The following is a 56,060-nucleotide window of genomic DNA, read 5'->3' on the forward strand; positions in this document are numbered from 1 at the left end:
ACATCGGTCAGTTGAGACAGCCGCTGGCGCTCCTGCTGCACCGTCGCCAACACCTGCGTGCGGCGCTGCTGGTACTCGCGCAGCTGACGGCGCCAGCCTTCCAGCGGCTGGTAGGGCGTGAGTGATACCACCATCGCCATCTGCGCCAGCACGCGCGCATCCAAGGTGTCGGTCTTGGCCAGTTGGCCGATGGCCTTGGCAAAGTCACGCGCTTGGCGAGGGTTCACACGCGCCACCGGCAGGCCGGCCGCATGCAGCGCATCCAGCGCTGCCAGTTCGTAGCCGCCCGTGGCTTCCAGCACCACCTTGTGCAGCTCCATGTGTCCCAGCCAGCTGCGCAGCTGGCGCAGACCTGCCGCCGTGTTGGGGAAGCGCCGTTCGCCTTTGCAGCCATGCACATGCACATCCAACCACTGCTTGCTGACATCGATACCTACGCCGTATGCCATGGAAAAACTCCGCTATGCTCGAAGGGTCGAGAGCTCTCCTGGGCTGCCCAGCCTGATCGTTACGAGTGCCAACTCCAGCAACTGTTCGGGCGTTTGCCAGGAGATCCCGGCGAGGCGACCTCGCTCTCCCGCGGTTGTTTAGACCTGTGGGTTATCGGTCGACCACGCCGGCTCTCGACACCTAATCTGGCAGATCGCCAAGAGATAAGGGGTTGGGGTGAGGGTACGGGCCAGGCGAGGGGTGAAGTCTTCCAGCCAAGCCGCACCAGCGAGCCTGATCGCCAAACCAGCCCGCCGAACCACCAGCCACCCAAGCACCCGCCACCCAAGCACACGCACGAACCGCTACTCACCGCCAATCAGCTTTCCCATCGACCGATGCACGCCAACCGCATGCATCGGTTCAACCGCTGACTCAACAGCACCCATGCCCGCCATGACGGGTGCCGCTGTCGGCCGCCACCGGCGAGCCGCTGGTCTCGCCGCGCAGACAGGCCGCGTGATGGTCGGCGATCACCTTCGACACGCAGGCGGTGACGCGCTTGCCCATCGGGATGTGCAGGAACTCATTCGGGCCATGTGCATTGGAGTGCGGGCCAAGCACGCCGGTGATCATGAACTGTGCGCCGGGGAACTTCTCGCCCAGCATGCCCATGAACGGGATCGAGCCGCCTTCGCCCATGTACATCGCCGGCTTGTCGAAGAACGCCTGGCTGGCGTCGTCGATGGCTTTTTCCAGCCACGGTGCCATGGCTGGCGCATTCCAGCCGGACGAGGCCTTTTCCAGTTCAAGCGTTACCTGCGCACCGTTCGGCGGATCGCGCAGCAATGCTTCCTTCAGGAGTTCGCCGCAGGCCTTGCCATCGGCGGTTGGCGGTAGCCGCAGCGACAGTTTTACCCCCGTTTGCGGACGCAGCACGTTGCCGGCCGAAGCCAGCGGCGGCATGCCGTCCACACCGGTAATCGACAGCGCAGGGCGCCAGGTGCGGTTCAACACCAGCTCGGTCAGGTCCTCGTGCATCGGCACCAGGCCATCGACCATCGGGAACTTGTCGAAGATGGCGGTATCCAGCGTCGCCGCTGCAGCCTTTGCTTGCGCCAGCCGTTCGGCCGGCACATCTACGTGCAGGCCGTCCAGCAGGATGCGGCCGCTGGTTTCGTCTTCGATACGCGAGAGCAACTGGCGCAGCAAGCGGAAGCTGGACGGCACCACGCCGGAGGCATCGCCCGAGTGCACGCCTTCTTCCAACACCTTCACGGTCAGGTTGCCGCCGGTCAGCCCGCGTAGCGAGGTCGTGCACCACAGCTGCTCGTAATTGCCGCAGCCCGAGTCCAGGCACACCACCAGCGACGGCTTGCCGATGCGCGCGGCCAGGTGATCCACATAAGCGGGCAGGTCGTAGCTGCCGGACTCTTCGCAGGCTTCGATCAGCACCACGCAACGCGCGTGCGACAGGCCCTGGGTGCGCAGCGCCAGGATCGCGGCCAGCGAGCCGAAGATCGCGTAGCCGTCGTCGGCGCCGCCGCGGCCGTACAACTTGTCGTCGCGCAGTACCGGTTCCCACGGGCCAAGGTCGGCGTCCCAGCCGGTCATTTCCGGCTGCTTGTCCAGGTGCCCGTACAGCAGCACGGTGTCCTCGCCCGATTCAGGGCCGGTGGCCGGAATCTCGATGAAGATCAGCGGCGTGCGGCCTTCCAGGCGCACCACCTCGACCTGCATGCCGTCGATGGCCTGCGCGCGCGCCCAGGTTTCCATCAACACGACCGCCTGCTCCATGTAACCATGGGCCACCCAATCGCCGTCGAACATCGGCGACTTGTTGGGAATACGGATGTAATCGACCAGTTGCGGGACGATCTCGCGGTCCCAGGTGTCGCTGATGAATTGGTCGATCTTGGCGCTGTCCATGAAGGCTCCGAATGCGTGACGTAATCAAACATTCTACGCCCGCGCCAGAGGGTAGGCATTTCCCTACAAGGCGGCGCGCAGTTCACCTGCTGTGTGAAAAGTTCGTTGGCGATAGGATTGCTGCATGTGGCGCGGGACACTGGCTCCGCCGGCAGGAATGCTGGCTAGGACCATCACCCAAGCCACAAGGAGCGTTGCAATGAAGTCATTTACCGTAGTCCTGAAGTCCCTGCTACTGGCGTTGCTGTTGTCCTCGAATGCGTATGCACTCGACAAGGTCGATATCAACACCGCGTCTGCTGAGGAATTGGACAAGGTGCTGACGAATGTCGGGCGATCAAAAGCCGAGGCAATCGTCGAGCACCGTCAGGCAAACGGTCCTTTCAAAAGTGCCGAGGAACTGGCACTGGTCAAGGGCATCGGACTCAAGACGGTCGAACGGAATCGAGACCTGATCGAAGTAGGAGCCACGATGGCTCCCGCCAAGAAGGCTGCCAAGGGGGCGGCGGTGAAACCGGTGGGACGGCGTTAAGGGGAAGGGATCCGAGATACGGTTCGACGCGAGGATGCGTGGCCGCAACCTAACTGGACAGGATGTCCGGGGGATGGCTGGAAGCCGACAAGGACGTGGAATCGCCCGGTGTTGCACTTGGATGTGCAGCCGGGCGTTTTTCGTTTGGGCGCCCAAGGATTTTGGGATCGTCCAGCTGCAAGGTATTTAGGGTTGCCAGCAAAGCGTAGCGGGCAGATGCCAGGCTGATATGGACGGCGACCCGACGGCAGGGTGATCGAACACCAGAGTGATCCAGTTGTATATGCCCGTACCGATCACTGGCACGCCCGTCGGTCAGCAGCGCATTCGTTTTGTTAGCCGCCATGGAAGCCGGGGTCATTCGGAGATTCCTTTTGCTTGGGCAGGTAAGCGAGCTGGCAACGGATGGCGTGAGGCTTCGGGCACAATGCTCGGATGCAGCTGACAGACCTGAGCAGCCGGGTGATTCCGGCCAATGAATACCGCCGCGAGCGGTGGCGCAATCAATTGGGTTGGACACGCGAAATCCTGCGTCTGGGCGATGCGGATGCGTGGTCGCTGCGTCTGTCTATCGCCGAGATAGAGCACGATGCTCTGTTTTCTGCATTTCCGGGGATCGATCGCGAATTGGTGCTATTGCAGGGCAATGGCATGCGGTTGCGGTTCGGTGGTGGCAATGGCAATGCCGGCTCCGGTCCTGCTGGTGGCGAGCGTGATGTTACCGACGTCAGCGTCTACGCCAGCAACAGCAACAGCAACGCCAACCTCGACGACAGTGCTGACGCGCACAGCGATGCCGACATCAGTGTTGCGAGCGGTGGGCGTATAGCCGAACTCCTGCCGCCGTATCAGCGGGTCCGCTTTGCTGGCGAAGACGCGGTGCATGCGACGCTGCTCGATGGTCCAACCCTGGATTTCAATCTGATGTGGCGGCGCGATCTGCTGCAGACCGAGCTGCTGCATCGTCCGCTGGTCGGCACCATGTTGTTCTTTGCAGACCCGGGCAGCGCGTGGGCGATCCACCTGCTTGCCGGCCAGGCGAGCTTTGGGCGCGATAGCGCGTTGCCGCCATTGGTGGCCGGCGATACTGCGTGGCTGAGCGCTGCGGCGCGCACCCGCTATGTTCTCGACGGCGGTGGCGAATTGTTGGCGATCCGGGTGAGTCCGCTTGCTGGCATTGAACCAGCAGGGCACAGGGCTGACTGAGTTCTGCACGTGGCGGGTTGGCCAGTGGCGGCAATCCACACTGCCGGCGTGCAGTCCGGGCGCGTTGGATATGCATCTGACCGCGACTTGCAGATCGTGCTCTGGATACTGCGACGCGCGCGCTGGCTATCGGTTCGAACGGCAGCCCAGCGGCGCGGCCTCCAGGTCAGTAAACGTCGCGTCGGTAGCGGCCGTTTTCCAGCAGTTGCTGCCGGGCATTGGCGCCCAGGATGTTGTCCAGCGTCTGGTCTACCTCCGGTGCCATGCCACGCAGGCTGCCGCAGACGTAGAGGCAGGCACCTTGTTCGACCCATCGGCGCACGTCGTCGGCGGCTGCAGCCAGTGCGTGTTGCACGTAGCGTGCGGGTTGATCCTGGTCGCGCGAGTACACGCGGTCCAGGCGTTCTAGCCAACCGGTTTGTTGCCAGTGCTGCAGTTCGTCGGCGTAGAGCGCATCGTGCGCGGCGTTGCGCTCGCCGAACACCAGCCAGTTGCGCCGTGCGCCGGCAGCGATGCGTGCGCGCAGATGTGCACGCAGGCCAGCGATGCCGGTGCCGTTGCCGATCAGCAGCATGGGCTGGTCCGGTGCAGGCGGATGGAAACCGGGGTTGCTGCGCAGGCGTAATGCGATCGGCGCGCCGATCGGTGCGTGCACGCACAGCCAGCCGCTTCCCAGGCCCAGGCTACCGTCGCTGTGCCGGTGCTCGCGTACCAGCAGCTCGACATGCCCGTCGTCAGGGATGGACGCGAGCGAGTAGTCGCGATGAGGCAGGGCGACCAGGTTGCGCACTAGCGTCGGTGCGTCCAGTGGTGTTGCGCTGCTGATGCCTGGAGTTGTCTCCGCAGTGGCCGATGATGTTGCAGCCGCAGCCGCAGCCGCGGTTCCAGTTGCATCCGCATCTCCATCTGCGGTGATTGCAGCTACGACTGCATCTACTTGTGTACCTACAGCCGCATTTACTTCTGCAGCTATTTTTGCGTCCGCCCTGGCAGCTCCCTTTTCGGCTGCTTTCCTATCCACATCCACATCCACATCCACATCCACATCCACATCCATATCCATATCCATATCCATATCCATATCCATATCCATATCCATATCCATATCCATATCCATAGCCATATCAACGGCTGCGGCCGAATCTGCAGGAAGCTGCGCACCGCTGAGCCAGTCGCGCAGTGTGCGGTTGTCGATACGCTGCTCGCCATCGCGCCGATGCTGCTGCAACCAGGAATCCACGGTAGCGGGTGGATGTTGCGGGGCGACCTCGGCGATGTCGCCTGCCTTCCAGGTCGGTAAGTGACCATCGCACGGCGTCAGCCGCAGGCGGTAGATCGGCGCGCCGGCACTGCCGGGATTGACATGGACACGCTCGCGCAGCTGCCAGGCCGCATAGGTCGGCACGCTCCAATCCGGCTGCGTCGCAAGCGCCGGCGCCAGTTCCGCCAGCTGTCGCTGCCATTGCTGCAGTGCACGTGGGTCGGCGTTGTCGACATCGATGCGCGCGAACACCGGCATGGCGCCGCGTGCCTGCAGACGTTCGTCGAGGCGCCTGCCGAACGCGCAGAACTGCGCGTAACGCCGGTCGCCCAGCGCCAGCACGGCGTAACGCACTGCAGCCAGATCCTGGCCGTCGCCTGCAAGCCAGCCGCGCTCGGCTGCCTGCATGTGATCCGGTGCATCGCCTTCGCCGGTAGTGCTGACGATGCACAACAGCTGCGGCACACGTGCGAGTTGGTGGGCATCCACGGCGTCCAGCGGCAGTGCGTATGCACCCACGCCTGCCGATTGCAGTGCGGTGGCGCTGCGTTCGGCCAGCTCGCGTGCGAACCCGGTCTGGCTTGCCCAGGCGACAAGCACGCCGCTGGCAGCGCCGGGTTGTGCGATGACGCGCGTGCGCCACGCGACGATGACGCAGAGCACGGCGTATACCGCCATGCCGAGTGCAGCCAGTTGCCAGCGATGCTCCGTCGGCGGGCTCCACCATGCGCCGTCATGCAGGCTGCCGAACCAGCCGAGCAGCGCCGTCAAGGCCAGCAACGCAAGGCCATTGCCGAGCAGGGCGCGGGGCGTTGCAAGACTCATGAAGCAGCCAGGTACTGTTCGAAGGCAGGGCTCATCGATTCGTGTAGCGCACCTTCGCTGCGCGATAGAAAGCGCACCGCAAGGTGCGCAGTGCGCGCATAAGCAAGGCCGTTAACGATGCCGAGTACGGTCATTGCCGTGGCCCAGGCATCGGCGTGCATCGCATCGCGTGCGAGCACGGTGACGGCGGCGGGGGCATGCGGCACCGGTGCGCCGGTGCGCGGGTCGAAGGTGTGCGCGTAGCGTGTGCCGTTGGCATCGAAGCGGTGCCAGCGATCGCCCGAGGTGGCTACCGCCAGGCCATCCAGCGCGAGGACGCGTGCCGGCAAGGCTGCGCCGGCATCTTCGTCGGGTGCGGATTCGACCAAGACCCGCCACGTGCTGCCATCCGGCTTGCGGCCGTATCCGAACAGTTCGCCGCCCACCTCGATCAAGGCGCTGGCGATGTCGGCCTGCACGAGCGCGCGGTGCACGCTGTCTACGCCGAATCCTTTGGCAATGCCCGACAGATCCAGTGCCACTGCGCCAGGCTGCAGGAGGCGCCTTTCCTGCAGATCCAGCCGATGCCAGCCGCAACGCAGGCTGGCCAGCGCGATCTGCTCGCGTGACGGCACCCGTTGTCTTCCGCCGGAGGCGCCGAAGCCCCACAGCTCCACCATCGGGCCGACGGTCGGATCGAAGGCGCCGCCACTGGCCTGGGCAATCTGCAGCGCCGCGCGCAGTACTGTGTGGAAATCGTCGGGCAGGGTCTGCCAGTGACCGGCCGGGGCGCGGTTGTAACGGCTGATGTCCGAATCGGCCTCCCAGGTGCTCATCTGCGCCACGACGCGATCCAGCGCGGCCTGGATGCCTGCGTGCAGCGGGTGCAGGTCGCGCCCGCGTGGCGCCACCAGTTTCACGCTCCAGGTAGTGCCCATGCTGCGGCCGCCCAGGGTGGCGATGTCGTGGTCGGAGGAAGGCGCTGCAGGCATGGCGTGATCGTGTGAGGAGCAGGGAGCGGCAGGATGCAGTAAACGTGCATTTCCTGCCGCCTCTGGTAGCTTGGAGCGGCAAACAACGCCTGGCGCGCAGTCGTCAGACGGGTGCGTGCGGCGCGCTCAGCACCGGAGCGTACGCGTGGCACATGCCGCACCGGGCACCGGCCGCGCCCGCCTGGCGGCGAGCGCAGTCGTTTTTAGCTACTCTTACTGCGGCAGCACTTCCAGCGTGGCGACATAGCCAAGGCGACGTTGCTTGGCCTGCGGCAACGAGGTCTTGCGGTCTTCGCTGGTGGCTTCCAGCCAGTACATGCCCGCGTCCGGCCAAGTTACGCTGAAGCCGCCCTTGGCATCGGTCTTCAGCTTGATCTCGTTCTGCGCATCGCGATACCGGGTGCCGCCCCGCACGATTTCGATTTCCAGCCCGGCGGCCGGTTTGCCGTCCAGCTGCAGGGTGAACTGCGCGGCTTCGCCGGCGACCAGATCGTTGGGGTGCGTCACCGGAATCAACTCGATGCCCTTGCCGCTGGGCTTGAACACCGTGGTCGTCGGTGCGCCGCGGGTGACGAAGGTTTCCACCCGGTTGAACGATTGCGACACCTGCAATTCCTTGGCGTTCTTCGGCACTTCGGTGGCGAAGCTGGCTTCATTGCCGCGCCAGCGCTTGGGTTTGCCGTCTTCCTTCCAGCTGGCGAACAGGCCGGCGTTGACGATGGCGAGCTTGTAGGTGCCGGGCTGGGTGAGCTGCAGGTCAAACACGCTGCGGTACTTGCCGGTGGCAGGGTTCTCCGGCTTGAGCGCGCTGCCATCGGGTGCGGTGATGCTCAGGTTGTCCAGCCGCAGCGGCACATGGTTGAAGTAAAACAGGTCATTGGAAACTGCGGCATCCACCGTGATCCACGGCGCTTCGCCGGCGATGACGGTCTGCGAGGGCAACAACCAGACTTTGTGGGCGAGTGCGCTGACCGGCAGTGCGGCAAGCATGGCGATCAGGACGAGCGAACGTTTCATGACAACTCCTTGAAAGACGATGACAACGATGGGTCACGTGTCTGATCAGCGCGAGACTGCAGCGCTGCGTGGATGCGTGGAAAACGATGGATCTTGCGCGATTGGCCTTGGCGTAACGCGCAGGGCGCGCCTTGTACAACGACGCACGACACATTGCACAGTGTGGACAACGGCCGTGCAGCGCTCAGGGCTTTGCAACCAGGCTGACCACACCGAGCTCGGTGCCGCCGCTGGCTTTTGCTGTCTGTGCGGATGTGGCCGGCCAGGTGAAAGGCACCTTGACCAGTTCGCGGCCGCCGACTTCACGCGCGGCTTCTACCACCAGCGTGTATTGCCCGGCTGGCAGCGACTTCAATGCGCCCTTGGTGTCGGAGAACGACAGCGCATGCGCGCCAGCCGGGCGGGTGGGGCCGCTGACACCATCGACCGGCACGTTCAGCGTGCGGCCGCTCTTGCGCCACCACTGGCGCAGATCCGGCAGCCACTTGGTGCCGTGGCCTTCGGCGGTGTCCTTGGACTGGTACCACACCGCCAGATTGGCGGCGACCTTCTGGTCTGCGCCTTCCACCCAGATCGCCACGTACGGGCGGTGGTATTCGGCGACATTGAGCTTGGGAATCTCCACGTTGATGTCGAGCGTGGCAGCGTACGCCGGCATGGCGAGCAGGCCGCTCAAAGCGATGGTCAAGGTGGCGCGCATGATCGTCTCCGGTAGAAAAGGTCAGTGAATCAACAGCAGGGCAAGCAGCAGCGGAATCAACAGGCCCAGCCCGACCAACGGCCAGGTCATGCGCCGCTGGCGTGCGTGCAGATGCAGCAGGAACAGGCCGGTGATGCAGAACACCAGGCAGGCGATGGCGAACACGTCGATGAACCAGCCCCAGGCCGGCCCGGCATTGCGTCCCTTGTGCAGATCGTTGAGATAGGCGATCGCGCCACGCCCGGTGCGTTCGTATTCGACCGCGCCGGTGCTGCGGTCCAGACTCAGCCAGGCGTCGCCGCCGGGGCGTGGCAGCGCGACATACACCTCGTCCGCGGACCATTCGCCACTGCGCGTGCCGATACTGATGTCCAGCTCGCGCCCCAGCCATTGCGCCACGCGCGGCGGCAGCGGTGCATTGCCGTCCTGCCGCTTGTCCAAGGTGTTGAGCAGGGCGGGCGGCAGCGTCAGCGTGCGCTGTTCGGTCGATGGGCTGGCCTCGATGCGTGCAGCGTGGTTCAAGGTCAGCCCGGTGATAGTAAACAACAGCATGCCGATCAGGCACAGCGCCGAGCTGATCCAGTGCCACTGATGCAGCATGCGCAGCCAGAAACCGCGGCGTTGCTGCGCGCTGGCGAGGGGCGTGTGGGTCGGTGTCGACATGCTGCGCTCAGGCCACGTCTGCGCGAACGCGGGGCTGCAGTTGCAGCTTCCGTGCAGCCACCTCGTGCAGCAACGCGCGCAGGCGTGGATGGTGCGCGCCGGCCAGCAGCGGCGTGAGCTGTTGCAGAAAGCCGGCGTGGCCACCTGCGATGGCACGGCGCATCCAGCGCTCGGCATCGCCGAGCTCGCCGCTGTCGGCAAGCAGGGTGGCGTAGCCGGCCTGGCCGCGGAAATCGCCGGCTTCGGCAGAACGCCGATACCACGCGCGCGCGGCCACCGGGTCGGCAACGCAGGCCAGGCCCTGATCGAGATAGCGCGCCAGGAAGTTCATCGATTTGGCATGTCCGCCTTCGGCTGCGCGGCGATACAGCGCCAATGCCTGCGCGTGGTCTTGCGCCACGCCGCGCCCGGAGGCGTACATGTGCGCCAGGTTGTACCTGCCCCAATCCAGCCCGTGTTCGGCGGCGCGGCGATACCACAACACGGCCAATACCTCGTTGCTGGCAGTGCCAAAGCCCAGTTCGTGGCAGCGACCCAGCTGGTTCATCGCATCGGCCTGGCCGGCATTGGCTGCCACTTCGTACCACAGCATCGCCGCAGCCGGATCTGCGGCAATGCCGCGACCTTCGGCGTACATCTGCGCGAGCAGCAGTTGTGCGCTCACATCCTGGCGCGCAGCGGCGGTGTGCAACAGCGCGCGTGCCTGCTCCGGGTGCGTGCGCAACAACGCGGTCAGCTGCGCGGTGTCCAGCGGCGGCTCAGACATCAGCCCATTGCCGCAACAGGTTGTGATACACGCCGGTGAGCTGGATCAACGAGGGATGGCCGGGCGTGTCCTGGGTGAGGCGGCGGATCGAGACGTCCAGTTCGAACAACAGGCGGCGCTGCGCAGCATCGCGCAGCATGCTTTGCGTCCAGAAGAAACACGCCACGCGTGTGCCACCGGTTACCGGCATGACCCGGTGCAGGCTGGTGCCGGGGTAGATCACCAGATGCCCGGCCGGCAGCTTCACCGACTGGGTGCCGTAGGTGTCTTCGATCACCAGCTCGCCGCCGTCGTAGCTGTCCGGGTCGCTGAGAAACAGCGTGGCGGAGACGTCGGTGCGCACCGGCTCGGCGCCACCGCGACTGCGGTCGTACCGCACCGCGTTGTCGACGTGATACCCGAACGACTGCCCGCCGCTGTAGCGGTTGAACAGCGGCGGATAGATCCTGCGCGGCAACACCGCCGAAAAGAACGTGCTGCTGCGCGAGAGTGCTTCCAGCACCAGCGCACTGGCTTCGCGTGCGATGGCGCTGTCTTCGGGCAGCTGCGCGTTGTCCTTGGCCTGCGCGGATTGATGGCCGGCGGTGATGCGACCATCTGCCCAATCGGCCGCGTCCAGCCGCGCGCGCAATGCGCTGAGCTGCACGGGTGTCAAGACATCGGGAATGGGCAACAACATGCGCTGGTCTCCACGCCGCCCGCACTACGCGAACGGCATGCCGGAAGGTTAGAAACTGAAGGTGGCGTTCAACACCGCCGAGCGGCCATCACCCGGCAACGCCCAGCCACTGCCGGCGGTGACGGTGCCTGCGGCGTTGACGGTGAGATTGTTGCGGATACTGGTGTAGTACTCCTTGTCGAACAGGTTGTTGACGTTCAACTGCAGGCTGAGCCAGTCGTTGACGCGCAGGCCGACCATCGCACGGTGCACCCAGTAGGCGTCGGTCTTGCGGTAGACCGCGGTCGATGTGTTGTTCGGATAGAAGCTGCCCTGGTAGTTGACGCCGTAGCCGAAGGTCCACTGGTTGAGCTGATAGGTGGTCCAGAGATTGCCGGCATTGCGCGGGGTCTGCACCAGTTCGCGTCCGGCGATCGGGTCGCCGGTGAGGCTGGCGGTGCGATTGGACACGCTCTGCAGCACTTCACTGTCCAGGAAGGTGTAGTTGGCGAAGATCGACCAACGCTCGGTCAGGTAGCCGGCCGCTCCAAGTGCGATGCCGTCCACGCGTGCCTTGCCGTCGAGCACCTGCTCGGGAATCAGCGGGTCGCCACTGTTGACCTTGTAGTTTTCGCGCTCGTTGCGAAACACCGCCGCCGTCAGTGCCAGGCGCTCGTTCAACACATCCCACTTGCCGCCGAGTTCGATATTGACCGCGCTTTCCGGTTCGACATTGCAGTTGGCGCCGGCGGTGGCAGTGGCGATGGGCGTGCACGAACCATTGACCGAGACCTTGGACGGCGTCTTGCTGTTGGCATAGGACAGATACAGGCTGGCATTTTCGACCGGCTTGAACACCAGGCCGGCGCGGTAGGAGAACAGGTCCTCTTCGCTGCCGGCCGGGAAGCCCGGGGTCACACCAGTGACATTGCCGGCGGCATTGACGGTGTAGGTGGTGCTGTCGCCTTCGTTGTGCTCGTAGCGGCCGCCCAGGTTGAGCATCCACTGCTCGTTGAACTGCAGCGTGTCGAACAGGTACACCGCCTGATTGGTCAGGTTGCCCTTGCTGCGTCCGGTGCGGAAATAGTTCTGCGGGCCGGTCCAGATGTTGTACGGGTTGTCGAAGGTCTGCAGCGGGTAGGTGATGCCGGTGGTGGAACCGTCGGCATTGCGGAAGATGCTGCCGCTATCCAGCTCGAAGTCTTCCTTGCTGAAAGCCACGCCGGCCACGATGCGATGTTCGATCGCGCCGGTGTGCAGGGTGGCGGTCAGGTCGGTCTGGCTATGTGCGATGAAGTTTTCGGTGTCGCGCACCAGCCCGCGCGGGCCGCTGTTGGGACTCCAGGTGGACGGCGGCTGGCCCACGCAGGCGCGGCCGGTGTAGGCGTTGGTGTTGTTGGGCAGGCACCAGGTGCCTTCCGGTGCGGTGGCGGTGGTGGTCTGGTCCACGCGCTGCAGGCGCGCCAGGCTGCGCAGTTTGACGTTGTCGTCGAAGTCCATTTCCAGCACGCCGGTGAGCATGTCCACGTCGATCTCCTGACGCGACACATTGCGATAGCCGTAATAGGTTTCGCGGTCCACGCCCGGCAACGGGCCGTCGTTGAACGGACTGAGCGCAAACGGCACGCCATACTGCGGCAGGTTGTTGTCGTGCTGGTGCAGGTAGCTCAGGGTGAAGCGGGTGTCCGAGCCCAGGCCGAACGCCACCGACGGCGCAAAGCCCCAACGGTGACGGAATTCTTCATCGCGGCCCGGCACGTCCTGGGTGTGGCCCATCGCGTTCAAGCGCACGGCGGTGCCGTTTTCGAAGTCGTAGTTGCTGTCGGCGGTGAGGCGGCCGTAGCGGTCGCTGCCGCCGCCGATCAGCACGTTGGTGAAGTCGCCTTGCCCGGCGGTCTTGGTCACCAGGTTGATGTTGCCGCCGACCGAGCCGGCGCCGGACATCGCCGAGTTGGCGCCGTTGATCAACTCCACCGCTTCCAGGTTGAAAGTGTCGCTGCGGCTGTACTGCGCGCTGTCGCGCACGCCGTCGGTGGTGATGTCGCTGCTGGCGGTGAAGCCGCGCAGGTTGATGCTATCGCCATAGCCGCCGCCGCCTTCGCCCGCGCCGAAGGTGATGCCGGGCAGGGTGCTGAGCACATCGCGCAGCGACAGCAGATTCTGCTGGTCCATGGTCTGCTTGGTGACCACGGTGATGGTCTGCGGAGTGTCGCGCAGCGCTTCGGTGTACTTGGGCGAGGACGGCTTTTGCGCGCGTTCCTGCTGCACCCGGATGGCATCCAGATCCACCGCACCCGGGGGCGCCGGCGCCTCGCCGGGCTGGGCGAATACGGGAGCGGACAGGGTCAACAGCACGGCCGAGGTGAGCGGGGAAATCCTGGGAGTCATGAGACGTCTCGAAAAGGAAAGCAAGGCTCCGGCCTGGCGATGGCTCGGCGGATGCGGAAGGGTGTACGTGCGTCGCTAGCCCGTCGCGCCCGGCGGTCGTTCACCGCACGCGCAGCCGCGCCGCGCTGAGAAGCGCAGGCGAACAAGACGCAGAGCGAAGGTATCGGACAGTGCAGGGCGCATGGGATCGCAGGGCAGGTCAGATGTTAAGAAGACCTGAAGGGCTGCGATCTTAAATGCAAATCATTCTTTTTTGCAATCTTCGCCAACCGATGGCGCAAGCCGCCCGCCCATGAGCGGGCTCTAGCGTCGGGATTGCGGGTTGGACGGCAGCCGCCTCAGCGGTCGTCACGCGTCCAGATGCCGTCGTGCTCGCGCTTGACCGGGAACTTGGGCACCGCGGTGTACGCAGGCGCGCACAGGGGGCGACCGTCGCGGATATCGAAGCGCGCGCTGTGCAGCTGGCACTCGATGGTGCCGGCCACCGGGTCGAAGCTGCCCGGTGACAGCTCGTAGTCCTCGTGGCTGCAGCGGTCTTCGAGCGCGTACAGCTCGCCGTCGAGGTTGAACACCACGATGGGCGCGTCGGTCACTTCATCCCACACGGTCTGCAGTTCGCCGGGTAGCAACGCGTCGCTTGCGCAGACAAAGGTCCAGGTCTCGCTCATGCCGCGGTGTCGTCCAGCGACTTTTCCAGCACTTCGAAGCGCAGATCCTGGCGCAGCGGCACGCCGAAGCGCTCGTCGCCGTACGGGAACGGCTTGAGGATGCCGGTGCGGCGATAGCCGCGGCGTTCGTAGAAGGCGATGAGTTCGTTGCGCACATCGATGACGGTCATGCGCATCACCGGCAGCTTCCATTCGGCCGCCACGATGCGCTCGCCTTCGGCCAGCAGCGTCTTGCCGAGCCCGCTGCCCTGCAGGGATGGATCGACCGCAAACATGCCGAAGTACCCGGCACCTGCGTCGTCGGCGATATGTGCACACGCCACCAGCCGGCCATCCTGCTCGACCAGCAACACCAGGCTGCGTTCGCGCAGGATGTCCTGCCGCAGCGCGACCGGATCGATGCGCGCGCCATCGAGAATATCCGCCTCGGTGGTCCAGCCGACACGGCTGCTGTCGCCGCGATAGGCCGAGGTCACCAACTGGACAAGGGCGTCAATGTCATCGACGGTGGCGGTGCGGAACGTGGTGGTCTGCATGGAGGGCAGTTTAGCGAGAATCGGGGAGTCGGGAATCGAGTTTTGGGGTTGCTGGAGCTTGGTCGGTTGTGCGTAGAGATGCACAACATACTTCTCCTGCGTGCGAAATCCACCGCGCCGTACACCGTAAGTCAACGCAAAAATCATCAATGCGGGATAAAGCCCCTCTCCCCCCGGGAGAGGGGTTGGGGTGAGGGTACGGAGCGAAGCGCTCGTGCAGTCGAACAATGCCAGGCTTCGCACGTACCCTCATCCGCCCCTTCGGGGCACCTTCTCCCGGCGGGAGAAGGAACCGCAACGGCGCACAGAAGTGAAGGGTCTACTACTTACCCAAGCAACGTCCGCACCTTCTTCAACGCCGCAACAAAGCGCTCGATCTCGTTGTGCGTGTTGTAGAACGCCAGCGAGGCGCGGCAGGTGGCCGCGACACCGTAGTACTGCAGCAGCGGATGCGCGCAGTGCTGGCCGGAACGGACCGCGACGCCTTCCAGGTCGAGCAGCGTCGCCAGGTCGTGCGAGTGCGCACCTTCGAGCAGGAACGACACCACGGCCGCCTTGTCCGGGGTGGTGCCGAAGATGCGCAGGCCATCGATGCGCTGCAATTCTTCGGTGAAGTGGGCGAGCAGTTCGGCCTCGCGCGCTTCCACGTGCGCCAGCCCGACCGACTCCAGGTAATCCACTGCCGCGCCCAGGCCGATGAAGCCGGCGATGTTGGGCGTGCCGGCTTCGAACTTGTGCGGGGCATCGTTGAAAACGGTGTTCTCGAAGCTGACTTCCTTGATCATCTCGCCGCCGCCCAGAAATGGCGGCATCGCCTGCAGATGTTCGCGGCGTGCCCACAGCGCGCCGGTACCGGTGGGGCCGCACATCTTGTGGCCGGTGACGGCATAGAAATCGCAGCCGATGCTGGCCACATCGATACGCCGATGCGGCGCGGCCTGCGAGCCGTCCACCACCGTGACGATGCCGCGCTTGCGCGCGTCGCGGCAGATCTCGCGCACCGGGTTGACCGTGCCCAGCACGTTGGACACGTGGGTGATCGCCAGCAGTTTGACGTCCGGCGTCATCGCCTTGCGCAGTGCGTCCAGATCCAGTGCGCCATCGGGGGTGATCTCGGCCACGCGGATGGTCGCGCCGGTCCGTTGCGCCACCAGTTGCCACGGCACGATGTTGGCGTGGTGCTCCATGCGCGAAATCAGGATCACATCGCCGGCGCCCAACCGCGGCAACGCCCACGAATAGGCCACCAGATTGATCGCGAAGGTGGTGCCGCTGCACAGCACCAGCTCGTCGGCACGCACATTGAGAAAACGCGCCAGTTTGCTGCGCGCGCCCTCGAACGCATCGGTGGCTTCGCTGCCGAGCGCATGCACGGCGCGGCTGACATTGGCATTCTGGCGGCGGTAGAACTCGTCGGTGGCCGCAATCACCTGCAGCGGCTTCTGCCCGGTGTTGGCGTTGTCGAAATAGATCAGCGGCTTGCCGTGCACCTGCCGCATCAGCAGCGGGAAATCCAGGCGCACGCGGTCCCAGTCGGGGGCTGCGCTGGGCGGAACGGCCGGCATATTCATGCCACGCCTGCCGAGTTCAACGCGCGGTCCAGCTGCAATGCCAGCACTGCGCTCATGGCGGCCGGCAGCACGCGCAAGGGTTCATGGCAGAACGCAGCGCTGAGCAGGCGCTGCGCGTCGGCCTGCGGCAACCCGCGCGAGCGCAGGTAGAACAGCGCATTGTCGTCGAGCTGACCCACTGTTGCGCCGTGTGCGGCCTGCACTTCGTCGGCATCGATCACCAGCACCGGCTGGGTATCGATTTCGGCGTTGGACGACAGCAGCAGATTCTTGTTGGACAGCCGCGCATCGCTGCCGTCGGCGCCAGCGCGGATGTGGATGCCGCCATGGAACACCACGCGGCTACGGTCTGCACCCAAACCGCGCCATACCAGCTCGCAAGCGGTGTCGCGGGCAATGTGTTCGATGCCCAAACGCGTGTCGACATGACGACGGCCATTGCCAAGCAGTACGCCATTGGCAGTGAGGTGCGCGTTGTTGCCTTCCAGACGCACGTTGAGCTCGTGCCGTGAAAGACCCGCGCCCAGCTCCAGATCCACACGCTGGTAGCGCGCGTTACGCGCCAGTACCGCGTCGGTGCGCAACAGCGAGGTGGCGTGTGGGCTGTTGGCCTGCACGCGTGCGTGCGAGAGCGCTGCGTCCTGGGCCAGGTGCACATGCATCACGCTGTTGGCCAGATGCGCGGCGTCGCCCACATGCAGATGATGCTCGACCACGTTCAGCGCAGCGCCGGCACGCAATTCGATCAGGTGGCGGTGATGCCAGGCCAGATCGTGCTCGCCGGCCACGCCGACGAACACCAGATGCAGCGGCAGCGCGATCTGCGCACCCTCGCGCACGCGCACCAGCGCGCCTTCGTCGGCCAGTGCGGCATTCAGGCGCGCAAAGATGGCGTCGCTGCCGTCGAGGCGGCGGCCGAGCAACTGCTGCGCGTCATCGCCTGCGGCCAACGACGCAGACAAGGTGTCCAATTGCACGCCATCCGGTAGCGTCGACAGATCGCTCAGCGCTTCAGACGGGCGGCCGTTGACAAAGACCAAACGCGGCGACGGGATGTCGTCCAGTGCGGCAGCATCCACCAGCGTCGGCACCAGCGGTGCGGGCTGGAAACTGCGCCGCTCCAGCTGCCGCAACGAGGTGTATTTCCAGGCTTCGGCACGCGGACCGGGCAGGCCGGTCTGCAAGGCGGCATCGAGCTCGGCGCGGCGCGCGTCGTCGCCACGGAAGCCGCGTGCCAGGGAGTCGAGCAGGGCGCTCATCAGGCGGCAACCTCAGGCACCACACGGTCCTTCAGGAAGTGGTAACCGTGCTGTTCCAGTTCCAGCGCCAGTTCCGGGCCACCGCTCTGCACGATGCGGCCGTCGGCCAGTACGTGCACCACGTCCGGCTTGATGTAGTCGAGCAGGCGCTGATAGTGGGTGATGACCAGGAACGAACGCTCTGGCGAGCGCAGTGCGTTGACGCCGTCGGCCACGCTCTTGAGCGCATCGATATCCAGGCCGGAATCGGTTTCGTCCAGGATGGCGAGCTTGGGCTCGAGTACGGCCAGCTGGAAGATCTCGTTGCGTTTCTTCTCGCCGCCAGAGAAGCCTTCGTTGACGCCGCGATGCAGCAGCTCGTCCTTCAGATGCAGCACGGCGAGCTTCTGGCGCACCAGCTTGAGGAACTGCATCGAGTCCAGCTCGTCTTCGCCACGCGCCTTGCGCTGCGCATTGAGTGCGGCGCGCAGGAAGTAGGTGTTGTTGACGCCGGGGATTTCCACCGGGTACTGGAAGGCCAGAAACAGGCCGGCGGCGGCGCGCTCTTCCGGCGGCAGGTCGAGCAGATCCTTGCCTTCGAACTGCACGGCGCCTGCGCTGACCTCATAGCCCTCGCGCCCGGCCAGCACATTGCCCAGCGTGGATTTACCGGCGCCGTTGGGCCCCATGATGGCGTGCACCTGGCCCGGCTGGATGTCCAGCGACAGGCCTTTGAGGATGTCTTTGCCGGCAATGCTGGCGTGGAGATTGTTGATCTTGAGCATATTCGTATCCAGTGATTGAGCCCCTCTCCCGCCGGGAGAGGGGTTGGGGTGAGGGGCGCCGCAAGCAACTTGAAAGCCTCAGCGACTGATGAACGCGTCGCCACGCGCCATTGAAGTGAGCATCCGAAGCTCTTCGACAATTCACCCTGGCTGGCGCGTGGCGACGCGTTTGTCATGGTCAATCTTTCGAGGATCTTCTTGGCGCCCCTCATCCGGCGCTGCGCGCCACCTTCTCCCGAGGGGAGAAGGGGAAAGGTGTCAGCCGACGCTGCCTTCTAAGGAAACTTCCAGCAGTTTCTTGGCTTCCACCGCGAACTCCATCGGCAGCTCGCGGAACACCTGCTTGCAGAAGCCGTCGACGATCAACGACACCGCGTCTTCCTGGCTGATGCCGCGCGCCCGGCAATAGAACAGCTGATCGTCGCTGATCTTGGACGTGGTGGCCTCGTGCTCGACGGTGGCGCCGGGGTTCTTCACCTCGATATAGGGGAAGGTGTGTGCGCCGCACTGCTTGCCGATCAACAGCGAATCGCACTGGGTGTAGTTGCGTGCGCCATCGGCATTGCGGTCCACCTTGACCAGACCGCGATAGGTATTTTGCCCATGCCCGGCGCTGATGCCCTTGCTGACGATCTTGCTCTTGGTGCGCTTGCCGATGTGGATCATCTTGGTGCCGGTATCGGCCTGCTGACGATGATGGGTGAGTGCCACCGAGTGGAACTCGCCCACCGAATCGTCGCCAATCAACACGCACGACGGGTACTTCCAGGTGATCGCCGAGCCGGTTTCGACCTGGGTCCAGGTCACCTTGCTGCGCGCGCCACGGCATTCGGCACGCTTGGTGACGAAGTTGTAGATGCCGCCAACACCATTCTCGTCGCCCGGGTACCAGTTCTGCACGGTCGAATACTTGATTTCGGCATCTTCCAACGTCACCAGTTCCACCACGGCCGCATGCAGCTGGTTTTCATCGCGCATCGGCGCGGTGCAGCCTTCCAGATACGACACGTACGCCTTGTCTTCGCACACGATCAAGGTGCGCTCGAACTGGCCGGTGTGGCCGGCGTTGATGCGGAAATAGGTGCTCAATTCCATCGGGCAACGCACGCCCTTGGGGATGAACACGAAGCTGCCGTCGGAGAACACCGCCGAATTGAGCGCGGCGAAATAGTTGTCGCCCACCGGCACCACGCTGCCCAGATACTGCTTGACGATCTCCGGGTGCTCCTTGATGGCCTCGGACATCGAGCAGAAGATCACGCCCTTTTCGGCCAGTTCCTTGCGGAAGGTGGTGCCGACCGAGACCGAATCGAACACCGCATCCACGGCCACGCCGGCCAGCCGGGCGCGCTCATGCAACGGCACCCCCAGCTTGTCGTAGGTGTCCAGCAGTTCCTTGGGCACGTCATCCAGCGAGGCGTACTTCGGGCCCTTGGGCGCGGAGTAATAGCTCAATGCCTGGAAGTCGATCGGCGAGACCTTCAATTTCGCCCATTCCGGCATCGGCATCTTCAGCCAATGGCGATAGGCCTCCAGACGCCAGTCGGTCATCCATTGCGGTTCGTCTTTCTTGGCCGACAACGCACGGATGACGTCTTCGTCCAGACCGGGCGGGAGCGAGTCGGATTCGATGTCGGTGATGAAGCCGGCGTCGTAACGTCGACCCAGCCGTTCGAGAATCTCGGCATTTTGCGGAGGAGCAAGTTCGGTGGCCATCGGGCTGCCTACAGGTCAGGTGGTCGCGACGCGTGCGGCGATGGAACGCCGACGGCTATCGCCAGGGAGAGAGAGGGGCTGCAACATCTGCGCGAGCGTGACGCGACGCAGGGCGTCGCCGACTACGTCGTTGATCAGGCGCCAGTTCGAGCGCACGCCGCAGCGTTGCGCGATGCCGCACTGGCTATGGTCCTGGCTGCATTCGGTGATCGCCAACGGGCCTTCCATCGCTTCGACGATCTCCACCAGGGTGATGTCGCTGGCGGCGCGGGCAAGCCGGTAGCCGCCGTGCACGCCGCGCAAGCCTTCGACCAGGCCTGCCTGCGACAACGGCTTGAGAATCTTGCTGACGGTCGGTGCTTCCAGGCCGGCCTGCTCGGCCAGCTCGCTTGCGCTGAGCACCTGGCCGCAGCGTGCCGCCAGGACGGTCAGCACGACAGTGGCGTAATCGGTGAGTTTGGTGACGCGCAACATGCGAAGGCGAAATCCGAAAGCGGACCGAAATTGTACTCTTTACCGCGGGGCAGGGCCAACCGCCCGGTTCAGCCGCCGGCAAGCGTGGCCCATTGCGGCATGCGCTGCGCTTGTGCTTGGCGCATCGGCGCGCTGCGGTCACAATGAGCGGCCCCATCACTGGACCCTTACATGTCGCGCAAAGTTGCCGCCCGCAAGTCACGTATCCACGGCAATGGCATGTTCGCCCTCGCCCCGCTCCGCAAGGGCGAGCGCATCATTCAATACAAGGGACGCCTGCGCACGCATGCCGAAGTGGATGCCGACACCACCGGTGACGTGGAAAGCGGACACACCTTCCTGTTCACGCTCAGCGACGACTACGTGCTGGATGCCAACTACGAAGGCAACGTTGCGCGCTGGATCAACCACAGCTGCAACCCGAATTGCGAAGCGGTGATCGAAGAAGCCGAAGGCGACGATCGCAGCAAGGACAAGATCTTTATAGAAGCCAAGCGCGCCATCAAGGCCGGTGAAGAACTCACCTATAACTACGGCATCACCCTGGGCGAGCGCCATACGCCGCGCCTGAAGAAGATCTGGGAGTGCCGTTGCGGCTCGAAGAATTGCACTGGCACGATGCTGCAGCCCAAGCGCTGAGCATGCAGGCTGGCGTGCGCGCTGACACGCTGCATACATCGGTTCACAGGTGCGCAACGGTGCGCTTTCTACGGTGTGGGCTTCTTTTTACCAGGAGCCCGCCATGTCTTATCCGCTCTCCGGCAAGACCGTCGCCGTGCTCGCCACCGATGGCTTCGAGCAGTCCGAATTGACCGAGCCAAAGCGCCTGCTGGAGTCCTGGGGCGCCAAGGTCGAGGTGGTCGCGCCGGGCGATTGCGCGACGATCCGTGCCTGGAATCACACCGATTGGGGCGATTCGGTGGCGGTCGATCGGCAGCTGGGTCAGGCAACCGCGGATGGCTACGACGCGCTGGTGCTACCGGGCGGGGTGCTCAACCCCGACACGCTGCGTATCGACGCGCAGGCAATCGCGTTCATTGGTGCATTTGCACAGGCACAAAAGCCGGTCGCGGCGATCTGCCACGGGCCGTGGCTCTTGCTTGAAAGCGGGTTGGTTCGCGGCCGCAACGTCACTTCATGGCCGTCGGTCAAGACCGACCTGATCAACGCTGGCGCGCGTTGGCAGGACGCCGAGGTGGTTGTCGACGGTCAGTTGATCACCAGCCGCAAGCCGGACGACATTCCTGCATTCGCCGCTGCAGTGGCCAAAGCCTTGTCTGCATAACCGTAGATGTCGCCAGGAAACGCAGCAGACAAACCGCTGCGCACGCATCGCAGTGCAGGCGCGGTCAGTTCTTGGAGTCCACAGAGAACACTCATGCACAGCGGTTCGGGAGTGGTGTCGGCGCTACCTGACGACTGCTGGCTAGGTGTTTGATCGCCGCTGGAATCATTCAACATAAAAGGCCCGGCGCCATGCGTCGGGCCTTTTCTGCGGGGCAGTGCCGGTACGTAGGACGTTCCCGGCAATGCTGCACAAACCGCGCGAGTTACTTCCCCGACAGCACTGCGGCCGGCACCATCTGCTCGATGTTCTGATTGAAGTTGACCGCAACCCGCCCGTTCTGGATGCCGACCGATTCCACCTGCACTGCGCCCATGACCGCAGCGATTGCCGGGTCGATCCGATAGATCGGCTCCTCGCGCGCGTAATCGGCCAGCCAGGTATTGAGCAGCTGGCGCGTGCTGTGGTCGAGCTTTGCACCGGCGTTGGCCGGGCGGAAATCATCGATGCTGGGCTGGTCGAGGTAAAAGCCTTGCTTTGCCACGTCGTAACGAAGTGCGCTGGTCAAGGTCACGTTGCCGACCGGTGCGGGAGCGCCGCCTGCGGTTGCGACAGCAAGATCGAACGCCATCTTGAGCCGATCGCCTGGCGGCAACGACAGCGCCGGGTTGCTGACGGTCATTGCGATCAATCCTCCCAGCGTGTCGTGTGTCTGCGGGAAGCGGCCGCCCAGATACTGCTGCAGATCGCTGGCCTGCACGCTGATCTGTTTCCCCTGGATCTGCGGCGCAGCCCAGGCGCTGGTGACAGGCATTGCCAAGGCGATGGCGAGCATGGATCCGGCAAGCGAACGCAGTTTCATCGGGTGACTCCGGCAACAGGTGTCATCACCTTAGTCGGTGCCGGTGAACCACGGGTTAGCGCAATACCGGTTGCAGCGTGGCCGAATAGATTTCCCAGCCAGTGCCGCCGGCGCGCGGCTGCAGCCGATACGCACCAACCAGGCGCTGCGTGCCGGTGGTGGTGCGCACGATCAGTTGCACCGGCACCTCGATCCGCTGCGGCGGATGTGCCTGATCGAGCGCAATGGGCGGGTCGTTAGTGATGCGCATCGACTGGATATTGCCGATGGCGCGCAACGCCGCGTCGTCCGGCACCGGGGAGGGGCGCCCGCCGGTCCACAGTGCATCGGCGTCTGCGCGCGCTGCCCCAGGGAGTGCGCCGAGGTAACGCTGGACGGTGGCGTTTGCTTCGGCGAAGTTGGCCCGCGCGATGGCATCGTTTGGGTCAGCCGTCGTTGCCAAGGATGCGGGCGGGTTGTCGGCCGCAGTCGTGGCCGCCGGTTGCACTGTCGGGGCAGTCTGCGACGCTTTTGCTTGGGTGTTCTGCGGGTCTGCAGTGCGCTGACAACTACAGCCTGTGAAGGCAGCTGCCACAACGACCATTCCAATCCAGCGCATGATGCATCCCCATCCCCGAGGCGCGCAGTGTAGCGGTTGTGTGTAGCCAGGCGCTCTTCAGGCGCCGGTGGCCGGCTGCACGCGCTGCAGGCGTTCCAGCAGCAACTGCAGTTTGGGACGCAGCGCGTCGAGGGCATCGCTGGGCTGCGCACGCGGGCGGGCCGCCAGGTCTTCCAGCAACTGCGAACCCACGGTCAGTGCCGCACATTCGTCGCTGCTCAGGTCGCGGCGCAGGTGCAACTCTTCGAGCAGCCGCATCCAGTCGGCGCGCGAGCGTTGTTCGAATTCGATGGTGCAGCGGTCGTCACAGGGGCGGCCGTCGTTTTCGATGGGCGTGACCGTGATGCGATAGCGGTTGCGGGACATGTGGGTCGCGTCGTTCTGGGCTGGGTCCACCATAGGCGCAGGACGCAAGCGCCTCGATAGGGCGGGCCATGACGCAGTGTTCCAGCGTGCTCAGTTTGCTGGCGGTGGCGCGGGTTTGCGCAATAGCGGCAGCGGATCGTACGCACCGTTGCGCCCATAGACACCGTAGTGCAGGTGCGGCGGCGTGCCGCGTGCATTGCCGGTGGTGCCGACCATGCCGAGCGCGGTGCCGGGCTCGACCACATCGCCTACTTCTAGGCCGGCGGCCCAATCGTCCAAGTGCGCGTAGTAATGCCGCTCCATCGCCGGACCCAGCAGCCAGACCTGTTTGCCGCCCAATCCCTGGTCGCGGATGGCGCTGACCACACCGCGTGTTGCTGCCAGCACCGGTGTGCCACGTGGCGCGAAGATGTCCACGCCTGCATGCGTGCGGTCGCGGCCGCGCGGTGCGCCAAAGGTGTCGGCAATCTGCCGCGCACGCACGCCTGCCACGGGAAGATGCAACTGCGCAGGCGGCGGCATCTGCGACAGCTCCCAGCTGGTGCGCAGCTGATCGGCGATCGGCAGTTGCCAGGCCCAGCGCGCGGCCACCGCCAGAGCGCACAGCAGCGCACCCGACACCACGACGCTGCGCACCCGGCGTGCGGGGCTGCGTGTGGCGGCCGCGCGTGGCGACAATGGCGGGGTGTTTGACGGATCGATCACAGGCACCTGCAGAATGCGAACCAGCCTGCAGGATAGGGCAGTGACGATGAGCGGTATGTGCTGCACACGGCAACGCAGCGGCAAAAAAAAGACGGCCCGCAGGCCGCCTTCGTGACACCGGATGCTGGCTCGATTAGAGCGCGGCGTCCTTCAACTTCTTGAGCGGGCGAGCCTTGAGCTTGGTGGTGGCAGGCTTGGCAGCAAAGGTCTGCTCTTCCTTGGTGAAGGGGTTGATGCCCTTGCGCTTCGGCTTGGCCGGCACGTGGACGGTGGTCAGCTTGAGCATGCCTGGCAGGGTGAAGCTGCCGGCGCCCTTCTTGCTCAGCGATGCATGTGCAGTGGCTTCCAGCGACGCCAGCACAGCGCGCACGTCCTTCGGAGCCAGCTGGGTGGTTTCGGCAATGTGCGCGACCAGGCCGGTCTTGCTCAGTGCTTCCTTGATCGGCTTCGGGGCAGCGGACTTGGCAGCAGCGGCCTTGGCCGGCTTTGCGGTCTTGGTCGCGGCGACCTTTTTCACTGCCTTTTTGGGGGCAGCCTTCTTAGCGGCGGTTTTTGCCATGAGTTATGTGTTCCGTATTCGTTGGTGGTGTTGGGTCTGCCGACCCAGTCGGCAACGCGAAATGTAGGGCAACTGCTGCGCGGCGCCAATAGGCAAACGATGAAACAACCCGAAAAAAGCGTCTTTCGACGTGGATTCGTTCACTAGCGGCCTGGAAAACCGACAAAACGCTTCGCCTTGCGTGCGCAATGCCGGTGATCGCGATGTGTCTGACGCATAGCAGCAGATCGTTTGCGCGATGAAATTCCGCACGGCGCAGATCTCGTGCTGTTGCCGGCAGAAGATGCAGCGAGGTTTTCGCAGTAATGCACAAACCAGGACGACATACCGTCGACACGACTGACATCGATTGCAACGCGTGCGCACTTTTTGTAAGCGGAAATGGGCCGGCTTCGGCGCTTGGCAGGGAGGTCGCCTCTCTTAGCTCTATGCCGACCCTGCGTGGATGACAGGCACCGACGCGTCTTTAGGCGGCCAGTACGTTCGGTCATCGTCTTGCCGCGCGCGCCGTGCAGGGCCGGACGTTGCAGGTTTCGCAGCGTTCAACTAATCATTGGCAGCCGACAAGCTGCGGCCGCGTTCGGTAGCGACGGCGATTGCCTTGGCGACAAGCGCTTCGAGGCCGCCGGCCTGGAATGTCTCGATGGCGGCGTCGGTGGTGCCGTTGGGTGAGGTCACGCGGCGACGGAGCAGCTCCGGCGCTTCGCCGGCTTCGGTGAGCATGCGTGCGGCGCCGAGCAGCGTTTGCAGCACCAGCGTGCGCGCGGTCTCGGCGGGCAGGCCCTGCGTTTGCGCGGCCGCTTCCATGGCTTCGGCCAATAAAAAGACATACGCCGGGCCGCTGCCGGAGACTGCGGTCACCGCATCCATCTGCGCTTCTTCGTCGATCCACACGGTGACGCCGGCGCTGTCCAGCAGTCGGGTCGCCTGCAGGCGTTGCGCATCGGAAACGCGCGCATTGGCATACAGCCCGGTGACGCCGGCACCGAGCAGGGCGGGCGTGTTGGGCATGGCGCGGACCACGGCAATATCGCCGCCCGACCAGCGCTGCAGTTGCGTGGCGGTGATGCCGGCAGCGATGGAAACCAGCAGTGGTTGCTGTGCCTGCGCAAGGTCGGCCAGTTGCGCGCACACCGTTGGCAAGACCTGCGGTTTGACCGCCAGCACCCAGGTTGCGGCAGCGTCGACCGCAGCGCGCGCATCGTCCACCGCCTGTACCCCGAAGTCGCGCGCCAGCGCGTCGCGCAGCTCGGCCACCGGCTCGGCCACGCGGATGCTGGCAGCCGGCGTCCCTTGCCGGATCAGCCCGGCAATCAGGCTGCGCGCCATGTTGCCGCCGCCGACGAAGGCGATCAGCGCGGTGCCGGAAGACGAGGACGTGGACAAAGCAGGTGTGGTCATTGCTGCACCTTTAGTAAGAGGGGTCGACTATCAAGAGCGGGCGACGGTGGAGCCGCGCGGCGCTCAGGCCGAGGCTGCCGGCGCTGCATCGCGCGCGCCGAACAAGGCCGTGCCCACGCGCACCATCGTCGCGCCGGCCGCGATCGCTTCGGCAAAATCCGAGCTCATGCCCATCGACAAGGTGTCCACCTGCCGATGACGGGTGTTGAGCTGCTCGAACAGTGCCTGCATGCGCGTAAACGCGGCGGTGCGCCGTGCTTGGTCCGGGAAAGGCGCGGGAATCGCCATCAGCCCGCGCAGCTGTAAGCGCGGCTGCAGCGCGATGGCGTCGGCCAGGCTGTCGATCGCCTCCGGCGCGCACCCGTGCTTGCTGTGCTCGTCGTCGATGTTGACCTGGATCAGCACATTCAACGGCGCGCGGTCGTCCGGACGGTGGCGTGCCAGCAGCGGGATCAATTTGGCGCGGTCCACCGTTTGCACCCAATCGAAGCACTGGCTGGCCAATTCGGCTTTGTTGGATTGCAGGTGGCCGATCAGATGCCATTCCAGCCCCAGCGCACGCAATTCGGCGATCTTGGCGTGGGCTTCCTGCACGTAGTTTTCGCCGAATGCACGCTGGCCCTGTGCGGCCAGCGCGGCAACGGCATCGGCCGGCCTGGTCTTGGACACCGCCAGCAGGCGCATGTCGGTACGCGCGTGCGCGCCAGCGGCGGACTGGATGGCATCGAGAATCTGCTGCAACGACGAAGCCGGCACGTGGCATTCCGGAGGAGGGCGGGAGCGCTATAGTGCCGCCCGCCGACGCTTCCTTCCAGTTGGCGGCGTGCCGGCTGCCTGCGTCGACGCCAGCGCTGCGGCGATGACGGCGTCGTGTCTGGAGGCACGGCCGGCGACCAGCTCCTCAAGGCTGATCGGGACCTGCGCACGACGGGCTATGCCAGCGCAAACCGCTGCCCCCGGGCAGGCGCCAGGGCGTAAGGCAACAGTTTCAGCCAGACGCGTCGCTGCCGGCCTGAACCAGCCCAGGCCGCTTCCCGCCAGCAGCCAGAACGCTATACTGCTGGTCGGGGAGTACCTTCCAATCGCAGCCTAGGGGAAAAGCAGCGCATGGATATCGCTGAACTATTGGCGTTTTCTGTCAAGAACAAGGCATCGGACCTGCACCTGTCTGCAGGGCTGCCGCCGATGATCCGTGTCGATGGCGATGTCCGCCGCATCAATATTCCGGCGTTGGACCACAAGCAGGTGCATGCGCTGGTCTACGACATCATGTCCGACAAGCAGCGGCGCGATTACGAGGAATTCCTCGAGGTCGACTTCTCCTTCGAGATTCCCTCGCTGGCGCGTTTCCGCGTCAATGCGTTCAACCAGAACCGCGGCGCCGGTGCGGTGTTCCGCACCATTCCCTCCGAAGTGCTGACGCTGGAAGACCTGGGCTGCCCGCCGATTTTCCGCCAGTTGATCGACCAGCCGCAGGGCCTGATCCTGGTCACCGGCCCGACCGGGTCGGGCAAGTCGACCACGCTGGCCGGCATGATCGACTACATCAACAAGAACGAATACGGCCACATCCTCACTGTCGAGGACCCGATCGAATTCGTGCACACCTCGCAGAAGTGCCTGATCAACCAGCGCGAAGTGCACCGCGACACGCACGGCTTCAACGAAGCGCTGCGCTCGGCGTTGCGTGAAGACCCGGACATCATTCTGGTCGGCGAATTGCGCGACCTGGAAACCATCCGCCTTGCGCTGACCGCCGCGGAAACCGGCCATTTGGTGTTCGGCACCTTGCATACCAGCTCGGCGGCCAAGACCATCGACCGCATCATCGACGTGTTCCCGGCCGGCGAAAAGCCGATGGTGCGCTCGATGCTGTCCGAATCCCTGCGCGCGGTGATTTCGCAGGCGCTGCTGAAGAAGGTCGGCGGCGGTCGCACCGCCGCCTGGGAAATCATGGTCGGCACCCCGGCGATCCGCAACCTGATCCGCGAGGACAAGGTGGCGCAGATGTATTCGTCGATCCAGACAGGCCAGCAGTACGGCATGCAGACGCTGGACCAGCATCTGCAGGACCTGGTCAAGCGCAGCCTGATCACGCGCCACCAGGCGCGCGAATACGCCAAGGACAAGCGGATATTCGAGTAGCCGGGATTTGGGATTCGGGATTGGGGATTCGCAACGGCGATTTCCCGTGCCGGACCCAGCTCTTGCCACTCCCGAATCTCCACTCCCGAATCCCTGCTCCAGAGGAGCACGCCATGAGCACCATCGACTTCACCTCCTTCCTCAAGCTGATGGCGCATCAGAAGGCGTCGGATCTGTTCATCACTTCGGGCATGCCGCCGGCAATCAAGGTGAATGGCAAGATCAGCCCGATCACCCAGACACCGCTGACGGCGCAGCAGAGCCGCGACCTGGTGTTGAACGTGATGACGCCGTCGCAGCGCGAGGAATTCGAAAAGACCCACGAATGCAACTTCGCCATCGGCGTGTCCGGGGTCGGGCGTTTTCGTGTGAGCTGCTTTTATCAGCGCAATCAGGTGGGCATGGTGCTGCGCCGGATCGAAACGCGCATCCCCACCGTGGACGAGCTGAGCCTGCCGCCGGTGATCAAGACGCTGGCGATGACCAAGCGCGGCATCATCATCTTCGTCGGTGCCACCGGTACCGGTAAGTCGACCTCGCTGGCGGCGATGATCGGTTACCGCAACCAGAATTCGACCGGGCACATCATCACCATCGAAGATCCGATCGAATTCGTGCACAAGCACGAAGGCTGCATCATCACCCAGCGCGAAGTCGGCATCGATACCGATAGCTGGGAAAATGCGCTGAAAAACACCCTGCGCCAGGCGCCGGACGTGATCATGATCGGCGAGGTGCGCACCCGCGAAGGCATGGATCACGCCGTGGCCTTTGCCGAAACTGGCCACCTGGTGCTGTGCACCCTGCACGCCAACAATGCCAACCAGGCGATGGACCGCATCATCAACTTCTTCCCGGAAGATCGCCGCAACCAGCTGTTGATGGACTTGTCGCTGAACCTCAAGGGCGTGGTTGCGCAGCAACTGATTCCGACCCCGGACGGGCGCAGCCGCCGCGTGGCGATGGAAATCATGTTGGGCACCCCGCTGGTGCAGGATTACATCCGCGACGGCGAGATCCACAAGCTCAAGGATGTCATGAAGGAGTCCACCAACCTGGGCATGCGCACTTTCGACCAGAGCCTGTTCGAGCTCTACCAGGCCGGTGAAATCAGCTACGAAGACGCGCTGCGCTACGCCGACTCGCAGAACGAAGTGCGCTTGCGCATCAAGCTCTCCCAGGGTGGCGATGCCAAGACCCTGGCACAGGGGCTGGATGGCGTGGAGATTGCCGAGGTTCGATAAGGACAGCGGCAATTACGCAGGGATGTGCGTTAGTTAAAGCGTCCAACCGCTGCCCGCAGCGGGGCGAAATTTGATCGGAAGATGCGTAAACGGGCGAGCCAGTCGCGCTGGTGTCGCGCTGTCGAACCAGGCGCTGGGCGTGCGGTTGGTCGACACGCAGCGCGGCCGTTGACTGAAGGCCGGCTGCGCTGCGCATCGGCGCGCTGCGGTTTCAGATGTAACCGTGTCAGCCGTTAGTGTCTAATATCCGCACCCCACTGCAGTTCCCCATCCGTGAGCCTTCCCGATTCCGATCTCCGTCCGGAGCAAGCGCCGTTGCCCGACGATGGCGCCGTGGTCACATCCGGCCCGTTGACGCCGCCGCCGGATTCGGCCGGCACTGCCGCCGCCGAGCACGCCTTCCATCATTCGGTGGCCGAGGATGTGCAAGGCATGGTGCTGGCGACCCTGGTCGCATCGCTTGGCCTGGCCATCTTCGCCAAGGGCGGCTTGATGATCGGCGGCATGGCCGGCGTGGCCTTCCTGCTGCATTACGCGCTGCACTGGAATTTCGGTCTGGTGTTCGTGCTGGTCAATCTGCCGTTCTACTGGCTGAGCGTGCGCCGCATGGGCTGGGAATTCACCTTGAAGACCTTTGCGGCGGTGGGTGCCTGCGGGGCGCTCACCGATCTGCTGCCGCGCTGGGCTGAGTACGCGCACATCGAAACGCTGTTTTCGGCGATCGTCGGCGGTGCGTTGGCGGGGTTGGGCATTCTGTTCTTCATTCGCCATCGCGGCAGCCTGGGCGGAATCGGCATTCTGGCGGTGTACCTGCAGCGCGAGCGCGGCTGGAGCGCCGGCAAGGTGCAGATGAGTTTCGATGCGATGCTGATGCTGGTCGCCTTCTTCGTGCTGACCCCGGACAAGGTGCTGTATTCGGCCCTCGGCGCGCTGATGCTCAGTCTGGTGCTGATGTTCAATCACCGCCCGCATCGGTACATGGGCGTGTGATCTGCGCCGGTGTGAAGCGGCGAGCGACGCTGACGCGTGTCCTGCGCTGAATCGATGTGGGGGGCTTGCAGCTTCGGTGCTGACTACGCCCGCCGCACCACGGGCGGTACGGGGCGCGTGACGTCTGCCGCCTCAGCCGACATCTGCGCGTGCCGGGCAGTTGGTCGGTAGATCCAGCCGTTGCAGCAACCCGCGTGCGTCGAACGGTGCATGCACCTTTATGTCGTTGTCGAAGTGGCAGTACACATCCCGCGTGCTGCGCTTGCGTGCGCGTGCGCGTGCGCCGACACGCGCCGCATCGTCCGGTTCGCCGCCGCTGGCCCAGGCGGCGATGCGTGCCGCCCAGCGATCCAGTGCGCTGTCGCTGTAGCCGCTGGCATACAACTGCGCATCGCCATGCAGGCGCAGATGGACGAAATCGGCGCTGACGTCTTCAAGGTACGGAAATTTCCCCGCGGTATCGGCCACCACCATGGCGACAGTGTGACGCCGCAGTAGTCGCAGGCAGGCCGGGTCGCAGAAGCTGTCGTGACGCACTTCCAATGCGTGACGGATCGGCCGCTGGCGATCGATGGCCAGTGCGCTGCGGCCCTGCATCAGCGCGATGTCGCGTTTGCGCGCCTGCGCCAATGCCGCCTCGCTGTCGCGCGGCAGCTGCTTAAAAATGCATCCAGCAGTTCGGCGTATTTGAGTTCGCGCCGCTGCGCCAGGCCGGCCGGATAAAACGTGCCGCGCCAGCGTGCGTACCGCCAGCCGGAAATGCCAATGCGAATCGTCATGGCGCGAGCAGTTCGCGCGGCACCTGCAAGAGGTGTCTAGCCGCGCTGGACCGTACGCGTTTTCGCGGGCCGCTGCGCCTGCATCCACGGCGGCGCCAGTGCCCTTATCTGCGCAAAGACCGGGCAGCCGGCATGATGCGCGCCGGGCAGGTAGCCCAGGCTCATCAGGAACTCGCCGGTGATTTCGCCGCCGGTGAAGCGGAACGTTTTCTTGAACAGCTTGATCCAGGCCGCCTTGTCGAGCGGGTGGTGGGCATCCAGCCATTTGGCAAAGCTGCCGTGTGCGGCGCGCAGGGCCTGGATGACCTGCGCGTTGTGAATCGCCGCCAGCACCTTGAGACGATTACGGATGATGCCGGCATCGCCCATCAATCGGGCGATGTCGGCATCGCCGTACGCTGCAACGGTGTCCACGTCGAAGCCGTCATACGCCCGCTGGAAATTGCCGCGCTTGCGCAGGATGGTTTCCCAGCTCAGTCCGGCCTGGTTGATCTCCAGCACCAGCCGCTCGAACAGTTCGCGTTCGTCGCGCTGCGGAAAGCCGTAGTCGTGATCGTGGTAGTGGCCATGGACCGGATGACCCGGTGCGATGCTGCAATAACCGCTCATGTAGGTGCCTGTGGTGGTGGGGCAGGTGAAGTCGAACTGCGTGCCGGATGCCGCAGCATCGGGGCCACAGCGTGGCTGACGCATTGAAGGGGACGCCGTCTGCACAGCTGCGCCGTTCGTCGGCGGGGCGCGGCGCACCCGGCGATCAAGCTGAACGCGTCGGTCAGGCGCCGGTGTGGACAACGCAGATCCGCGCTGCATCGGCGCATCGATCGCTGCCGGCGACCAGCAAGGCCGCCCAGTATGGCAGCGGCTCTGCGCGCGGCGAAGCGAACGGCTAGAATGCGCCTATGTCTGTTTTGCCCACGCCTCTGGCCAACCAACTGCTGATTGCGCTTCCGGCGCTGTCCGACCCTACCTTTTCGCGCAGCGTCGCGCTGATCTGTCAGCACGACGAGAACGGCGCCATGGGCGTGCTGGTCAACCGGCCCTCCGAATACACCTTGGGCGAGGTGCTCTCGCAGATGGGCATCGACACCGACGATGAGCTCTTGCGCGAGCAGATCGTGCTCAGCGGCGGGCCGGTGCACCCGGAGCGCGGCTTTGTGATCCACGACGATGCGCGCGAATGGGATTCCAGCCTGGAAGTGGGGCAGGGCGTGTTCCTGACCACTTCGCGCGACATTCTCGAGGCGATGGCGGCCGGTAACGGCCCGCGCAACGCGCTGGTGGCATTGGGATGCGCGGGCTGGGGCGCGGGCCAGCTGGAATTCGAACTGGGCGAGAACAGCTGGCTCACCGCGCCGTCGGATGCCAACGTGCTGTTCGCCACCGCGCTGGAAGATCGCTGGCAGACCGCTGCCGGGCGTATCGGCGTGGACCTGTTCCGGCTCACGGATTATTCCGGGCATGCCTGAGGCGGGCGCGATCCGCTCCGACGGCACGGTGCTGGGCTTCGACGTGGGGTCGCGCCGTATCGGCGTGGCGGTCGGAACCGCGCTCGGTGCCGGCGCGCGTGCGGTTGCCGTCATCCCTGTGCATGCCAGCGGCCCGGACTGGGTTGCGCTGGATCGCGTGCACAAGGAGTGGCGCCCGGACGGCCTGGTGATCGGCGACCCGTTGACGCTGGACGACAAGGATCAACCCGCACGCAAGCGTGCGCATGCATTTGCACGCCAACTGCGCGAGCGCTATGCGCTGCCGGTCGTGCTGATCGATGAGCGCTCCAGTTCGGTCGAGGCCGCGCAGCGTTTCGCGCGCGCGCGCGCCGATGGGCGCAAACGCCGCCGCGATGCCGAAGCGCTGGATGCGATGGCCGCTGCGGTGATCGTCGAACGCTGGTTGGCCGCGCCCGACCAAGCCACCCTTCTTCCCTGACTCCCGACCTGCGATGACCACCATGCAACTCGATTCGGACGGACGCCTGCGCCACCTGCTCACCCTGGAAGGACTGCCGCGCACCACGCTGCTGCAATTGCTCGACCGCGCCGGCCAGATCCGCGACGCGGCGGTAGGGCGCGTGGGCAAGCGCAGCGTGCTGGCAGGCACCGCGGTGTGTACGCTGTTCTTCGAACCCTCCACGCGCACCCGCAGTTCGTTCCATCTGGCCGCGCAGCGGCTGGGCGCAGACGTGCTCAATTTCGATGCCTCCACCTCCTCCACGCGCAAGGGCGAAACCGCGCGCGACACGTTGAAGAATCTCGAAGCGATGGGCGTGCGCGGCTTTGTGGTGCGTCACCCCGACGATGGCGCGGTGGAAGCGCTGGCCGCGGCCGCCGGCGAGGGCACTGCGTTGATCAATGCCGGCGACGGACGCAGCGCGCACCCCACCCAGGGCCTGCTCGACATGCTCACCCTGCGCCAGGCCAAGGGCACCGATTTTTCCAAGCTCAAGGTGGTCATCGTCGGCGACGTGAAGCATTCGCGCGTCGCGCGCTCGGACCTGCATGCGCTGCGCACGTTGGGTGCCGGCGAGATCCGCGTGTGCGGCCCGGCCAGCCTGCTGCCCGATGACGACATGCTGGAGGGCTGCGTGGTCGGCCAGGATTTCGACGCCATGCTCGAAGGCGCCGATGCGCTGATGATGCTGCGCCTGCAGCGCGAGCGTATGGAAGAGGGCCTGGTACCTTCGCTGGAGCAATACCACAGCGACTACGGGCTTACTCGCGAGCGCCTGGCGCGCGCCGGCCGCGACGCCGCGGTGCTGCATCCGGGCCCGATCAACCGCGGTGTGGAAATCACCGATGACGTCGCCGACGGTGCGCAGTCCTGCGTGTTGCGCCAGGTCGCCAACGGCGTCGCGGTGCGCATGGCCGTGCTGGAAACCCTGCTCGGCTAAGAGCGGTAATGCGACCGCGCAGCTGCCGCGCGGTCGCCTTCGATGTGCGATCTTCGATTGCCAAGGCGCGGGCGCTTATTGCTGGACGCACCACAGGTTCCGCTGCGCGCTCGTGTCCCATGCAAACGCCGCACGTGCAACCAGACAGCCGCTTGCCGCCGGCCGCGCCCGCGATCCGCTCTTACGATTCCCGATTCCCGACTCCCCGCACCACCAGCTAACACCCACTCACCTATCGTGACCGCTTCTTTCAGCGCAGGAGATCGCAATGGGTATTTCACGTCACGCCACCGCTCACTGGGAAGGCGACCTCAAGACCGGCAAGGGCCAGCTCAGCACGCCGCAGAGCGGCTTGATGGACAACACCCGCTACGCCTTCAGCAGCCGTTTCGGCGATGAAAAGGGCACCAATCCGGAAGAACTCATCGCCGCCGCGCATGCCGGCTGTTTCACCATGGCGCTGTCGGCGCAATTGACCGAAGCCGGCTTTCCGCCGACCTCGCTGGACACCCGTGCCGACGTGGATCTGTCGATGGAAGGCGGCCCGCAGCTGTCGCAGATTCGCCTCAAACTCACCGCCGTGGTGCCGGGCATCGATGAAGCCAAGTTCCGCGAGCTGGCCGACACCGCCAAGAAGAATTGCCCGGTGTCCAAGGCGCTGAGCGCGGTGCCGGTCAGCCTGGAAACCGAGTTTTCCAGCTGACACCAACGTCACTGCGACGCGCCGGTGCACGCGCCCGGCGCGTGCAGCTGGCGGCAACCTGAATAGGGCTTTGGAGAGTCGGTTCGGTTCAGGGCGGTTTCACTGCGGCAAGCCGAGCATCGGCAGCGTGTCCTCCCTATGAAGCTGCCGCAATGAAAACTCTCGTGCTTGGTGCTCTGGTGATGGGTCTGGTCGTGGCGGGCAGTGCCACGGCGCAGCGCTATGACGGCGGCTACCGCGACAATGGCCGCAGCGGCTACGAGGACGGTCGTTACGAATACGCGCGGGTGGTGCGTGTGGACCCGATCATCGTGTCCGATTCCTATAACGAACGCACCAGCGAACAGTGCTACAACCGTCCTGCCGACGGTTACTACACCAGCAACGATGGCTATCACCGTGATGGTGGCAACTACGGCCAGGCCGGCGTCTCCAATCGTGGTGTGGCCAGTGTCATCGGTGGTATCGCCGGCGCGGTGCTCGGCAGCCAGATCGGCGGCGGCAATGGTCGCCTGGTGGGTACTGCCGTCGGCACCATGGCCGGTGTCGCGGCGGGGCGCTCGATCTACGAAGCCAACAACCGCAATTACCAGGGCAATGTCAGGGTTTGCGAGCCGGTGTCCTACCGCCGCGAACGCGACCGTGTGGAAGGCTACGACGTGACGTACGAATACGCCGGGCGCACCTATCACACGCGTAGCGATTACAACCCGGGCGACCGTATCCGCGTGCGCGTCGACGTGCGTCCTGACTGATCATTGCAGGATGTGCGGGATGCCGCGCGCTGGTTGCGGCATCCGGATGTGAGACAACGCTGCGCGCAACCGCAGCGTTGTTGTTTCCGGCGTGGTGAATGCGGCCGGCTCCGAACACTGGCCGCGCCACGTCGGGCGGCCTGGTCGATACGTCAACGGCTTCACGTCCAATCCAGCGTGCCGCGAATCACCGTCTGTACCTGGCCACCCGACCACACGTCACCGTCGGCATCGATGCGCAGTTCCAGCAAGGCGTCGAAGCCGATTTCGCGTCCCTGGCTGACCACGTAACGGCGATCGGTGCCGGGCAACGCGCTACGGCTGTCCAGCCATGCGGCAAGCACTGCGTTGGCCGCGCCGGACGCCGCATCTTCGAAGCGCCGGCCATTGCCGACGAAGGCACGCACTGCCAGATCGTAAGCACCCGGTGCCGCGGCGCGGGCATAGGCGAACACGCCCATGCTGCCGGTGGCTTCGGCCAACGCAGCAATCGCGTCCCAGTCCGGCTGCAGGCCACGCAGCGCGGCCTCGCTGGCCAGCTCCACCACCCACCAGGTGCGGCCGCCGTCCATCAGCGCAGGCGGCAGGGTGCCCAGCGGCCAGCCGTGCAGGGCATCGCGCAGGCGCGGGTCGTCAGCGTCCACCTGTTCGGTCACACGTGCGCGCGGCGTGCGAATCGCGATGCTGCGGTGTCCGTCGCGTTGGTCCACGCGCAGCGGCAACTGACCGGCGATGCCATCCTGCACCAGCACGCCATCTTCAGGCGCGGCCAGGCCTGCTTCGAGCACGGCATGTGCGGTGCCCACGCTGGGGTGGCCGGCGAACGGGACTTCTTTTTGCGGCGAAAACATCCGCAACCGGTAGCTGCTGTGCGCGTCTGCGGCAGGAAACACGAAGGTGGTTTCCGGCAGCTTGGTCCAGCGCGCAATCGCCTGCATCGCCGCATCGTCCAGGCCCTGCGCATCCAGCACCACCGCCAGCGGATTGCCGCTGCCGGAGCGGGCGGAGAACACATCCAGTTGCAGGAAGCGGCGGGTGGTCATGGTGGCGGTTCCGCGTTGAGGGCGCGGCAGCTTACCAATCGATGCGGCCTTCGATCACTTGTTGCGTCGCGCCGCCGATCCAGACCTCGCCCTGCGCATCCACCTCCACGTGCACGCGGCCGTCGCGGCCGACCTCGCGGCCCTGGCTGGCGACATAGCGCGACGCTGTGCCGGGCAAGCGGTCTTCGCCATGCAGGCGTGCGGCAATGCAGGCATTGGCGCTGCCGGTGACCGGGTCTTCCGGAATGCCGTCGCCCGGGCAGAACGCGCGGACGACCAAGTCGGCATCGCCATCGTGTACGGGCGCGTAGATGGCGAGGCCAACGGCGGCGCTGGCCTGGGTCAGGCGCGCAATGGCGACAAGGTCCGGGCCTGCCTGCCGCACTGCCTGCGCGTCGGCCAGTTCCAGCAGCCACCAGTTCGGGCCGTTGTTCCACAGCGCGGCCGGCTGCGCGCTGACGCGCAGGCCGGCGCTGGCTGCGCGCAGCGCGTCGGCATGGAGCGTGCCAGTGTCGATGGCGCGCGCACGCGGCGCGCGCAGCCGCACCAGCAAGGCGCCATGCCGGTCGAACACTTCCACCGGCAGCACGCCGGCTGCGCATTGCTGGCGGAGCTGGCCGTCGGGTGTGTAGGCGACCAGGCCGTGCGTGACTGCTGCCCAGGCCGCGCCGACGCTGGGATGCCCGGCAAACGGCAGCTCGGCGCGCGGAGTGAAGATGCGGATGTGGTAATCGGCGTCGGGCACGCTGACCGGCAGGAAGAAGATCGTCTCCGACAGATTCAGCCACGCGGCAATCTGCTGCATCTGCGCGGACGACAACGTCTCTGCCTTGAACACCACGCCCAGCGGGTTGCCGCTGCCGGCCTGGCCGGCGAAGACATCCAGTTGCAGATAGCGGTGTTTGCTCATGATGTGGCTCTCGGTCGATGAAAGGCATGCCGATGGTTGCAGCGCAAACCGATGCGGCAGTGGACGTAGCGGCCCGCGTGCCGTGATCGCACGCGGGGTCATGCGAGCGGCATTGGCAGTAGAATCGGAGGTTCCGCTCGGTATACCGGGCATCTACCCCCTCATCTAAACGCCTATCTCAATGTCAGCTCCCCACTCTACCGATCGTTGGATCGTCCTCAAGTTCGGCGGCACCTCGGTGTCGCGTCGTCATCGCTGGGACACGATTGGAAAACTGGCGAGCAAACGGGCCAACGAAACCGGTGGCCGCGTGCTGGTGGTGGTGTCTGCCTTGTCGGGCGTGACCAACGAGCTGACCGCCATTGCCGATGGCGCCGCCGACAGCGCGCAGCGCGTGGCGGCATTGGAACAGCGCCATCGCGAGTTTCTGGCCGAGCTGGAGCTCGACGCCGATGCGGTGCTGGGCGAGCGTCTTGCCGCGTTGCATGCGCTGGTGGGCGATGCACGCGCCGCCATGCGCACGCTGGATTGGCAGGCCGAGGTGTTGGGGCAGGGCGAATTGCTGTCCTCCACCATCGGTGCTGCGTATCTGCACGCCAACGGCCTGGACATGGGCTGGCTGGATGCGCGCCAGTGGTTGTCAGCGCTGCCGCCGCAACCCAATCAAAGCGAGTGGTCCAAGCGCTTGTCGGTGTCCTGCCAGTGGCAGTCCGACGCCGATTGGCGCGCGCGCTTCGATGCGCAGTCCACGCGCTTGTTGATCACCCAGGGCTTCATTTCGCGGCACGCCGATGGCGGCACCGCGATCCTGGGGCGTGGCGGTTCGGATACCTCGGCGGCGTACTTCGGTGCGCTGCTCGGCGCCAGCCGGGTGGAAATCTGGACCGATGTGCCCGGCATGTTCAGCGCCAACCCGAAGGAAGTGCCGGACGCGCGCCTGCTTACCCGCCTGGACTATTACGAAGCGCAGGAAATCGCCACCACCGGTGCCAAGGTGCTGCACCCGCGCTCGATCAAGCCGTGCCGCGATTCCGGCGTGCCGATGGCGATCCTGGACACCGAACGCCCCGATCTGCCCGGCACCAGCATCGACGGCAATGCCGAGCCGGTGCTGGGTGTGAAGGCGATCAGCCGCCGCAACGGCATCGTGCTGGTGTCGATGGAAGGCATCGGCATGTGGCAGCAGGTCGGCTTCCTGGCTGACGTGTTTACGCTATTCAAAAAGCATGGTTTGTCGGTGGACCTGATCGGCTCGGCAGAGACCAACGTCACCGTGTCGCTGGATCCGTCCGAAAACCTGGTCAACACCGATGTGCTGGCGGCGTTGTCGGCCGATCTGTCGCAGATCTGCAAGGTCAAGATCATTGTTCCTTGCGCGGCGATCACGCTGGTCGGGCGTGGCATGCGCTCGTTGCTGCACAAGTTGTCCGATGTGTGGGCAACGTTCGGGCAGGAACGCGTGCACATGATTTCGCAGTCGTCCAACGACTTGAACCTGACCTTCGTCATCGACGAGGCCGATGCCGACGGTTTGCTGCCGATCCTGCATGCCGAGCTGATCGACAGCGGCGCCATGCCGGTGAGCGAAGGCGAGGTGTTCGGCCCGCGCTGGCGCGAGATCATCGGCTCGGTGCGTCCGCGTCCTACGCCTTGGTGGCATGCCGAACGCGCGCATCTGTTGTCGCTGTCCAAGGCCGGTACGCCGCGTTATGTGTATCACCTGCCCACCGTGCGTGCGCGAGCGCATGCGCTGGCGCAGATTGCCGCGGTGGATCAGCGCTATTACGCGATCAAGGCCAATGCGCATCCGGCCATCCTGATGGCGCTGGAGCAGGCCGGTTTCGGGCTGGAATGCGTCTCGCATGGCGAATTGCGCCGCGTGTTTCAGGCGCTGCCGGAGCTGTCGCCACGGCGCGTGTTGTTCACCCCGAGCTTTGCGCCCAAGGCCGAGTACGAGGCCGCGTTTGCACTGGGCGTGACCGTGACCGTGGACAACGTCGAAGCGCTGCGCAACTGGCCGGAGGTGTTCCGCGGCCGCAACGTGTGGCTGCGCATCGACCTGGGACACGGCGACGGGCACCACGAGAAGGTCAATACCGGCGGCAAGGCGTCCAAGTTCGGGTTGTCGTCCACACGCGTGGATGAGTTCGTCGAAATGGCGCGCACGCTCGAGGTCACCATCACCGGCGTGCATGCGCACCTGGGCAGTGGCGTGGAGACCGGCGAGCACTGGCGCATGATGTACGACGAACTGGCCGGCTTCGCGCGGCGCATCGGCACCGTGGAAACCATCGATATCGGTGGCGGCCTGCCGATTCCGTACAGCGCCGAAGACGAGCCGTTCGATCTGGAGGTGTGGGCCAAGGGCCTGGCCGAGGTCAAGGCCGTGCATCCGGGCTATCGCCTGGCGATCGAGCCCGGCCGGTATCTGGTGGCCGAAGCCGGGGTGTTGCTGGCGCAGGTGACCCAGGTGATCGAAAAGGACGGCGTGCAGCGCGTGGGCCTGGATGCCGGCATGAACACCTTGATCCGCCCAGCGTTGTACGACGCCTGGCACGACATCGAAAACCTCAGCCGGCTCGACGCGCCGGCCGATGGGACGTTCGATATCGTCGGGCCGATCTGCGAATCGTCGGACGTGTTCGGCAAGCGCCGCCGCCTGCCGGCGGCGACCGCACCGGGCGATGTGGTGTTGGTCGCCGACACCGGCGCCTATGGCTATTCCATGGCCAGCACCTACAACCAGCGCGAGCTGCCACGCGAAGAGGTGATCGATGCGCCCGTTGGCTGAGTTCGTGGCGCTCAGCACGCTGGCCGGTGGCGTGTCGATGGTGTTCTCCACCGCCATCGACATGGCCGGGCTGCGGATGCCGTGGACCGACAGCCTGAAATGGACCTTGCCTGGCCTGCTAGCTGCCGGCGTCGGCGCCTGGGGCGCAGCATCCTGGCACAGGCGGCGCGCCGAGCGAGCGCCAGCACAACGCGCCGGCGGCATGGCATTGCGCACCGTGGTGTTCAGCGCGCTTGGCTATTTGCCGGCGTTGTTGCTGTATCTGCTGGTCGCCTTGGCGATCACCGGCGAACCACAGGTGATGCGCTCGGATGTGATGCTGCTGGTGTTCGTGATCGGTTGCCTGCCGCTGCTATGGGCGGCAGTGCCGTTTTCCATGATTGAATATGTCCTGTGCCGACGTTATCTGCGTCGTGTACGTGTTCTTGCAGGTAGTCCATGAGCGCTTTCGACAAACACCAGATTTCCACCTTCCGTTTCGTGCGTTGCGCACTCGACGCGCAGACCGGCGTGGCGACGCTGGTGTATGCCTTCGACCAGGGGCCGGAGCTGGTCGAGACCGTTGCGGTGCCGGGTGCGCCGTTCGTGCTGGACGGCGCGCATGCCACTGCCGTGCAGCAGGCGCTGCGGCTGCTGCATCTCATTGCAGGGGTGAGTTATTTCAAGGCCGCGGTACCGCCGAACATCGCCATCGACAGCTACAGCATCGATGCCGAGACCGCCGCGCTGGTGGAAAGCGTGTATCTCCACGGCCTGGGGGAATTTGCGTACCGCAATGGCTTGAACCTGCACGGCAAGATCAATTTCCCGGTCGCTGCACAAGCGCCTGGCACTGCGCCTGCGCTCGGCCTGCGCGAGCATGCGCTGGTGGCGATCGGCGGCGGCAAGGATTCGCTGGTCAGCATCGAAGCGCTGCGCCATGCCGGCGTGGAGCAGACCGTCAGCTGGATCGGCGGCTCGCAACTGATCCGCGCCTGCGCCGAGCGCACCGCTTTGCCTGTGCTCAATATCGGCCGTGTGCTGGCATCGGAATTGTTCGAACTCAATCGCCAGGGTGCGTGGAACGGGCACATCCCGGTGACCGCGGTGAATTCGGCCATTCTGGTGCTGGCAGCGCTGCTCACCGGCGTGGACCAGGTGGTGTTTTCCAACGAACGTTCGGCCAGTTATGGCAGCCAGATTCCCGGCACCGGCGAAGTCAATCATCAGTGGTCCAAGGGCTGGGCATTCGAACAGGCCTTCGGCGCTTACGTGCAGCGGCAGGTGGCGGCCGACCTGCGCTATTACTCGTTGCTGCGGCCGTTGTCGGAGTTGGCGGTGGCGCGGCAGTTCGCCAAGACCGACCACTACGACGCGCATTTTTCCAGCTGCAACCGCAACTTCCACATCATGGGCGAGCGCCCGGTGCATCGCTGGTGCGGCGTGTGCCCGAAGTGCCATTTCGTGTTTCTTGCGCTGGCACCGTTCATGCCCAAGACGCGGCTGGTCAAGATCTTCGGGCGCAATCTGCTCGACGATGCCAGCCAGGCCGGCGGCTACGATGCGTTGCTGGAATTCCAGGACCACAAGCCGTTCGAATGCGTGGGCGAAGGCCGCGAATCGCGTGCGGCGATGGCGGTGCTGGCCAGCCGCGCCGAGTGGAAGGAAGACGCCTTGGTCAAGCGCTTCATTCGCGAGATCCAGCCGCAGCTGGATCAGCACGACCTGCAGGTCGAAGCGCTGATGGCCATCGATGGCGAGCACCGAATTCCAGCGGCGCTGTGGGAGCGCGTGCGTGCGAATTTCGCAGCTTGAGGGCAAGGCGGTCGCGTTGTGGGGCTGGGGGCGCGAAGGACGCGCGGCGTATCGCGCACTGCGCGCACGGCTGCCCGCCCAACCGCTGACGGTGTTCTGCAACGCCGAAGAAGCGCGCGAACTCGAGACGCTGGCCGATATGGCCCTGGATGTGGAAACCGACGCCAGCGCGCAGGCGCTGGGGCGCTTCGACATCGTGGTGAAGTCGCCCGGCATCAGCCCGTATCGCAGCGAAGCACGCATCGCGAGCGACGAATACGGCACGCACTTCATCGGCGGCACCGCGCTGTGGTTTGCCGAGCACGCGCAGCCGGACGGCAGCGTGCCTGGCGTCATCTGCGTCACCGGCACCAAGGGCAAGAGCACCACCACCGCGCTGCTGGCGCATTTGCTGCGCGCCGCCGGGCATCGCACTGCGTTGGTCGGCAACATCGGCCAGCCGTTGCTGGAAGTGCTGGAGCCGCAGCCGCCGCCGGCGTATTGGGCGATCGAGTTGTCCAGCTACCAGACCGGCGAGGTGGGGCGCAGCGGCGCACGTCCGGAGTTGGCGCTGGTGCTGAATCTGTTTCCCGAGCATCTGGATTGGCACGGCGATGAGGCGCGCTATGTGCGCGACAAGCTGTCGCTGGTGACCGAAGGCCGGCCGCGCATCGCGCTGCTCAATGCCGCCGACCCGCATCTTGCCGGCCTGCAGTTGCCCGATAGCCAGGTGCGGTGGTTCAACCATTCCGATGGCTGGCACCTGCGCGGCGATGTGGTCTATCGCGGCGAACAGGGGGTTTTCGACACTGCCGAGGTGCCGCTGCCCGGCGAACACAATCGCCGCAATCTATGCGCGGTACTGGCAGCGGTGGAAGCGCTGGGCCTGGATGCGCCGGCACTGGCGCCGGCCGCACTGAGCTTTCGTCCATTGCCGAATCGCCTGCAGTTGTTGGGCAGCGTGGACGGCGTCAGTTACGTCAACGATTCGATCAGCACCACGCCGCATGCCTCGCTGGCTGCGCTGGCGTGCTTTGCGCAGCGTCGCGTGGCCCTGCTGGTTGGCGGGCACGACCGCGGTCTGGACTGGCAGGATTTCGCCCAGCACATGGCGCGGCAGCCGCCGCTGGAGATCGTCACCATGGGTGCCAATGGGCCACGCATCCATGCGCTGCTGGCGCCGTTTGCCGATGCCGGGCGCTTGGGCTTGCATGCTGCCAACGATCTTGAACACGCCATGCAGCTGGCGCGTGAGGCGCTGGGCGAGCAGGGCGGTGTGGTGCTGCTCTCGCCGGGTGCGCCCAGCTTCGGGGCGTATAGCGACTACGTTGCGCGTGGCCGGCACTTCGCGCAGCTGGCGGGGTTCGACCCGGCGGCGATCAGCGCGATTCCCGGCTTGGGCGTGCATTGAGCGCGGCTAACAGACCGACTGCGCTGACCGCCAGGCAGGCGTAGTCGGGCCCCGCAATCGGCATGTGCACCTCGCACACTGCAGTTGCTCGGCGGCCTCCACGCTACACAACGACTGCGCAACGGTGTGCTGGCCGCGCCAACTCCGAGGCCGCTGGGCCGCTGCGATTGAAAACCGGCACGCGCAGCGGAGGCGGACTTCCCCAGCTCGCTGCGACCAGCCGACTGTCGATGCAGTGCCGGCAGCGGCAATGACGACCCCTCCTGCACGCCGGCAGCGCCTACACTCGCCGCACCATCCTGGGAGCAAGCACATGCACAAGCGACGGACATGGCGTGGCGTTGGGTTGATCGGTGTTCTGGCCTCGCTGGCCTTCCCCGCAGCGGCGGCGATGCAGGCCAAACCGCTGGAGTGGAAGGTCGGCAAGGACACCTATAGCGGCGTGCTGGTGTACGACGATGCCGGCGCTGCCAAGCGCCCCGGCCTGGTGATGGTGCCGAACTGGCGCGGCGTCAACGACTCGGCGGTGACCAAGGCCAAGCAGCTGGCCGGCGACGATTACGTGGTGCTGGTGGCCGACGTGTACGGCAAGGGCAAGCGCCCCGCCAACGACAGCGAGGCCGGGCAATTCGCCGGTGCCCTGAAGAAAGATCCGCCGACGCTGCGCGCACGCGCGCTGAAAGCGGTTGAGGTGCTCAAGGCGCAGACCGGCACGGCGCCGCTGGATGCAACGCGCATCGGTGCGGTGGGCTTCTGCTTCGGTGGCACCACGGTGCTGGAACTGGTGCGCGCGGGCGCGCAGCTGGCCGGCGTGGTCAGCCTGCACGGCGGCATCGCCACCCCCAGCCCTGCAGCCGCCGGCACGGCCAAAACCCCGCTGCTGGTGCTCAACGGTGCCGACGACAAGAGCGTGAGCAAGGCAGATATCGCCGCGTTCGAAACCGAGATGAATGCCGCCGGCGCAGACTGGCAGTTCGTCAACTTCAGCGGCGCGGTGCATTGCTTCGCCGAAGCCGATGCCAACAGCCCGCCGGGCTGCCTGTACAACCCGCGGGCGGCCAAGCGCGCGTACCGCATGCTGGGTGATTTCTTCGACGAGCGGTTTGCTAAGTAGCCGGGATTTGGGATTCGGGATCTGGGATTCGCAAGAGCGCGGTCCCGTCCTTCAATGCATCAAACCCCTGAGTTTTTGCTCAGGGGTTTGCGTTGACCCACCATTTGGCTGCCTGATACAGGGATTCGTAAAAGAAAGTTCGCGCAAGCCGCCGCTGCGAATCCCCAATTTCCAATCCCAAATCCCGTCCAGAGCGCCCAGCGCTCTGGATCAGTGCGTGCGCTCGACCGCGTAACGCGCCAGGCCGCGGAGCGCTGCCACTGCCGGGCTGTGCGGCAAGGCCTGCAGCGCGTGTTCCGCGGCGGCGGCATATTCGGCAGCACGCTGACGGCTGTAGTCCAGCCCGCCGGTAGCGTGGATGGCGGCCAGCACTTCCGGCATCGCCGCCGCGTCGCCCTGTTCGACGATCTGCCGCAGGCGCTGTCGCGTGGCCGCATCCGAATGCGCCATGGCGTGGATCAGCGGCAGCGTCGCCTTGCCTTCGGCCAGGTCGTCGCCCAGGTTCTTGCCCAGGTCCGATGCCTCGGCGGCATAGTCAAGTACGTCGTCGGCGATCTGGAAGGCGAAGCCCAGCTGCATGCCGTAGTCGTACAACTGCTGCTGCACCTCGGCCGTGGCGCCCGAGGCGAGCGCACCCAGGCGGGTACCGGCAGCGAACAGCACCGCGGTCTTGCGTTCGATCACGCGCAGGTAGGCGGCTTCGTCGGTGTCGGGGTTATGCACGTGCAACAGCTGCAGCACTTCGCCTTCGGCGATGCGGTTGGTGGTGTCGGCCAGGATCTGCATGACTTCCATGCGATCCAGCTCGACCATCAACTGGAAGCTGCGCGAATACAGGAAGTCGCCCACCAGCACGCTGGGCGCATTGCCCCACAGCGCGTTGGCGGTGCTGCGCCCGCGGCGCAGGTCCGATTCGTCCACCACGTCGTCGTGCAACAGGGTGGAGGTGTGGATGAATTCGATGATCGCCGCCAGCTGGTGGTGCTCCGGGCCGGAGCCGCCAGCGGCGTGGCCGGCCAGCATCACCAGCATCGGGCGCAGGCGTTTGCCGCCGGCAGAGATGATGTGATCGGCGATCTGGTTGATCAGCACGACGTCCGAGGCCAGGCGGCGACGGATCAGCGCATCCACCGCAGCCATGTCGGGCGCGGCGAGGGACTGGATCTGGGGCAGGCCCAGAACGGTGGGGAGGTCTTCGGCGATGGTCATGCGCAGGCGTTCGTGATGTGTGTCGATTATAGGTGCCCGGGCCGGATCCGTCCCGCCGGGCACAACCGGTGTCTTCACATTTGCCATCCGCGCGGCTCGGCCGGAAGCCGCAAAGGCCCGGCCGGGCTGGATTTCCGACCCCTGGCAGGGCGCTTGCCCGGCAGCGTCGCGCGGCAACCTGCCAGGACCGTCGAGGGGCAGGTGCGGTAACATTGCCGCACAGACATTCCTCGTTGCGCGCCCCCGGCGCCAGCGCATCATCTCGGAAGCACCTATGGCCCGCGGCATCAATAAAGTCATCCTCGTCGGCAACCTCGGCAACGATCCCGACACCAAGTACACCCAGGCCGGTATGGCGATCACGCGCGTGAGCCTGGCCACCACCAGCATGCGCAAGGACCGCGAGGGCAATAACCAGGAACGCACCGAGTGGCACCGCGTGGTGTTTTTCGGAAAGCTGGGCGAAATCGCCGGTGAGTACCTGCGCAAGGGCTCGCAGGTGTATGTCGAAGGCGAGCTGCGCTACGACAAGTACACCGGCCAGGACGGCGTGGAAAAGTACAGCACCGACATCGTCGCCAACGAGATGCAGATGCTTGGCGGCCGTGGTGAAGGCGGCGGTGGCGGCGGCATGGGCGGCGATCGCCCGCAGCGCTCGCAGGCGCCACGTCAGCAAGGCGGCGGTGGCGGGCAGGGCGGTGGTGGTGGATACGGCGGCGGCCAGGGCGGCGGGCAGGATTACGCGCCGCGTCGTCAGCAGCCGGCCCAGCAGCAGTCGGCACCGCCGATGGACGACTTCGCGGACGACGACATCCCGTTCTGATCTCCACAGAATGGCGCATCACCAGAATCCCGCCAAGGCCTTGCCCTAGCGGGATTTTTGCTGTCGACACGGGCTGTCGCTCGCTCGGGTAGGCGCCTGTGGCGCGCCACTGCAGCCGGCAGGCACCCCGAATCAAGGCAGGGGCTGGCTATCTTGCAGCAGCGCCGGCATCGATCCACGACACTCAGCCCGAACACCGCTGCGGGAAGCGAGCGTCGTTGCTTCTCGGCCAGCCATCAGACACCGGCCACGCCAGTGGTAGTGCCCACACCTTTGCGGGATGTTTAAACGACGTGAGCGGTGCCATAATTACGCGTCGTCTGCGCGCTGTCGGACGGCCTCTCAGCCAGGGAACCTGCGTCCCCAGCCAGCGTCTCACTTCAAGCTGACCAGGTTCCCCGCATGCATGCTCGTGTTCCGCGTTTCCTGTCGCTGCGCCCGCGCGCGCGACTTGCCGTTGCCATCGCCTGTTGCTGTGCCGCGCCGATCGCGTGGTCGCAGCACGCGGCAACGCCCCTCGACGATGCCAAGACGCTCGACACCTTGACCGTCACTGCCGACGGTTCGCAGGTCGAGCTGCCGCCGGACTATGCTGGCGGGCAGGTCGCCAGTGGTGGTCGCGTTGGCCTGTTCGGCAACCTCGATGTGATGGACACGCCGTTCAACAGCATGAACTTCACCGCCGAGCTGATGCGCAACCAGCAGGCGCGCAGCGTGGCCGACGTGGTGCAGAACGATCCGGCGGTGCGGGTGGCGCGTGGCTTCGGCAACTTCCAGGAGTTGTACGTGGTACGCGGCTTCCCCGTGTTCTCCGACGACATGAGCTACAACGGCCTGTACGGCCTGCTGCCGCGCCAATACGTGGCGGCCGAGTTCCTGGAGCGGGTGGAAGTGTTCCGCGGCGCCAACAGCTTCATCAACGGCGCCGCGCCCGGCGGCAGCGGGATCGGCGGGGCCTTCAACCTGGTGCCCAAGCGCGCGGGCGAGAACGACCTCACCCGGCTGACGTTGGGCAGCGAGACTGGCGGCCAGATGTATGGCGCGGCCGATGCGTCCTACCGGTTCGGCCAGGACCGTGCCTGGGGCGTGCGCGCCAACGTTGCGCGCCGCGATGGCGAGAACGCCACCAACGAGGATCGCGAGCTGGGCATGGGGTCGCTGGGGGTGGATTACCGCGGCGAGCGGCTGCGCCTGTCGGCCGACATCGGCTGGCAGGACCAGCGCACCGACCGTCCGCGTCCGAGCGTCACGCCGGTGGGCGCAATTCCGCGCGTCCCGGATGCCGATATCAACTTCGCGCAGCCCTGGACCTTCGCGCAGGAGCGCGACACTTTCGGCGTGATCCGTGCCGAATACGACCTGACCGATACCGTGATGGCGTGGGCAGCGGTCGGCATGCGCGACAGCGACGAGCACAACGTGTTGGCCAATCCCAACACCGATGCCGCCGGCAATTTGAACACCGGTCGCTTCGACAACTACCGAGAAGACAAGGTCGCCACCGGCGATGTCGGCATCCGCGCGACATTCGACACCGGCCGCGTCGGTCATCGCCTGAGCGCGTCGGCGTCGGCCTTCAAGCTGGACTCGAAGAACGCCTTTGCATTCGGCAGCTACGGCACGGCGGTCGGTACGTTGTACGACCCGGTGGCGGTGGCACCGCTGGGTGGCCTGTTGCCCGGTGGCGTGCTGTTCGAGCCGCTGACCACCAGCAAGAACGAGACCCGCAGCGTCGCCATCGCCGACACGCTGGCCTTCGATGACGGCCGCATCCTGCTGACCCTGGGCGCACGCCACCAGAAGCTGGAGCAGTACGGCTACGACTACACCACCGGCGCGCGACTCAGCCGCTACAGCGACAGCGTGGTGACGCCGGTCGGCGCGGTTGTCTTCAAGTTCGGCCGTGCGGTGTCGCTGTATGCCAATTACGCCGAAGCCCTGTTGCCTGGCCAGGAAGTGCCGGCTTTATCGGGCAGCACGCGACTGCAAAATGCCGGCGAACTGCTGGCGCCGTTCAAGTCCAAGCAGGTCGAAATAGGCGCCAAGTACGACGCCGGCAGCTACGGCGCAACCGCGGCGCTGTTCCGCATCAACCAGCCCAATACCATCGTCAGCAACGCACGCCTGACCACCGACGGCGAGCAGCGCAACCAGGGCCTGGAACTGAGCTTCTACGGCCAGCCCCTCGACGGCCTGCGCGCACTGGGCGGCCTCACGCTGCTGGACGCCGGCTATAACAAGACCCAGGGCGGCGTGAACGAAGGCAACGACGTGCTCGGTGTGCCGGACAAGCAGGCCAATCTGGGCCTGGAATGGGACATCGCTGCGCTGCCGGGCCTGACGGTCGACGGGCGCGCGGTCTATACCGACCGTCAATACGCCGATGCGGTCAACGTGCGGCACATCCCATCCTGGACGCGTTTGGACCTGGGCGCGCGCTATGCGTTTCAGGCCGGCGGCAAGGCCTGGAGCGTGCGTGCGCGCGTGGACAATGTGTTCGACCGCAGCTTCTGGTCGTCGGTCGGTGGCGCGCCGGGGGCGAATTATCTGGTGCTGGCCGCGCCGCGCACATTGACCGTCTCGTTCTCGGTCGATCTGTGAGCGGCGCTTGAAACCCGCCTGCGCCACGCAACCGCGCAGGTCCTTGGCATGATCCGACGCCGCCTGCGCAAGGTGGCGTCTTGATGAAGGAGCGTGGCGTGCGTCAGTGGCTCGGTCTTGGCCTGATGGTCTGTCTGTCGATCGCGGCCGCTGCCGCGCTTGCCCACGATCCCGCCGAGCATCTGCCGCTGCCGTGGCTGGCCACTGCTGCCGGTACAACCGCGACGCCCGGCATGCCGCGCCCGCGGCAGGCGCCGGGACAGACGCTGCCGTTGCAGGCCACGCGCCGTATCGCCTTCGAGACCGATGAAGGCACCTGGATGGGGCTGGACGTGTCGCCGCGCGATGGCCGGCTGGTGTTCGACCTGCTCGGCGATCTGTACACGCTGGACGCCGCTGGCGGCCGGGCCAGGGCTATCAGCCGCGGCCTGGGCTTCGACAGCCAGCCGACGTTCTCGCCGGATGGGCAATGGATCGCTTTCGTCAGCGACCGCAGCGGTGCGGAGAACCTGTGGCGCATGCGGCCCGATGGGCGCGACGCGCAACAGCTCACGTTCGGCGACGACGATACGGTACTGGTGTCGCCGGCCTGGGCGCCGGATGGCCGCGCGCTGTACGCCAGCCGTTTTCGCTGGTCGGTCAACGATTACGAACTGTGGCGCTACGGGCTGGATGGCAGCGAAACCCTGGTGGCACCGGTCCGCGCGGAGGGCGCCGCCAGCGACCAGAGCACGCTGGGTGCGGTGGTGTCGCCGGATGGCAGGCAGCTTTACGCGGCGCGCCGCAGTGGCGACAAGGACAGCGCCGAGCTGGAGTTGTGGTCGATCGTGCGGCGCGACCTGGCCACCGGCAAGGAAGAGACGGTGTTGCCGGTGCCCGGCGTGCCTGGGCGCCGGCCGTTTCCCGGCACTTATTTCAGCCCGCGGCTTTCGCCGGACGGCAAGCAGCTGGCCTACGCCACCCGCCAGCAAGGCCAGACCGGGCTGCGCCTGCGCACGCTCGCCACCGGTGAGGACCGCTGGATCGCCTTTCCGATCGCGCACGACCAGAGCCAGGCGCAGAGCTGGCAGGATCTGGTGCCGCGCTACGCCTTCAGCCGCGATGGGCGTGCGCTGCTGCTCAGCCGCAACGGCCGCTTCGAGCGTATTGCGCTGGATGGCCGGGGCGCAGGTACGATCCCGTTTACCGCCTCGGTCGATCTGGAACTGGGGCCACTGACCGGCGCTGACATCCGCCAGGAAACCGGCCCGGTCCAGGCGCGTCTGATCCAGGACCCTGCGGTATCGCCGGACGGCAGGCGTGTGGCGTTTTCTGCGCTGGGCGCGCTCTACTTGATGGACATGCAGGACGGCGCGCGGCCACGCAAGCTGCCCACCGGAGAGGTGCCGGCCTTCCATCCCGGTTGGTCGCCGGATGGCAAGGCGTTGACGTACGTCACCTGGGACGGCGGGCAGGGCGGCCAGGTCTGGTCGCTGCAGCCCGGCGCCGCGGCCCCGCGCCAGCTCAGCCGTGGGGCGGGCGCGTACTACACCCATCCGCTGTTCACCCGCGATGGACGCGACGTGCTGGTGGTGGCGTCCGACAACGTGGCGCGCATGCAGGCCGCGATGGTGTTCGGCAGCGTGCGCGAGGCGCAGCTGCAACAGCTGCCGGCGCAGGGCGGCCAGGCCACGATCCTCTATCGCGGCACCTTGGGCGGCACGCTGCACTTCGGTGCGGCGCCCGACCGCGTCTATGCGATGGGCAGCGGCGGCCTGATCGGCATCGACCTGCGCAGCGGGCGTGCCGACGCCCCCATCGTGGTGAAGGGGCCGGGTTGGTATTTCCAGGACGGCAGCGTGCCGGTGGACGACCTGCGCATCAGTCCCGATGGCCAGTGGCTGCTGGCCCAGGTCGCCCAGCAGCTGCACCTGCTGCCGGTGCCCGCGCAGGGAACGACGGTGGATCTATTGGCGCCCGGCGTGCGCCACCGGCGCATCACCGATGTCGGTGCCGATGACTTTGCCTGGAGTGCGGACAGCCGCACCATCACCTGGTCGATCGGCTCCAGCGTCTACCGCCGTGCACGCGCCGATATCGCCCTGCATGCCGCCGATGCGCCGGGCTGGGACGCAGATGTGCCTACGCCAGGGCGCAACACGCAGGTAGTGCAGGCCAGGGTGGAGATCCCGCGCGATGTGGCCGAAGGCACGCTGCTGCTGCGTGGCGCCACCGCGCTGACGCAGCGTGGCGACGAGGCCATTGCCGACGCCGACCTGCTGGTGCGCGATGGGCGCATCGCCGCGATCGGCCCGCGTGGCAGTGTGGAGATTCCTGCTGGCACGCAACTGCGCGATGTCAGTGGGCGCTTCCTCATTCCGGGCCTGATCGATGTGCATGACCATGTCGCCGATTTTCGCCGCGATCTGCTCGACATGCGGCCCTGGGGCCTGCGCGCGCGACTGGCCTACGGGATTACCACCGCCTTCGATCCCTCCTCGTTGAGCATCGACATGCTGGCCTATCAGGATCTGGTCGATGCCGGCATGGTGGTGGGCGCGCGCGCACCGACCACGGGCATGGCACTGTTCTCGTTCAACCGCATCGCCTCGCTGGATGAGGCACGCGCGCTGCTTCGCCGTTATCGCGACCACTACCGCACGCGCACCATCAAGCAGTATCTGGTCGGCAATCGCCGCCAGCGTCAGTGGTTGGTGCAGGCCGCGCACGCGCTGGGCATGCGCCCCACCAGCGAGGGCTCGCTGGCCCTGAAACTGGACCTCAACCAGGTCATGGACGGCTACGCCGGGCACGAACACGCACTGCCGACGCCGCTGTACCGCGATGTGATCGAACTGATGGCACGCAGCGGCACCAGCTATGACGCAACGCTGATGATCGCCAACGGTGGCCCTGCCGCGCAGAACAACTACGTCATCCGCGATCGGCCGCTGGGCGATGCGACGTTCCGCGCAACCCGCCCGTACGAGGTGGCCATGCAGCAGGCGCAGTCGCAGCGCTGGATCGATCCGTCGCTGATGCTGTATCCACGCATCGCCGGCGACGTGGCGCGCATCCAGCGCCGCGGCGGGCTGGTGGCGATGGGCTCGCACGGCGAGATCGCCGGGCCGGGGCTGCACTGGGAAATGCAGGCGCACGTGGAAGGTGGCATGACGCCTGCCGAGGTGCTGCAGGCCGCCACGCTGGGCGGTGCGCGCAGCATCGGGCGCGGTGCGGAGTTGGGCAGCCTGGAGGCCGGCAAGCTGGCCGATCTGGTGATCCTGCAGGCCGATCCGCGCCTGGATATCGGCAACGCGCAAAAGATCGACGCGGTGATGCTGGGCGGCCGCTTGCGCGAGGTCCCGAGCCTGGATGAGCTGTGGCCCAGAGAAACCAGAATTCCTCCGCTGTGGCAGCGCGGCGAATCGCTGAACTAGATCCCGCGCGGCAAGCCCCGGTGGTGCTGGCGGGCGAATTCCGCAAGCGCGTGGCAGCTGAAGCGCCTTCGAGTGTGGAGGGGTTTGCCGGCGAGCAGCGGCACGCCGTAGCCGGGTCGGCGCGATGCCGTTCCGGAGCCGTCTGGCGAAGTGCAGCAGGCCAGTGCAAACCAGCGGGAAGTCGCGTATCGCACGCGTTTCAGCCACACAAACAGCGCGCCGGATGCGATCCGCTTGCACGACAACCGACGTAGGCATTACGCCGAGGTGCGATTGCGACCGCTCTGCTTGGCGCGATACAGCGCCGAATCGGCGTCTTGCACGATGGTGTTGGGGCTCAAGGGCGCTTCGCCCGGTTCGAAGGTGGCGGCGCCGATACTTACCGTGACATGCGCGCTGGTGGGGCTGGGCAGGTGCATCAGGCCGAGTTCGGCGACCGCATTGCGCACCGCATCGGCCAGGCGCAGTGCGCCGGCGGCGTCGGTATGCGGCAGGATCATGCCGAACTCTTCGCCACCGTAGCGTGCGGCGACGTCTTCGCTGCGTCGCGAGCAGCCGGCAATGGCGCCGGCAATCAGGCGCAGGCAAGCGTCGCCATTCACATGGCCATAGGTGTCGTTGTAGAGCTTGAAGTGGTCGACATCGATCATCAGCACCGACAACGGCGCTTGCACGCGAACGGCGTCCTTCAAGGCGCGCGAGAGCCGGTAGTCGAAGGCGCGCCGGTTGGCGATGCCGGTCAACGCGTCCACCCAGGCTTCGGTGCTCAGCTTGGCTTCGTTGCGATGCATGCGGCGCAGCTGCAGATCCAGCCAGATCCCCACGCCGAGCAGCAGCGTGCAGCCCAGCGCGGCCACCACGATGCGCTGGCGCGCCGCCTGCCGCCAGTTCGCCAAGGCATCGTCGACAGAGACGCCGGTCAGCACGGTCAATGGATACGGCCGCGTCGGCGCGAAGCTGGAAATGCGCTGCACGCCATCGATCGGCGAGCGATAGGTGGCGGTGCCGTGCTTGCGCGCGCGCATGGTGAAGTAGATCGAGGTGCCCGCGATGGACGTGCCGATCACGCCCTGTTTGTCGGGCCGGCGCACCATCACGATGCCATCGTCGCTGGTCATGCCGATGGTGCCGTGCGGGCCGACTTCAAAGGTGCTGTAGTAATTCTGGAAATACCTCAGTTGCAGGGTGATCAGCACCACGCCGGCAAACTCGCCGCTCGGCGTGTTGAGGCGCCGGCTCAGCGTCAGCACCCATGAGCCGTCCGAGCGGCTTTGCACGGGCGGGCCGACCAGCGACAAGGCGTCGCGATGGTTGCGGTGATATTTGAAATAGGCGCGGTCGGCGTTGTTGTGCGTTCTGGATGTGTTGTCCAGCGACGAGCTCACCCAACTGCCGTCCGCCGCATAAATGAAGATGCCATGCAGCCGATCCGAGCGACGTGCTTCGCGCACCAGAAATTCATGCATCGGCGAACGTGCGGCGCTGGAGCCTTGATCATGCTCCACCCGCGACACCAGCCCCGACAGCACCGCATCGGCGATGGACAGGGTGTCGCTGGCGTGCTGCGCCAGCGAATTGGCCAGATTCAGTGACTGCGCCTGGGCGCTGCGCAGCGCGGTTGCGCGCTCTTCGTGGATGGACCAGTACTCCGAACCGAGCAGCAGCATCCACGACACAGTCAGCACGAAATGCAGCGCGATCCGTTGTGCTCGTTGCCGTCGCCGCTTGGTGGTTGACGTCACTGTGGCTACCTGTCTGGACATCAGGGCGATGCAACCGCCGTGCCAGCCTACGCGTCGCGGCCCCTGTGGCTACGTGCACAGGTACGCGCGCGTGCGGACTTGTGATTGCTGCCTCATGCGGCAAGCAACAGCCCGCTTGCACGTGCCGCTGTGCGCAATGGTGGTCGCCGTTGCGTTCGCTGTGCATACACCAGACGACGCTACGGACTGAAAGCCAGCTCGGCGGCGTTCGCATAACGGCGCGCATGCTGTCCCGTGCGCTGCATCATGTTCAGGAGTGACCCCATGCAAGCCATTGGTCATCGCCATCCCGCAGCCATCGCCTCGCTACAGTCCGTTGCGTTGCCCGATCCAGGGCAGCCCGCACGTGGCCAGATCCGCGTGCGCCTGCATGCCAGCTCGCTTAATTTCCACGACCTGGGCGTGGTGCTTGGGCAGATGCCGACCGCAGACGGGCGTATTCCGATGTCCGACGGCGCCGGTGTGGTGGAAGCAGTGGGACCGGAGGTCGAGGAGTTCGCAGCAGGCGATCATGTGGTTTCCACCTTCTTCCCGCAGTGGCTGGATGGCGAGGCGTTGCATGCCGGTTTTGCGACCACGCCAGGCGACGGTGTCGATGGCTACGCGCGCTCTGCGGTGGTGGCCGACGCACATGCCTTCATCCACGCGCCCGGCGGTTACAGCCATGCCGAGGCCGCAACGCTGACTACCGCTGGCGTCACCGCATGGCGTGCGTTGGTGGTCAATGGCGGACTCAAGGCCGGCGACTGCGTGTTGGTGCTGGGGACCGGCGGGGTGTCGATCTTTGCACTGCAATTTGCCAAGGCGATGGGCGCGAGCGTGATCGCGACGTCCTCGTCGGACGAAAAGCTGGAGAAGGTGCGCGCGCTCGGCGCCGACCATGTCGTCAATTATCGGCAGCACGCCGAATGGTCGGCGCAGGTGCTGGACATCACCGATGGGCGCTGCGTGGATCATGTGGTCGAAGTCGGCGGCCCCGGCACGCTGACGCAGTCGATCCGTGCTGCGCGTGTGGGCGGCCATATCGCCTTGATCGGCGTATTGACCGGCGCGGTGGTGCCGGTGCCGACCGCTGAAATGATGGGGCGCCAGCAACGTCTGCAAGGGCTGGTGGTTGGCAGCCGCAAGCATCAGCAGGATCTGGTGCGTGCGCTGGACGGCTTGCCGCTGCGGCCGGTGATCGATCGCAGCTACGCGCTGGAGCAGATCGGCGAGGCATTTGCGCTACAGCAATCCGGCGGGCATCTCGGCAAGGTCGCGCTGGAGTTCTGACATCTCCTGCTGCAATGTGCGTTGGCGGTGCGGGGCACCACTGGCGTATAAACCCATCAAGACGGCTTTCGCAGAATGGCCGTTCGCACCGCGCCTGCTGGCGAGCACGACCGACACTCCTTTCGTCTACGATCGCCACCGTGGCCGACGATGCACGTGTTGCACGCGCGACCGCATAGCCAGCCTGTCCCGCTCCAACGTCATCAGGGCCCGGGGTCGCGCAACACAGTGATGAGCGTGGTTCATAGGCGCATGCAGTTGCCGGCGCCAATGCGGGCGAAAACGGGCACTAGAATCGGGCAATACCGCCGTTTCAGTCCCG

Annotated in this window: 51 protein-coding genes, 1 other RNA gene and 1 pseudogene; 21 read left to right on the forward strand and 32 right to left on the reverse strand. The window is 65.6% G+C overall.

The window, feature by feature from the left end; translation table 11 throughout:
• Positions 1-449 (reverse strand): IS110 family transposase (locus tag A7D16_RS10755; RefSeq protein WP_153043127.1); only part of this gene is annotated, 449 nt, incomplete at its 3' end.
• A gap of 415 nt (positions 450-864) precedes the next feature.
• Positions 865-2,358 carry a M20 family metallopeptidase gene (locus A7D16_RS10760; protein ID WP_064632511.1) on the reverse strand — a complete coding sequence of 498 codons (1,494 nt, stop codon included), beginning with the start codon at positions 2,356-2,358 and terminating at the stop codon, positions 865-867.
• Between the two features lie 157 nt (positions 2,359-2,515).
• On the opposite strand from A7D16_RS10760, the gene A7D16_RS10765 reads away from it, so the two are divergent.
• Positions 2,516-2,890 (forward strand): ComEA family DNA-binding protein, encoded by a 375-nt coding sequence (locus tag A7D16_RS10765; protein WP_006452365.1) that lies wholly within the window; start codon positions 2,516-2,518, stop codon positions 2,888-2,890.
• 49 nt (positions 2,891-2,939) lie between these two features.
• On the opposite strand, the gene A7D16_RS23080 is transcribed toward A7D16_RS10765, so the two are convergent.
• Entirely contained in the window at positions 2,940-3,251 is a 312-nt protein-coding gene (locus tag A7D16_RS23080) for a hypothetical protein (protein WP_153043153.1), read from the reverse strand.
• A gap of 74 nt (positions 3,252-3,325) precedes the next feature.
• Here A7D16_RS23080 and A7D16_RS10770 point away from each other — a divergent pair, with 74 nt between their 5' ends.
• On the forward strand, positions 3,326-4,096 hold the full coding sequence (locus tag A7D16_RS10770; protein ID WP_064632513.1) for a HutD/Ves family protein: 771 nt from the start codon (positions 3,326-3,328) through the stop codon (positions 4,094-4,096).
• 166 nt (positions 4,097-4,262) lie between these two features.
• Here the strand turns inward: A7D16_RS10770 and A7D16_RS10775 are convergent, their stop codons facing one another.
• The 16 genes from A7D16_RS10775 to A7D16_RS10850 form a co-directional block, all read right to left on the reverse strand.
• Positions 4,263-6,182, reverse strand: coding sequence for a flavodoxin domain-containing protein (locus A7D16_RS10775; RefSeq protein ID WP_064632515.1), 1,920 nt, complete (start codon positions 6,180-6,182; stop codon positions 4,263-4,265).
• Positions 6,179-7,153, reverse strand: coding sequence for an FAD:protein FMN transferase (locus A7D16_RS10780; protein WP_064632517.1), 975 nt, complete (start codon positions 7,151-7,153; stop codon positions 6,179-6,181). Before A7D16_RS10780 ends, A7D16_RS10775 begins: the two co-directional genes overlap by 4 nt.
• Positions 7,154-7,230: 77 nt before the next feature.
• Positions 7,231-7,307: non-coding RNA, sX9 sRNA (locus A7D16_RS10785), on the reverse strand.
• 59 nt (positions 7,308-7,366) lie between these two features.
• Entirely contained in the window at positions 7,367-8,170 is an 804-nt protein-coding gene (locus A7D16_RS10790; RefSeq protein WP_064632518.1) for a DUF4198 domain-containing protein, read from the reverse strand.
• 184 nt (positions 8,171-8,354) lie between these two features.
• Positions 8,355-8,870 (reverse strand): DUF2271 domain-containing protein, encoded by a 516-nt coding sequence (locus tag A7D16_RS10795; protein WP_064632520.1) that lies wholly within the window; start codon positions 8,868-8,870, stop codon positions 8,355-8,357.
• Between the two features lie 21 nt (positions 8,871-8,891).
• Positions 8,892-9,533, reverse strand: coding sequence for a PepSY-associated TM helix domain-containing protein (locus A7D16_RS10800; protein ID WP_064632522.1), 642 nt, complete (start codon positions 9,531-9,533; stop codon positions 8,892-8,894).
• Positions 9,534-9,540: 7 nt separating this feature from the next.
• Positions 9,541-10,299, reverse strand: a complete 759-nt coding sequence (locus A7D16_RS10805; protein WP_064632524.1) for a tetratricopeptide repeat protein — start codon at positions 10,297-10,299, stop codon at positions 9,541-9,543.
• Positions 10,292-10,978: a Fe2+-dependent dioxygenase gene (locus A7D16_RS10810; RefSeq protein ID WP_064632526.1), complete on the reverse strand. Its 687-nt coding sequence runs from the start codon at positions 10,976-10,978 to the stop codon at positions 10,292-10,294. Before A7D16_RS10810 ends, A7D16_RS10805 begins: the two co-directional genes overlap by 8 nt.
• A gap of 48 nt (positions 10,979-11,026) precedes the next feature.
• A complete protein-coding gene (locus tag A7D16_RS10815) occupies positions 11,027-13,345 on the reverse strand; it encodes a TonB-dependent receptor (protein ID WP_064632527.1) in 2,319 nt (772 codons plus the stop codon).
• Positions 13,346-13,683: 338 nt separating this feature from the next.
• On the reverse strand, positions 13,684-14,013 hold the full coding sequence (locus A7D16_RS10820) for a non-heme iron oxygenase ferredoxin subunit (protein ID WP_064632529.1): 330 nt from the start codon (positions 14,011-14,013) through the stop codon (positions 13,684-13,686).
• Positions 14,010-14,549, reverse strand: a complete 540-nt coding sequence (locus tag A7D16_RS10825) for a GNAT family N-acetyltransferase (RefSeq protein WP_064632531.1) — start codon at positions 14,547-14,549, stop codon at positions 14,010-14,012. Before A7D16_RS10825 ends, A7D16_RS10820 begins: the two co-directional genes overlap by 4 nt.
• A 326-nt stretch (positions 14,550-14,875) precedes the next feature.
• Positions 14,876-16,120, reverse strand: a complete 1,245-nt coding sequence (locus tag A7D16_RS10830; RefSeq protein ID WP_064632532.1) for a cysteine desulfurase — start codon at positions 16,118-16,120, stop codon at positions 14,876-14,878.
• Positions 16,117-17,379, reverse strand: coding sequence for a Fe-S cluster assembly protein SufD (gene sufD / locus A7D16_RS10835; protein WP_064632534.1), 1,263 nt, complete (start codon positions 17,377-17,379; stop codon positions 16,117-16,119). Before sufD ends, A7D16_RS10830 begins: the two co-directional genes overlap by 4 nt.
• On the reverse strand, positions 17,379-18,143 hold the full coding sequence (gene sufC, locus A7D16_RS10840; protein WP_064632536.1) for a Fe-S cluster assembly ATPase SufC: 765 nt from the start codon (positions 18,141-18,143) through the stop codon (positions 17,379-17,381). The genes sufD and sufC overlap by 1 nt, the downstream gene beginning before the upstream one ends.
• 258 nt (positions 18,144-18,401) lie before the next feature.
• Positions 18,402-19,859, reverse strand: coding sequence for a Fe-S cluster assembly protein SufB (gene sufB / locus A7D16_RS10845; RefSeq protein ID WP_064632538.1), 1,458 nt, complete (start codon positions 19,857-19,859; stop codon positions 18,402-18,404).
• A gap of 15 nt (positions 19,860-19,874) precedes the next feature.
• On the reverse strand, positions 19,875-20,333 hold the full coding sequence (locus A7D16_RS10850) for an SUF system Fe-S cluster assembly regulator (RefSeq protein WP_064632540.1): 459 nt from the start codon (positions 20,331-20,333) through the stop codon (positions 19,875-19,877).
• Positions 20,334-20,504: 171 nt separating this feature from the next.
• Here A7D16_RS10850 and A7D16_RS10855 point away from each other — a divergent pair, with 171 nt between their 5' ends.
• Together A7D16_RS10855 and A7D16_RS10860 are read left to right on the forward strand one after the other, a co-directional pair.
• On the forward strand, positions 20,505-20,972 hold the full coding sequence (locus A7D16_RS10855) for an SET domain-containing protein (RefSeq protein ID WP_064632542.1): 468 nt from the start codon (positions 20,505-20,507) through the stop codon (positions 20,970-20,972).
• A gap of 103 nt (positions 20,973-21,075) precedes the next feature.
• The gene (locus A7D16_RS10860; protein WP_064632544.1) at positions 21,076-21,618 is read left to right on the forward strand and encodes a type 1 glutamine amidotransferase domain-containing protein; all 543 of its coding nucleotides are present in this window, start codon (positions 21,076-21,078) and stop codon (positions 21,616-21,618) included.
• 265 nt (positions 21,619-21,883) lie between these two features.
• Here the strand turns inward: A7D16_RS10860 and A7D16_RS10865 are convergent, their stop codons facing one another.
• From A7D16_RS10865 to A7D16_RS10895, 7 genes are all read right to left on the reverse strand, one after another.
• Positions 21,884-22,480, reverse strand: coding sequence for a DUF1439 domain-containing protein (locus tag A7D16_RS10865; protein WP_064632546.1), 597 nt, complete (start codon positions 22,478-22,480; stop codon positions 21,884-21,886).
• Positions 22,481-22,535: 55 nt separating this feature from the next.
• Complete coding sequence (locus A7D16_RS10870; protein WP_064632548.1) at positions 22,536-23,078, reverse strand: hypothetical protein; 543 nt, start codon at positions 23,076-23,078, stop codon at positions 22,536-22,538.
• 57 nt (positions 23,079-23,135) lie between these two features.
• Positions 23,136-23,477: a DUF3861 domain-containing protein gene (locus tag A7D16_RS10875; protein WP_064632550.1), complete on the reverse strand. Its 342-nt coding sequence runs from the start codon at positions 23,475-23,477 to the stop codon at positions 23,136-23,138.
• A 57-nt stretch (positions 23,478-23,534) separates the two neighbouring features.
• Complete coding sequence (locus A7D16_RS10880) at positions 23,535-24,173, reverse strand: M23 family metallopeptidase (protein ID WP_064632613.1); 639 nt, start codon at positions 24,171-24,173, stop codon at positions 23,535-23,537.
• Between the two features lie 109 nt (positions 24,174-24,282).
• The gene (locus A7D16_RS10885) at positions 24,283-24,708 is read right to left on the reverse strand and encodes an HU family DNA-binding protein (protein ID WP_064632551.1); all 426 of its coding nucleotides are present in this window, start codon (positions 24,706-24,708) and stop codon (positions 24,283-24,285) included.
• A gap of 546 nt (positions 24,709-25,254) precedes the next feature.
• Positions 25,255-26,109 carry a pyrroline-5-carboxylate reductase gene (proC, locus tag A7D16_RS10890; protein ID WP_064632552.1) on the reverse strand — a complete coding sequence of 285 codons (855 nt, stop codon included), beginning with the start codon at positions 26,107-26,109 and terminating at the stop codon, positions 25,255-25,257.
• Positions 26,110-26,172: 63 nt separating this feature from the next.
• Positions 26,173-26,865, reverse strand: coding sequence for a YggS family pyridoxal phosphate-dependent enzyme (locus tag A7D16_RS10895; RefSeq protein ID WP_064632553.1), 693 nt, complete (start codon positions 26,863-26,865; stop codon positions 26,173-26,175).
• A 351-nt stretch (positions 26,866-27,216) separates the two neighbouring features.
• On the opposite strand from A7D16_RS10895, the gene A7D16_RS10900 reads away from it, so the two are divergent.
• From A7D16_RS10900 to A7D16_RS10910, 3 genes are all read left to right on the forward strand, one after another.
• The gene (locus A7D16_RS10900) at positions 27,217-28,254 is read left to right on the forward strand and encodes a type IV pilus twitching motility protein PilT (protein WP_064632554.1); all 1,038 of its coding nucleotides are present in this window, start codon (positions 27,217-27,219) and stop codon (positions 28,252-28,254) included.
• Positions 28,255-28,367: 113 nt separating this feature from the next.
• Positions 28,368-29,498 (forward strand): PilT/PilU family type 4a pilus ATPase, encoded by a 1,131-nt coding sequence (locus A7D16_RS10905; protein ID WP_064632557.1) that lies wholly within the window; start codon positions 28,368-28,370, stop codon positions 29,496-29,498.
• Between the two features lie 315 nt (positions 29,499-29,813).
• Complete coding sequence (locus A7D16_RS10910; RefSeq protein ID WP_064632559.1) at positions 29,814-30,488, forward strand: YitT family protein; 675 nt, start codon at positions 29,814-29,816, stop codon at positions 30,486-30,488.
• 132 nt (positions 30,489-30,620) lie between these two features.
• Here A7D16_RS10910 and A7D16_RS10915 read toward each other — a convergent pair.
• Both A7D16_RS10915 and A7D16_RS10920 read right to left on the reverse strand, forming a co-directional pair.
• Positions 30,621-31,267 (reverse strand): annotated as a pseudogene (locus tag A7D16_RS10915) (DUF72 domain-containing protein).
• Positions 31,268-31,303: 36 nt separating this feature from the next.
• Positions 31,304-31,876: a DNA-3-methyladenine glycosylase I gene (locus tag A7D16_RS10920; RefSeq protein ID WP_064632615.1), complete on the reverse strand. Its 573-nt coding sequence runs from the start codon at positions 31,874-31,876 to the stop codon at positions 31,304-31,306.
• Positions 31,877-32,166: 290 nt separating this feature from the next.
• Here A7D16_RS10920 and A7D16_RS10930 point away from each other — a divergent pair, with 290 nt between their 5' ends.
• The 5 genes from A7D16_RS10930 to A7D16_RS10950 all read left to right on the forward strand — a co-directional run bounded on the left by A7D16_RS10930 (position 32,167) and on the right by A7D16_RS10950 (position 35,612).
• Positions 32,167-32,733 carry a YqgE/AlgH family protein gene (locus tag A7D16_RS10930; RefSeq protein WP_064632563.1) on the forward strand — a complete coding sequence of 189 codons (567 nt, stop codon included), beginning with the start codon at positions 32,167-32,169 and terminating at the stop codon, positions 32,731-32,733.
• Positions 32,726-33,193 (forward strand): Holliday junction resolvase RuvX, encoded by a 468-nt coding sequence (gene ruvX, locus A7D16_RS10935; protein WP_064632565.1) that lies wholly within the window; start codon positions 32,726-32,728, stop codon positions 33,191-33,193. The genes A7D16_RS10930 and ruvX overlap by 8 nt, the downstream gene beginning before the upstream one ends.
• Positions 33,194-33,206: 13 nt before the next feature.
• A complete protein-coding gene (locus A7D16_RS10940; protein ID WP_064632567.1) occupies positions 33,207-34,154 on the forward strand; it encodes an aspartate carbamoyltransferase catalytic subunit in 948 nt (315 codons plus the stop codon).
• 268 nt (positions 34,155-34,422) lie between these two features.
• Positions 34,423-34,857 carry an OsmC family protein gene (locus tag A7D16_RS10945; RefSeq protein WP_064632569.1) on the forward strand — a complete coding sequence of 145 codons (435 nt, stop codon included), beginning with the start codon at positions 34,423-34,425 and terminating at the stop codon, positions 34,855-34,857.
• Between the two features lie 152 nt (positions 34,858-35,009).
• Positions 35,010-35,612: a glycine zipper 2TM domain-containing protein gene (locus tag A7D16_RS10950; RefSeq protein WP_064632571.1), complete on the forward strand. Its 603-nt coding sequence runs from the start codon at positions 35,010-35,012 to the stop codon at positions 35,610-35,612.
• A gap of 161 nt (positions 35,613-35,773) precedes the next feature.
• Here A7D16_RS10950 and A7D16_RS10955 read toward each other — a convergent pair whose 3' ends face one another.
• Together A7D16_RS10955 and A7D16_RS10960 are read right to left on the reverse strand one after the other, a co-directional pair.
• Positions 35,774-36,655 carry a PhzF family phenazine biosynthesis protein gene (locus A7D16_RS10955; RefSeq protein WP_064632573.1) on the reverse strand — a complete coding sequence of 294 codons (882 nt, stop codon included), beginning with the start codon at positions 36,653-36,655 and terminating at the stop codon, positions 35,774-35,776.
• A 31-nt stretch (positions 36,656-36,686) separates the two neighbouring features.
• Positions 36,687-37,565 (reverse strand): PhzF family phenazine biosynthesis protein, encoded by an 879-nt coding sequence (locus A7D16_RS10960; RefSeq protein ID WP_064632576.1) that lies wholly within the window; start codon positions 37,563-37,565, stop codon positions 36,687-36,689.
• Between the two features lie 181 nt (positions 37,566-37,746).
• On the opposite strand from A7D16_RS10960, the gene A7D16_RS10965 reads away from it, so the two are divergent.
• From A7D16_RS10965 to A7D16_RS10985, 5 genes are all read left to right on the forward strand, one after another.
• Entirely contained in the window at positions 37,747-40,356 is a 2,610-nt protein-coding gene (locus A7D16_RS10965; RefSeq protein WP_064632581.1) for a bifunctional aspartate kinase/diaminopimelate decarboxylase, read from the forward strand.
• Positions 40,340-40,798, forward strand: a complete 459-nt coding sequence (locus A7D16_RS10970; RefSeq protein WP_064632583.1) for a hypothetical protein — start codon at positions 40,340-40,342, stop codon at positions 40,796-40,798. Before A7D16_RS10965 ends, A7D16_RS10970 begins: the two co-directional genes overlap by 17 nt.
• Positions 40,795-42,150: a UDP-N-acetyl-alpha-D-muramoyl-L-alanyl-L-glutamate epimerase gene (gene murL / locus A7D16_RS10975; RefSeq protein WP_064632585.1), complete on the forward strand. Its 1,356-nt coding sequence runs from the start codon at positions 40,795-40,797 to the stop codon at positions 42,148-42,150. Before A7D16_RS10970 ends, murL begins: the two co-directional genes overlap by 4 nt.
• Entirely contained in the window at positions 42,131-43,540 is a 1,410-nt protein-coding gene (gene murD / locus A7D16_RS10980) for a UDP-N-acetylmuramoyl-L-alanine--D-glutamate ligase (protein WP_064632587.1), read from the forward strand. Before murL ends, murD begins: the two co-directional genes overlap by 20 nt.
• Positions 43,541-43,853: 313 nt before the next feature.
• The gene (locus A7D16_RS10985; protein ID WP_064632589.1) at positions 43,854-44,654 is read left to right on the forward strand and encodes a dienelactone hydrolase family protein; all 801 of its coding nucleotides are present in this window, start codon (positions 43,854-43,856) and stop codon (positions 44,652-44,654) included.
• 210 nt (positions 44,655-44,864) lie between these two features.
• Here the strand turns inward: A7D16_RS10985 and A7D16_RS10990 are convergent, their stop codons facing one another.
• Positions 44,865-45,863, reverse strand: coding sequence for a polyprenyl synthetase family protein (locus A7D16_RS10990; protein WP_064632591.1), 999 nt, complete (start codon positions 45,861-45,863; stop codon positions 44,865-44,867).
• A gap of 274 nt (positions 45,864-46,137) precedes the next feature.
• Between A7D16_RS10990 and A7D16_RS10995 the strand changes: the two genes are divergently transcribed.
• From A7D16_RS10995 to A7D16_RS11005, 3 genes are all read left to right on the forward strand, one after another.
• Positions 46,138-46,686 carry a single-stranded DNA-binding protein gene (locus A7D16_RS10995; protein WP_064632593.1) on the forward strand — a complete coding sequence of 183 codons (549 nt, stop codon included), beginning with the start codon at positions 46,138-46,140 and terminating at the stop codon, positions 46,684-46,686.
• Between the two features lie 402 nt (positions 46,687-47,088).
• Positions 47,089-49,287, forward strand: a complete 2,199-nt coding sequence (locus A7D16_RS11000; RefSeq protein ID WP_082925782.1) for a TonB-dependent receptor — start codon at positions 47,089-47,091, stop codon at positions 49,285-49,287.
• Between the two features lie 83 nt (positions 49,288-49,370).
• A complete protein-coding gene (locus A7D16_RS11005) occupies positions 49,371-52,703 on the forward strand; it encodes an amidohydrolase family protein (protein ID WP_064632595.1) in 3,333 nt (1,110 codons plus the stop codon).
• 257 nt (positions 52,704-52,960) lie between these two features.
• On the opposite strand, the gene A7D16_RS11010 is transcribed toward A7D16_RS11005, so the two are convergent.
• Positions 52,961-54,466, reverse strand: a complete 1,506-nt coding sequence (locus A7D16_RS11010) for a sensor domain-containing diguanylate cyclase (protein WP_193395457.1) — start codon at positions 54,464-54,466, stop codon at positions 52,961-52,963.
• 264 nt (positions 54,467-54,730) lie between these two features.
• Here A7D16_RS11010 and A7D16_RS11015 point away from each other — a divergent pair, with 264 nt between their 5' ends.
• Positions 54,731-55,738 carry a zinc-dependent alcohol dehydrogenase family protein gene (locus A7D16_RS11015; protein ID WP_064632600.1) on the forward strand — a complete coding sequence of 336 codons (1,008 nt, stop codon included), beginning with the start codon at positions 54,731-54,733 and terminating at the stop codon, positions 55,736-55,738.
• The last annotated feature ends 322 nt before the right edge of the window (positions 55,739-56,060 follow it).

It is taken from the genome of Xanthomonas nasturtii (assembly GCF_001660815.1).
GTDB classification, from domain to species: Bacteria; Pseudomonadota; Gammaproteobacteria; order Xanthomonadales; family Xanthomonadaceae; genus Xanthomonas; species Xanthomonas nasturtii.

Excerpts from the sequence above, each read along its gene's own strand:
- A7D16_RS10760 (WP_064632511.1), bottom strand. The coding sequence starts at position 2,358 with ATGGACAGCGCCAAGATCGACCAATTCATCAGCGACACCTGGGACCGC.
- A7D16_RS10765 (WP_006452365.1), top strand. The coding sequence starts at position 2,516 with ATGCTGGCTAGGACCATCACCCAAGCCACAAGGAGCGTTGCAATGAAG.
- A7D16_RS23080 (WP_153043153.1), bottom strand. The coding sequence starts at position 3,251 with ATGACCCCGGCTTCCATGGCGGCTAACAAAACGAATGCGCTGCTGACC.
- A7D16_RS10770 (WP_064632513.1), top strand. The coding sequence starts at position 3,326 with ATGCAGCTGACAGACCTGAGCAGCCGGGTGATTCCGGCCAATGAATAC.
- A7D16_RS10775 (WP_064632515.1), bottom strand. The coding sequence starts at position 6,182 with ATGAGTCTTGCAACGCCCCGCGCCCTGCTCGGCAATGGCCTTGCGTTG.
- A7D16_RS10780 (WP_064632517.1), bottom strand. The coding sequence starts at position 7,153 with ATGCCTGCAGCGCCTTCCTCCGACCACGACATCGCCACCCTGGGCGGC.
- A7D16_RS10790 (WP_064632518.1), bottom strand. The coding sequence starts at position 8,170 with ATGAAACGTTCGCTCGTCCTGATCGCCATGCTTGCCGCACTGCCGGTC.
- A7D16_RS10795 (WP_064632520.1), bottom strand. The coding sequence starts at position 8,870 with ATGCGCGCCACCTTGACCATCGCTTTGAGCGGCCTGCTCGCCATGCCG.
- A7D16_RS10800 (WP_064632522.1), bottom strand. The coding sequence starts at position 9,533 with ATGTCGACACCGACCCACACGCCCCTCGCCAGCGCGCAGCAACGCCGC.
- A7D16_RS10805 (WP_064632524.1), bottom strand. The coding sequence starts at position 10,299 with ATGTCTGAGCCGCCGCTGGACACCGCGCAGCTGACCGCGTTGTTGCGC.
- A7D16_RS10810 (WP_064632526.1), bottom strand. The coding sequence starts at position 10,978 with ATGTTGTTGCCCATTCCCGATGTCTTGACACCCGTGCAGCTCAGCGCA.
- A7D16_RS10815 (WP_064632527.1), bottom strand. The coding sequence starts at position 13,345 with ATGACTCCCAGGATTTCCCCGCTCACCTCGGCCGTGCTGTTGACCCTG.
- A7D16_RS10820 (WP_064632529.1), bottom strand. The coding sequence starts at position 14,013 with ATGAGCGAGACCTGGACCTTTGTCTGCGCAAGCGACGCGTTGCTACCC.
- A7D16_RS10825 (WP_064632531.1), bottom strand. The coding sequence starts at position 14,549 with ATGCAGACCACCACGTTCCGCACCGCCACCGTCGATGACATTGACGCC.
- A7D16_RS10830 (WP_064632532.1), bottom strand. The coding sequence starts at position 16,120 with ATGAATATGCCGGCCGTTCCGCCCAGCGCAGCCCCCGACTGGGACCGC.
- sufD (WP_064632534.1), bottom strand. The coding sequence starts at position 17,379 with ATGAGCGCCCTGCTCGACTCCCTGGCACGCGGCTTCCGTGGCGACGAC.
- sufC (WP_064632536.1), bottom strand. The coding sequence starts at position 18,143 with ATGCTCAAGATCAACAATCTCCACGCCAGCATTGCCGGCAAAGACATC.
- sufB (WP_064632538.1), bottom strand. The coding sequence starts at position 19,859 with ATGGCCACCGAACTTGCTCCTCCGCAAAATGCCGAGATTCTCGAACGG.
- A7D16_RS10850 (WP_064632540.1), bottom strand. The coding sequence starts at position 20,333 with ATGTTGCGCGTCACCAAACTCACCGATTACGCCACTGTCGTGCTGACC.
- A7D16_RS10855 (WP_064632542.1), top strand. The coding sequence starts at position 20,505 with ATGTCGCGCAAAGTTGCCGCCCGCAAGTCACGTATCCACGGCAATGGC.
- A7D16_RS10860 (WP_064632544.1), top strand. The coding sequence starts at position 21,076 with ATGTCTTATCCGCTCTCCGGCAAGACCGTCGCCGTGCTCGCCACCGAT.
- A7D16_RS10865 (WP_064632546.1), bottom strand. The coding sequence starts at position 22,480 with ATGAAACTGCGTTCGCTTGCCGGATCCATGCTCGCCATCGCCTTGGCA.
- A7D16_RS10870 (WP_064632548.1), bottom strand. The coding sequence starts at position 23,078 with ATGCGCTGGATTGGAATGGTCGTTGTGGCAGCTGCCTTCACAGGCTGT.
- A7D16_RS10875 (WP_064632550.1), bottom strand. The coding sequence starts at position 23,477 with ATGGTGGACCCAGCCCAGAACGACGCGACCCACATGTCCCGCAACCGC.
- A7D16_RS10885 (WP_064632551.1), bottom strand. The coding sequence starts at position 24,708 with ATGGCAAAAACCGCCGCTAAGAAGGCTGCCCCCAAAAAGGCAGTGAAA.
- proC (WP_064632552.1), bottom strand. The coding sequence starts at position 26,109 with ATGACCACACCTGCTTTGTCCACGTCCTCGTCTTCCGGCACCGCGCTG.
- A7D16_RS10900 (WP_064632554.1), top strand. The coding sequence starts at position 27,217 with ATGGATATCGCTGAACTATTGGCGTTTTCTGTCAAGAACAAGGCATCG.
- A7D16_RS10905 (WP_064632557.1), top strand. The coding sequence starts at position 28,368 with ATGAGCACCATCGACTTCACCTCCTTCCTCAAGCTGATGGCGCATCAG.
- A7D16_RS10920 (WP_064632615.1), bottom strand. The coding sequence starts at position 31,876 with ATGAGCGGTTATTGCAGCATCGCACCGGGTCATCCGGTCCATGGCCAC.
- A7D16_RS10930 (WP_064632563.1), top strand. The coding sequence starts at position 32,167 with ATGTCTGTTTTGCCCACGCCTCTGGCCAACCAACTGCTGATTGCGCTT.
- ruvX (WP_064632565.1), top strand. The coding sequence starts at position 32,726 with ATGCCTGAGGCGGGCGCGATCCGCTCCGACGGCACGGTGCTGGGCTTC.
- A7D16_RS10940 (WP_064632567.1), top strand. The coding sequence starts at position 33,207 with ATGACCACCATGCAACTCGATTCGGACGGACGCCTGCGCCACCTGCTC.
- A7D16_RS10945 (WP_064632569.1), top strand. The coding sequence starts at position 34,423 with ATGGGTATTTCACGTCACGCCACCGCTCACTGGGAAGGCGACCTCAAG.
- A7D16_RS10950 (WP_064632571.1), top strand. The coding sequence starts at position 35,010 with ATGAAAACTCTCGTGCTTGGTGCTCTGGTGATGGGTCTGGTCGTGGCG.
- A7D16_RS10955 (WP_064632573.1), bottom strand. The coding sequence starts at position 36,655 with ATGACCACCCGCCGCTTCCTGCAACTGGATGTGTTCTCCGCCCGCTCC.
- A7D16_RS10960 (WP_064632576.1), bottom strand. The coding sequence starts at position 37,565 with ATGAGCAAACACCGCTATCTGCAACTGGATGTCTTCGCCGGCCAGGCC.
- A7D16_RS10965 (WP_064632581.1), top strand. The coding sequence starts at position 37,747 with ATGTCAGCTCCCCACTCTACCGATCGTTGGATCGTCCTCAAGTTCGGC.
- A7D16_RS10970 (WP_064632583.1), top strand. The coding sequence starts at position 40,340 with ATGCGCCCGTTGGCTGAGTTCGTGGCGCTCAGCACGCTGGCCGGTGGC.
- murL (WP_064632585.1), top strand. The coding sequence starts at position 40,795 with ATGAGCGCTTTCGACAAACACCAGATTTCCACCTTCCGTTTCGTGCGT.
- A7D16_RS10985 (WP_064632589.1), top strand. The coding sequence starts at position 43,854 with ATGCACAAGCGACGGACATGGCGTGGCGTTGGGTTGATCGGTGTTCTG.
- A7D16_RS10990 (WP_064632591.1), bottom strand. The coding sequence starts at position 45,863 with ATGACCATCGCCGAAGACCTCCCCACCGTTCTGGGCCTGCCCCAGATC.
- A7D16_RS10995 (WP_064632593.1), top strand. The coding sequence starts at position 46,138 with ATGGCCCGCGGCATCAATAAAGTCATCCTCGTCGGCAACCTCGGCAAC.
- A7D16_RS11000 (WP_082925782.1), top strand. The coding sequence starts at position 47,089 with ATGCATGCTCGTGTTCCGCGTTTCCTGTCGCTGCGCCCGCGCGCGCGA.
- A7D16_RS11005 (WP_064632595.1), top strand. The coding sequence starts at position 49,371 with ATGAAGGAGCGTGGCGTGCGTCAGTGGCTCGGTCTTGGCCTGATGGTC.
- A7D16_RS11010 (WP_193395457.1), bottom strand. The coding sequence starts at position 54,466 with ATGTCCAGACAGGTAGCCACAGTGACGTCAACCACCAAGCGGCGACGG.
- A7D16_RS11015 (WP_064632600.1), top strand. The coding sequence starts at position 54,731 with ATGCAAGCCATTGGTCATCGCCATCCCGCAGCCATCGCCTCGCTACAG.